This window comes from Bacillus sp. FSL K6-0993 (assembly GCF_037977205.1).
Lineage (GTDB): Bacteria > Bacillota > Bacilli > Bacillales > Bacillaceae > Bacillus > Bacillus subtilis.
Genome location: NZ_CP150275.1, coordinates 292843 through 350513 on the forward strand (window position 1 = coordinate 292843; position 57671 = coordinate 350513).

The 57671-nt window shown below is 45.8% G+C and carries 52 protein-coding genes and 1 pseudogene (2 of these 53 only partly in view); 36 read left to right on the top strand and 17 right to left on the bottom strand.

Annotated features, from left to right (window positions below; all coding sequences use genetic code 11):
• Positions 1-99: the 3' end of a YcdB/YcdC domain-containing protein gene (locus MHH79_RS01620; protein ID WP_063336042.1), read on the top strand. 1263 nt of this gene lie to the left of the window's left edge; only the last 99 of its 1362 coding nucleotides appear in the window; its start codon lies beyond the left edge, outside the window; its stop codon occupies positions 97-99.
• Positions 100-106: 7 nt separating this feature from the next.
• Here MHH79_RS01620 and cwlK read toward each other — a convergent pair whose 3' ends face one another.
• Positions 107-610: a peptidoglycan L-alanyl-D-glutamate endopeptidase CwlK gene (cwlK, locus tag MHH79_RS01625; RefSeq protein WP_340034929.1), complete on the bottom strand. Its 504-nt coding sequence runs from the start codon at positions 608-610 to the stop codon at positions 107-109.
• Positions 611-732: 122 nt separating this feature from the next.
• On the opposite strand from cwlK, the gene rapJ reads away from it, so the two are divergent.
• The 6 genes from rapJ to znuB all read left to right on the top strand — a co-directional run bounded on the left by rapJ (position 733) and on the right by znuB (position 7145).
• A complete protein-coding gene (gene rapJ / locus MHH79_RS01630) occupies positions 733-1854 on the top strand; it encodes a response regulator aspartate phosphatase RapJ (RefSeq protein WP_015715201.1) in 1122 nt (373 codons plus the stop codon).
• Positions 1855-1961: 107 nt separating this feature from the next.
• Positions 1962-2738 (top strand): SDR family oxidoreductase, encoded by a 777-nt coding sequence (locus tag MHH79_RS01635; protein ID WP_063336011.1) that lies wholly within the window; start codon positions 1962-1964, stop codon positions 2736-2738.
• Positions 2739-2762: 24 nt separating this feature from the next.
• Positions 2763-4448, top strand: coding sequence for an alpha-glucosidase (locus tag MHH79_RS01640; protein WP_063336012.1), 1686 nt, complete (start codon positions 2763-2765; stop codon positions 4446-4448).
• Between the two features lie 187 nt (positions 4449-4635).
• Positions 4636-5595, top strand: coding sequence for a metal ABC transporter substrate-binding protein (locus MHH79_RS01645; RefSeq protein WP_003234733.1), 960 nt, complete (start codon positions 4636-4638; stop codon positions 5593-5595).
• Positions 5596-5649: 54 nt separating this feature from the next.
• Positions 5650-6345 (top strand): zinc ABC transporter ATP-binding protein ZnuC, encoded by a 696-nt coding sequence (gene znuC, locus MHH79_RS01650; protein ID WP_014475714.1) that lies wholly within the window; start codon positions 5650-5652, stop codon positions 6343-6345.
• On the top strand, positions 6303-7145 hold the full coding sequence (gene znuB / locus MHH79_RS01655; RefSeq protein ID WP_041053073.1) for a zinc ABC transporter permease ZnuB: 843 nt from the start codon (positions 6303-6305) through the stop codon (positions 7143-7145). The genes znuC and znuB overlap by 43 nt, the downstream gene beginning before the upstream one ends.
• Positions 7146-7182: 37 nt before the next feature.
• On the opposite strand, the gene MHH79_RS01660 is transcribed toward znuB, so the two are convergent.
• A complete protein-coding gene (locus MHH79_RS01660) occupies positions 7183-8178 on the bottom strand; it encodes an LLM class flavin-dependent oxidoreductase (RefSeq protein ID WP_063336013.1) in 996 nt (331 codons plus the stop codon).
• Between the two features lie 283 nt (positions 8179-8461).
• On the opposite strand from MHH79_RS01660, the gene MHH79_RS01665 reads away from it, so the two are divergent.
• The 7 genes from MHH79_RS01665 to niaP all read left to right on the top strand — a co-directional run bounded on the left by MHH79_RS01665 (position 8462) and on the right by niaP (position 15230).
• On the top strand, positions 8462-9061 hold the full coding sequence (locus MHH79_RS01665) for a TerD family protein (RefSeq protein ID WP_015482760.1): 600 nt from the start codon (positions 8462-8464) through the stop codon (positions 9059-9061).
• Between the two features lie 21 nt (positions 9062-9082).
• The gene (locus MHH79_RS01670) at positions 9083-9664 is read left to right on the top strand and encodes a TerD family protein (RefSeq protein WP_003234723.1); all 582 of its coding nucleotides are present in this window, start codon (positions 9083-9085) and stop codon (positions 9662-9664) included.
• A gap of 34 nt (positions 9665-9698) precedes the next feature.
• Positions 9699-10277, top strand: a complete 579-nt coding sequence (locus MHH79_RS01675) for a TerD family protein (RefSeq protein ID WP_003241242.1) — start codon at positions 9699-9701, stop codon at positions 10275-10277.
• Between the two features lie 51 nt (positions 10278-10328).
• Positions 10329-11102: a TerC family protein gene (locus MHH79_RS01680; protein ID WP_003246458.1), complete on the top strand. Its 774-nt coding sequence runs from the start codon at positions 10329-10331 to the stop codon at positions 11100-11102.
• An 83-nt stretch (positions 11103-11185) separates the two neighbouring features.
• Positions 11186-12799 (top strand): YceG family protein, encoded by a 1614-nt coding sequence (locus MHH79_RS01685; protein ID WP_309530327.1) that lies wholly within the window; start codon positions 11186-11188, stop codon positions 12797-12799.
• Positions 12800-12814: 15 nt separating this feature from the next.
• Complete coding sequence (locus MHH79_RS01690; RefSeq protein ID WP_015382693.1) at positions 12815-13906, top strand: toxic anion resistance protein; 1092 nt, start codon at positions 12815-12817, stop codon at positions 13904-13906.
• A gap of 121 nt (positions 13907-14027) precedes the next feature.
• A complete protein-coding gene (gene niaP, locus MHH79_RS01695) occupies positions 14028-15230 on the top strand; it encodes a niacin permease NiaP (protein WP_015252880.1) in 1203 nt (400 codons plus the stop codon).
• Between the two features lie 286 nt (positions 15231-15516).
• Here niaP and MHH79_RS01700 read toward each other — a convergent pair whose 3' ends face one another.
• A complete protein-coding gene (locus MHH79_RS01700) occupies positions 15517-16689 on the bottom strand; it encodes an MFS transporter (RefSeq protein WP_340034937.1) in 1173 nt (390 codons plus the stop codon).
• A gap of 68 nt (positions 16690-16757) precedes the next feature.
• Positions 16758-17060 (bottom strand): metalloregulator ArsR/SmtB family transcription factor, encoded by a 303-nt coding sequence (locus MHH79_RS01705; protein ID WP_010886398.1) that lies wholly within the window; start codon positions 17058-17060, stop codon positions 16758-16760.
• Positions 17061-17349: 289 nt separating this feature from the next.
• Here MHH79_RS01705 and opuAA point away from each other — a divergent pair, with 289 nt between their 5' ends.
• The 3 genes from opuAA to opuAC are packed head-to-tail and all read left to right on the top strand — an operon-like array spanning position 17350 to position 20337.
• The gene (opuAA, locus tag MHH79_RS01710; protein WP_015382695.1) at positions 17350-18606 is read left to right on the top strand and encodes a glycine/proline betaine ABC transporter ATP-binding protein OpuAA; all 1257 of its coding nucleotides are present in this window, start codon (positions 17350-17352) and stop codon (positions 18604-18606) included.
• Position 18607: 1 nt separating this feature from the next.
• The gene (gene opuAB, locus MHH79_RS01715; RefSeq protein ID WP_003234703.1) at positions 18608-19456 is read left to right on the top strand and encodes a glycine/proline betaine ABC transporter permease subunit OpuAB; all 849 of its coding nucleotides are present in this window, start codon (positions 18608-18610) and stop codon (positions 19454-19456) included.
• A complete protein-coding gene (opuAC, locus tag MHH79_RS01720) occupies positions 19456-20337 on the top strand; it encodes a glycine/proline betaine ABC transporter substrate-binding protein OpuAC (protein WP_015382696.1) in 882 nt (293 codons plus the stop codon). The genes opuAB and opuAC overlap by 1 nt, the downstream gene beginning before the upstream one ends.
• 38 nt (positions 20338-20375) lie before the next feature.
• On the opposite strand, the gene MHH79_RS01725 is transcribed toward opuAC, so the two are convergent.
• A complete protein-coding gene (locus MHH79_RS01725; protein ID WP_100506660.1) occupies positions 20376-21527 on the bottom strand; it encodes a M20 peptidase aminoacylase family protein in 1152 nt (383 codons plus the stop codon).
• 149 nt (positions 21528-21676) lie between these two features.
• Between MHH79_RS01725 and MHH79_RS01730 the strand changes: the two genes are divergently transcribed.
• From MHH79_RS01730 to MHH79_RS01750, 5 genes and pseudogenes are all read left to right on the top strand, one after another.
• Positions 21677-23110 (top strand): YfcC family protein, encoded by a 1434-nt coding sequence (locus MHH79_RS01730; protein WP_003246402.1) that lies wholly within the window; start codon positions 21677-21679, stop codon positions 23108-23110.
• A gap of 115 nt (positions 23111-23225) precedes the next feature.
• A pseudogene (locus tag MHH79_RS01735) lies at positions 23226-23827 on the top strand (DUF6773 family protein).
• A gap of 147 nt (positions 23828-23974) precedes the next feature.
• Positions 23975-25954 (top strand): alpha-amylase, encoded by a 1980-nt coding sequence (amyE, locus tag MHH79_RS01740; protein ID WP_251218038.1) that lies wholly within the window; start codon positions 23975-23977, stop codon positions 25952-25954.
• 176 nt (positions 25955-26130) lie between these two features.
• Entirely contained in the window at positions 26131-27096 is a 966-nt protein-coding gene (locus tag MHH79_RS01745) for an L-lactate dehydrogenase (protein WP_047182046.1), read from the top strand.
• 31 nt (positions 27097-27127) lie between these two features.
• Positions 27128-28753, top strand: coding sequence for an L-lactate permease (locus tag MHH79_RS01750; RefSeq protein WP_038427334.1), 1626 nt, complete (start codon positions 27128-27130; stop codon positions 28751-28753).
• A gap of 44 nt (positions 28754-28797) precedes the next feature.
• On the opposite strand, the gene bmr3 is transcribed toward MHH79_RS01750, so the two are convergent.
• A complete protein-coding gene (gene bmr3 / locus MHH79_RS01755) occupies positions 28798-30336 on the bottom strand; it encodes a multidrug efflux MFS transporter Bmr3 (RefSeq protein WP_003234681.1) in 1539 nt (512 codons plus the stop codon).
• 112 nt (positions 30337-30448) lie between these two features.
• Between bmr3 and MHH79_RS01760 the strand changes: the two genes are divergently transcribed.
• From MHH79_RS01760 to MHH79_RS01770, 3 genes are all read left to right on the top strand, one after another.
• A complete protein-coding gene (locus tag MHH79_RS01760; RefSeq protein WP_003246360.1) occupies positions 30449-30913 on the top strand; it encodes a MarR family transcriptional regulator in 465 nt (154 codons plus the stop codon).
• 73 nt (positions 30914-30986) lie between these two features.
• Positions 30987-31616, top strand: a complete 630-nt coding sequence (locus MHH79_RS01765) for a LysE family translocator (RefSeq protein WP_003246469.1) — start codon at positions 30987-30989, stop codon at positions 31614-31616.
• Between the two features lie 69 nt (positions 31617-31685).
• Positions 31686-32447: a YqcI/YcgG family protein gene (locus MHH79_RS01770; RefSeq protein WP_340034942.1), complete on the top strand. Its 762-nt coding sequence runs from the start codon at positions 31686-31688 to the stop codon at positions 32445-32447.
• 1 nt (position 32448) lies between these two features.
• Here the strand turns inward: MHH79_RS01770 and MHH79_RS01775 are convergent, their stop codons facing one another.
• Positions 32449-33789: an amino acid permease gene (locus MHH79_RS01775; RefSeq protein WP_340034943.1), complete on the bottom strand. Its 1341-nt coding sequence runs from the start codon at positions 33787-33789 to the stop codon at positions 32449-32451.
• A 129-nt stretch (positions 33790-33918) separates the two neighbouring features.
• Between MHH79_RS01775 and MHH79_RS01780 the strand changes: the two genes are divergently transcribed.
• Together MHH79_RS01780 and nadE are read left to right on the top strand one after the other, a co-directional pair.
• Positions 33919-34515 carry a DUF1989 domain-containing protein gene (locus MHH79_RS01780; RefSeq protein WP_003246345.1) on the top strand — a complete coding sequence of 199 codons (597 nt, stop codon included), beginning with the start codon at positions 33919-33921 and terminating at the stop codon, positions 34513-34515.
• A 129-nt stretch (positions 34516-34644) separates the two neighbouring features.
• Positions 34645-35463: an ammonia-dependent NAD(+) synthetase gene (nadE, locus tag MHH79_RS01785; protein ID WP_003246440.1), complete on the top strand. Its 819-nt coding sequence runs from the start codon at positions 34645-34647 to the stop codon at positions 35461-35463.
• 49 nt (positions 35464-35512) lie between these two features.
• Here nadE and tmrB read toward each other — a convergent pair whose 3' ends face one another.
• Positions 35513-36106, bottom strand: a complete 594-nt coding sequence (gene tmrB, locus MHH79_RS01790; RefSeq protein WP_129092852.1) for a tunicamycin resistance ATP-binding TmrB — start codon at positions 36104-36106, stop codon at positions 35513-35515.
• Between the two features lie 277 nt (positions 36107-36383).
• On the opposite strand from tmrB, the gene MHH79_RS01795 reads away from it, so the two are divergent.
• Positions 36384-36944, top strand: a complete 561-nt coding sequence (locus MHH79_RS01795; protein WP_340034944.1) for a shikimate kinase — start codon at positions 36384-36386, stop codon at positions 36942-36944.
• 27 nt (positions 36945-36971) lie between these two features.
• On the opposite strand, the gene MHH79_RS01800 is transcribed toward MHH79_RS01795, so the two are convergent.
• Positions 36972-37775, bottom strand: coding sequence for a class I SAM-dependent methyltransferase (locus MHH79_RS01800; RefSeq protein WP_340035145.1), 804 nt, complete (start codon positions 37773-37775; stop codon positions 36972-36974).
• 75 nt (positions 37776-37850) lie between these two features.
• On the opposite strand from MHH79_RS01800, the gene MHH79_RS01805 reads away from it, so the two are divergent.
• The 7 genes from MHH79_RS01805 (at position 37851) to putR (ending at position 46317) form a co-directional block, all read left to right on the top strand.
• Positions 37851-38825, top strand: a complete 975-nt coding sequence (locus MHH79_RS01805) for a LysR family transcriptional regulator (protein WP_232567244.1) — start codon at positions 37851-37853, stop codon at positions 38823-38825.
• Between the two features lie 71 nt (positions 38826-38896).
• Positions 38897-39853 carry a cephalosporin C deacetylase gene (gene cah / locus MHH79_RS01810; protein ID WP_015382711.1) on the top strand — a complete coding sequence of 319 codons (957 nt, stop codon included), beginning with the start codon at positions 38897-38899 and terminating at the stop codon, positions 39851-39853.
• Between the two features lie 83 nt (positions 39854-39936).
• Positions 39937-40719 (top strand): nucleotidyltransferase domain-containing protein, encoded by a 783-nt coding sequence (locus MHH79_RS01815; protein ID WP_047183530.1) that lies wholly within the window; start codon positions 39937-39939, stop codon positions 40717-40719.
• A 189-nt stretch (positions 40720-40908) separates the two neighbouring features.
• Positions 40909-41820, top strand: coding sequence for a proline dehydrogenase PutB (putB, locus tag MHH79_RS01820; protein WP_309530326.1), 912 nt, complete (start codon positions 40909-40911; stop codon positions 41818-41820).
• A gap of 16 nt (positions 41821-41836) precedes the next feature.
• A complete protein-coding gene (pruA, locus tag MHH79_RS01825) occupies positions 41837-43384 on the top strand; it encodes an L-glutamate gamma-semialdehyde dehydrogenase (RefSeq protein ID WP_340034949.1) in 1548 nt (515 codons plus the stop codon).
• 123 nt (positions 43385-43507) lie between these two features.
• Positions 43508-44929 (top strand): sodium/proline symporter PutP, encoded by a 1422-nt coding sequence (gene putP, locus MHH79_RS01830; protein WP_234398237.1) that lies wholly within the window; start codon positions 43508-43510, stop codon positions 44927-44929.
• 152 nt (positions 44930-45081) lie between these two features.
• Complete coding sequence (putR, locus tag MHH79_RS01835) at positions 45082-46317, top strand: proline utilization transcriptional regulator PutR (RefSeq protein ID WP_015382716.1); 1236 nt, start codon at positions 45082-45084, stop codon at positions 46315-46317.
• 36 nt (positions 46318-46353) lie between these two features.
• On the opposite strand, the gene MHH79_RS01840 is transcribed toward putR, so the two are convergent.
• The 3 genes from MHH79_RS01840 to MHH79_RS01850 form a co-directional block, all read right to left on the bottom strand.
• A complete protein-coding gene (locus tag MHH79_RS01840) occupies positions 46354-47211 on the bottom strand; it encodes a TIGR03943 family protein (protein WP_340034951.1) in 858 nt (285 codons plus the stop codon).
• A 4-nt stretch (positions 47212-47215) separates the two neighbouring features.
• Complete coding sequence (locus tag MHH79_RS01845) at positions 47216-48100, bottom strand: permease (RefSeq protein WP_080467379.1); 885 nt, start codon at positions 48098-48100, stop codon at positions 47216-47218.
• Positions 48101-48200: 100 nt separating this feature from the next.
• Complete coding sequence (locus tag MHH79_RS01850) at positions 48201-49055, bottom strand: alpha/beta hydrolase (protein WP_309529883.1); 855 nt, start codon at positions 49053-49055, stop codon at positions 48201-48203.
• A gap of 165 nt (positions 49056-49220) precedes the next feature.
• Between MHH79_RS01850 and ffoR the strand changes: the two genes are divergently transcribed.
• Complete coding sequence (gene ffoR, locus MHH79_RS01855) at positions 49221-50231, top strand: ferredoxin--NADP(+) reductase (protein WP_015482773.1); 1011 nt, start codon at positions 49221-49223, stop codon at positions 50229-50231.
• A gap of 31 nt (positions 50232-50262) precedes the next feature.
• On the opposite strand, the gene cobA is transcribed toward ffoR, so the two are convergent.
• From cobA to nasB, 5 genes are all read right to left on the bottom strand, one after another.
• Positions 50263-51714, bottom strand: a complete 1452-nt coding sequence (gene cobA / locus MHH79_RS01860; protein WP_340034954.1) for a uroporphyrinogen-III C-methyltransferase — start codon at positions 51712-51714, stop codon at positions 50263-50265.
• A 60-nt stretch (positions 51715-51774) separates the two neighbouring features.
• Positions 51775-52095 carry a nitrite reductase small subunit NirD gene (gene nirD, locus MHH79_RS01865; protein WP_003246252.1) on the bottom strand — a complete coding sequence of 107 codons (321 nt, stop codon included), beginning with the start codon at positions 52093-52095 and terminating at the stop codon, positions 51775-51777.
• Positions 52096-52126: 31 nt separating this feature from the next.
• The gene (gene nasD, locus MHH79_RS01870; protein WP_063336032.1) at positions 52127-54544 is read right to left on the bottom strand and encodes an NADPH-nitrite reductase; all 2418 of its coding nucleotides are present in this window, start codon (positions 54542-54544) and stop codon (positions 52127-52129) included.
• Positions 54545-54664: 120 nt separating this feature from the next.
• Positions 54665-56797: an assimilatory nitrate reductase catalytic subunit gene (gene nasC / locus MHH79_RS01875; protein ID WP_340034955.1), complete on the bottom strand. Its 2133-nt coding sequence runs from the start codon at positions 56795-56797 to the stop codon at positions 54665-54667.
• Positions 56798-56803: 6 nt separating this feature from the next.
• On the bottom strand, positions 56804-57671 hold the 3' portion of the coding sequence (nasB, locus tag MHH79_RS01880; protein WP_340034956.1) for an assimilatory nitrate reductase electron transfer subunit NasB. It continues 1448 nt past the right edge of the window; the window shows 868 of its 2316 coding nt (coding positions 1449-2316); its start codon lies off the right edge, out of view; the stop codon is at positions 56804-56806.

A 57671-nucleotide genomic window follows, 5' to 3' on the forward strand; every position in this document is an offset into this window, starting at 1 on the left:
GATTTTACTGCAGGCAGTGACCAGCACTACAAACTTGTCTATAAGCCGGTTTACCCTTCCTATATTGATGCGCACATTAGGAAAAAGAAAAGGCTGTGAGGGGTGTCTAGTTAGGAATCATCTCCAAGTGGGGGTAGTCCTTGAATCGTTTCCAATCCCCGCCCCATTCAAAACCGAGTGTCTTAGCGATCTCGACAACCTCCAGCCAATCTGATTTTCCATTTTGATTGCCGTCATATTCCATATCCCATATGATGCTTCCATCCTTTTTTTGAAGGGCGAAATCAATCGCTAAACCATAGTTATGATACGATTCCCCTCCTCTTGCATAGGTGACAATATTCCCTTTTTTTGTACGTCCCTGTTTATATAATTCATCTTGTTCCTTGAAGGACCTGAATTCTTCAGTAATGACGACGGTAATGCCTTTATTCGCTGCAGCGGCTTTGAGTGCATCGGCATTCTGCTTCACAATCGGATGAAGATCCGAGGGGACAGGCATGTCCTGCAAGGCGTTTTGAGAATGCCATTCATGCCGAATATAACTAAAACAAAGATCTAGAAGAAATAGAATACATAAGATGACAAATGTTTTTGCGGGTAACTTCATATCGGTCTCACTTTCTCAAGATGTGCTGAATGTTAACGCTTTTAAGTGATTGACTCTCTCTAAAAGCGAACAGCTATGATAAAATATAACATAAATAGTAGCAGGAGGAAGGAGGCAGACCGATGAGAGCAAAGATTCCATCAGAAGAAGTAGCAGTAAAGCTGAATGAATGGTACAAGCTCATTCGCGCATTTGAAGCAGATCAAGCAGAAGCGTTAAAGCAGGAGATTGAATACGATTTAGAAGATATGGAAGAGAACCAGGACTTGCTTTTATATTTTTCCTTGATGGAATTCCGCCATCGAATCATGCTTGATAAGCTGATGCCGGTGAAAGACAGCGACACCAAGCCTCCGTTCTCTGATATGCTGAACGAAATTGAAAGCAATCAGCAAAAACTCACGGGCTTATTGGAATACTACTTTTATTATTTCAGAGGAATGTACGAATTCAAGCAGAAAAATTTCATATTAGCGATCGACCATTATAAACATGCCGAGGAAAAGCTCGAGTATGTCGAGGATGAGATCGAAAAAGCTGAGTTTCTTTTTAAAGTCGCAGAAGTGTATTATCACATCAAACAAACGTATTTTTCCATGAATTATGCGAGCCAGGCGCTTGATATCTATACGAAATATGAACTGTACGGTCGCCGCCGGGTTCAGTGTGAATTTATCATCGCCGGAAATTTGACCGATGTGTATCATCATGAAAAAGCACTGACCCACTTGTGCAGCGCTTTAGATCATGCCAGGCAGCTTGAAGAAGCGTACATGATCGCCGCTGCCTATTATAATGTCGGACACTGTAAGTACAGTCTGGGTGATTACAAAGAAGCGGAGGGCTATTTCAAAACAGCCGCCGCCATTTTTGAGGAGCACAACTTTCAGCAAGCTGTTCAAGCTGTATTTTCACTGACCCATATCTACTGTAAAGAGGGAAAATACGACAAGGCAGTAGAGGCGTATGACCGCGGGATAAAGAGCGCGGCTGAATGGGAGGATGACATGTACTTGACGAAATTCCGCCTCATTCATGAGCTGTATCTTGGAAGCGGCGACCTGAACGTGCTTACAGAATGCTTTGACTTGCTGGAATCCAGGCAGCTTCTTGCCGACGCCGAAGATCTGCTGCATGATACAGCGGAACGTTTCAATCAGCTGGAACATTACGAGTCCGCTGCTTTCTTTTACCGCAGGCTGATGAATATTAAAAAGAAGCTTGCCGAGCAGCGTTTTCAATAGGAAATGGCAGAGAACTACAGGTTCTCTGCTTTTTTTGTGCTGTTTTCAACTCGGAAAAACAGGGTATTTTCCACTGCATAGTGAGAAATCAGAGGAGGATATCAAGTATGTACAAAGATTTAACCGGAAAAACAGCGATTGTGACAGGGTCTTCAAAAGGAATCGGGAAAGCCATTGCGGAACGGTTCGGACAGGAGAAAATGAATGTTGTTGTAAACTACCACAGCGACCCGTCTGGAGCCGATGAAACTCTGGAAATCATTAAGCAGAACGGAGGGAAAGCCGTCGCAGTTGAGGCGGACGTGTCAAAAGAAGAGGGGATTCAGGCGCTCTTGGACACAGCTTTAGAGCATTTCGGCACGCTCAATGTGATGGTAAACAACTCCGGTTTTAACGGCGTTGAGGCGATGCCGCATGAGATGAGTCTTGAAGATTGGCAGAGAGTGATTGATGTCAATGTTACCGGAACCTTTCTGGGAGCGAAAGCAGCACTTAACCACATGATGAAAAACAATATCAAGGGCAATGTGCTGAATATCTCAAGTGTTCATCAGCAGATTCCGCGCCCAGTCAACGTTCAGTATTCCACATCCAAAGGCGGCATCAAGATGATGACGGAAACGCTGGCGCTCAATTATGCGGATAAGGGAATCCGCGTCAATGCGATAGCGCCCGGCACCATTGCCACAGAATCAAATGTTGATACGAAAAAGGAAGAGAGCAGGCAAAAACAATTGAAAAAAATTCCGATGAAAGCCTTCGGAAAGCCTGAAGAAGTGGCGGCAGCAGCAGCTTGGCTCGTATCTGAGGAAGCAAGCTATGTGACCGGCACAACACTTTTCGTCGACGGCGGAATGACACTTTATCCATCTCAGCTTGAATAGAAGACAAAACAGGGGGATTGCGGGATGAAAACAGACTGGTGGAAGGATGCAGTGGTGTACCAAATTTACCCGAGAAGCTTTCAGGACAGCAATGGAGACGGAATTGGGGACTTGCGGGGGATTATTTCCCGTCTTGACTACATAAAGGAGCTCGGGGCAGATGTGATTTGGATTTGCCCGATCTATCCTTCTCCGAATGTTGATTACGGCTATGATGTGACAAACCATAAGGCGATTATGGATTCTTACGGAACAATGGACGATTTTCACGAGCTGCTGGACCAGGTGCATCAGCGGGGATTAAAGCTGGTGATGGACTTTGTGTTAAATCACACCTCGGTCGAGCATCCGTGGTTTAAAGAAGCGGAGCTGGACAAAAACAGCAAATACCGCAGCTATTATTATTGGCGTCCCGGCACAAAAAACGGCCCGCCGACGGACTGGCTCTCAGACTATGGATGCCCGGTCTGGCAATACGAAGAGCACACCGGAGAGTACTATCTCCATATGAATGCCGTCAAACAAGCTGATTTAAACTGGGAAAATCCCGAAGTTCGCCAGGCGGTGTATGACATGATGAAATTTTGGCTCGATAAAGGGGTCGACGGTTTGCGAATTGATCAGCTCCATCTCATTTCTAAGAAAGAATATCTTCCTTCGTATGAGGACTATATCAATCAGCAGGCAGAGCCGAGGCCCTTTCAGCCAAATGGCGAAAGAATCCATGACTATTTAAAAGAAATGACAGATGAAGTGTTTTCTCAATATGATGTCATGTCTGTCGGAGAGGTCGGCAGTGTCACACCGGAAGAAGGCCTGAAATATACGGGAACAGATAAGCATGAGCTGAATATGATTTTTCACTTTCAGCATATGGAGCTTGATCAGCAGCCCGGAAAAGAACATTGGGATTTGAAGCCCCTTGAGCTTTCTGATTTAAAATCGGTTTTGACAAAATGGCAAAAGAAGCTTGAACATCAAGGCTGGAATACATTGTTTTGGTGCAACCACGACCAGCCCCGGATTGTGTCCAGATTCGGAGACGATGGGGAATACCGTAAAACATCAGCGAAAATGCTGGCAACCGTACTTTATTTTATGAAGGGCACGCCGTATATTTATCAGGGAGAAGAAATCGGGATGACAAATGCGCCGTTTACCCGGATTGAAGACTACAAAGATATCCAAACGATCAATATGTATCATAAACGGGTGTTTGAAAAAGGCTATGATCCAAATGATGTGATGAGATCGATCTTAGCCAAAAGCCGGGATCACGCCCGGACCCCGATGCAGTGGAACAGCGGCAAAAATGCCGGATTTACTGACGGCACGCCTTGGCTGAAGGTCAATCCGAACTTCACCGCAATCAATGTGGAGGAAGCGCAGGGAGATCCTGATTCTGTCTTAATCTATTACAAAAAGCTGATCAGCCTGAGAAAGCAGTACGCTGACCTCATGAAAGGGAGCTTTGATCTTTTGCTTCCGGACGATCCGCAGTTGTTTGTATACATGAGAGAAAACAGTAAACAGCAGCTTTTGTCGGTCAATAATTTTTCAAAAGAGCAGGCTGTTTTTCAGTGGCCTAAGAACTGCGGCAAAGCTCAGGCCTCTCTGCTTCTCAGCAATTATAACAACGATGATCTTGCTGACGAAATGGTGTTCCGGCCTTATGAGAGCAGGGTCTATCTTCTGGACAAAACAAACTAATGATTTAAGTAGCCCGGCATTCTTAGCCGGGTTTTTTTAGTACATATATCCGCTCTGCAGGCGGGAAGAATAAATGAAAATGAAATTTATTCTTGCAAAACGTAATGACTTCGGTTTATTATGATATAGGATTACAAAATCGTTATCATTTTGATTTAAAGTTACTGAAAAAGAGGGGATATACGATATGTTTAAAAAATGGAGCGGTTTGTTTGTGATTGCAGCGTGCTTTTTATTAGTTGCAGCATGCGGCAACTCATCAACAAAAGGGTCGGCGGATTCAAAGGGTGATAAACTGCACGTTGTCACAACGTTCTACCCGATGTATGAATTCACAAAACAAATTGTAAAAGACAAAGGCGATGTGGATCTGTTAATCCCATCTTCCGTTGAACCGCATGATTGGGAACCGACGCCGAAAGACATTGCCAACATTCAGGATGCTGATTTGTTCGTTTATAATAGTGAATACATGGAGACATGGGTTCCGTCAGCTGAAAAAAGCATGGGCCAAGGCCATGCCGTTTTCGTTAATGCAAGCAAAGGCATTGATTTAATGGAAGGCTCTGAAGAAGAACACGAAGAGCATGATCATGGAGAGCATGAGCACAGTCATGCAATGGACCCTCACGTATGGCTCAGCCCTGTTCTGGCACAGAAGGAAGTTAAAAATATTACGGCGCAAATCGTGAAGCAGGACCCGGATAACAAAGAATACTATGAGAAAAATAGTAAAGAATATATTGCAAAACTGCAGGATCTTGATAAACTATATCGTACAACCGCAAAAAAAGCGGAGAAAAAAGAATTTATCACGCAGCATACAGCTTTTGGCTATCTGGCAAAAGAATACGGCTTGAAGCAGGTTCCGATTGCAGGGCTTTCACCTGACCAAGAACCGAGCGCAGCCAGCTTGGCAAAGCTGAAAACATATGCCAAAGAACATAATGTAAAAGTCATTTACTTTGAAGAAATTGCATCCTCAAAGGTCGCAGATACGCTCGCCAGTGAAATCGGCGCGAAGACAGAAGTGCTGAATACACTGGAAGGCTTGAGCAAAGAAGAACAGGATAAAGGTTTAGGGTATATCGACATTATGAAACAAAACCTCGATGCCCTGAAAGATTCACTATTGGTTAAATCATAAGATAGTGTGCGCCGGAGGGTGCACACTATTTCTTTGTGAGAAAGGAAGATTAACATGAATCTCGTCTCATTGAAAGATATCGTTTTCGGCTATTCCCATACGCCTGTTTTAGATAAAGTATCACTTGATATTGAAAGCGGTGAGTTCGTCGGCATCACTGGACCAAACGGCGCCTCTAAATCGACGCTCATAAAGGTAATGCTCGGCATGCTGAAACCGTGGGAAGGCACAGTGACGATCAGTAAAAGGAATACAGAAGGGAAACGCCTGACCATAGGGTACGTCCCGCAGCAAATTTCTTCATTTAATGCCGGCTTTCCGAGCACGGTGCTGGAGCTTGTTCAGTCAGGCCGCTACACAAAAGGGAAATGGTTTAAACGTTTAAATGAAGAAGATCATCTTGAAGTAGAAAAAGCACTGAAAATGGTGGAAATGTGGGAGCTCCGCCATCGTAAAATCGGTGATTTATCAGGCGGACAGAAACAGAAAATCTGTATCGCCAGAATGCTTGCCAGCAACCCGGATCTGCTGATGCTGGACGAACCGACGACAGCTGTTGATTACGACAGCAGAAAAGGATTTTACGAATTTATGCATCACCTTGTGAAAAATCACAACCGCACAGTTGTGATGGTTACTCACGAACAAAACGAAGTACAGCAATTTTTAGATAAAGTGATTCGATTAGAGAGAGGAGAAAAAGGCGGATGGAAATGTTTGACTTGGAATTCATGCGACGAGCTTTTCTAGCAGGCGGCATGATCGCCGTCATGGCTCCGATACTAGGAGTGTATCTCGTTCTCAGAAGACAGGCCTTAATGGCTGACACACTTTCACATATCTCATTGTCAGGTGTTGCCATCGGCTTTTTTCTCAGCACCAATATAACCGCAGCAAGCATAGTCGTCGTGACCATCGGCGCAATCGGAATTGAATACATGCGGCGGGCGTATCGGACTTATTCAGAAGTGTCCATTGCGATCTTGATGGCAGCTGGTTTGTCCTTCGCGATGTTTTTAATCAGCCTTTCCAAAGGCACAGCCAATATGAGCATCGATCAATACCTATTTGGATCGCTTGTGACAGTCAACCAGCAGCAGGTCTATATTATCAGTATTATCACACTGCTGATCCTGCTTTATTTTATCGTACTGAGAAGGCCGCTCTACCTGCTGACGTTTGATGAAGCAACAGCCAAAACATCGGGAATCAATACAAACGTTCTTTCATTGTCATTCAGTATTGTCACAGGCCTTGCGATTTCAGTCATTATTCCGATCATCGGGGTCCTTCTTGTCTCGGCCCTGCTCGTATTGCCGGCAGCATTCGCCATCAGAATTGCAAAAGGCTTTAACATGGTTTTCATTACAGCCATACTCATTTCGTTATTCAGTGTATTTACGGGACTGACATCATCCTATCAGCTCGGGACGCCGCCAGGTCCGTCTATTACCCTGCTATTGATCGTTTTGCTATTAATCGGATTTGCAGTTCAGGGAGTTTGGACGTTTATCAAAAAAGAAGCTCAGCGCAAAAAAAGGCGCCGATAACATGAAAAGCAGTTTTCCCCAGGGAAAACTGCTTTTTTTATAGAAACAATCCGGCAAGGCGCTCATACGATTCTTTTTTCGCCTCAAAATCAAATACATTGCACAGAACCATGATTTCATTTGTTTCATAGCGGTCTGTGAGGTCTAACAGCTGTTGTTTGACAGTGGTTGGAGAACCGATCACCATCCGCTTTCTGTTTTCTTCTATGAGTTTTTTATCGGACGCTGTATAGGGATGGGCTTTCGCCTCCTCGATGCTTGGCACGCGGCTGTCCAAGCCTTTCCCGACGCGAAGAAGCCACAAATCCTGGCTTAATGCGAGTTCTTCTGCCTCTTCATCTGTTTTTGCGCAAATGACAAAAATCGTAAACAGTGCGGACGGATTCGAAAAATGGGCTGAGGGCCGAAAGCTTTCCCGGTAGATGCGGAATGCATTTTCTCCTCGCTCGGGATTAATGAAATGCCCAAATACATATCCAATCCCCTGGTGCGCCGCGCGTCTTGCGCTGTTTTCACCAAGACCGAGCACCCATAGCTCGGGTGCCGTACCAATAAGGGGCGCCGCTTTGATTCCGGCATACGGATGGTCGGGAGGAAGGGAATCTGTTAGAAAATAAGAGACATCCTGCAGCTGTCTGTTAAATTCGGTTAAGCTTTTTTTCACCCCGTCCGTTAATGCAAGCCTGGTTTTTGTCGTGCCGCCGGGAGAACGACCGACGCCGAGGTCAATCCGGTTTGGATACAGGGCCTCAAGCTGGCGAAAGGTTTCAGCCACTTTAAATGGGCTGTATTGGGGCAGAAGCACGCCGCCTGATCCGACACGAATTGTGTTTGTCTGTGCTGCGATGCGGGCGATCATGATTTCAGGCGCTGTGCTTGCCAGTCCTTTCGTGCTGTGATGCTCGGCAAACCAATAACGCTTATAGCCCCACTCTTCGCTTAATTGGGCAAGCTCAACCGAATGCTGAAGAGTTGTCACAGGGCTTTCTCCTTTAGAAACAGGTGCCTGATCAAGTATGCTTAAATGAATCAAAAGGCCGCTTCCTTTCTGTCTGTTTTTAGATGGTGACACCAGAATAGGCAAAATGACTTGCCCGCGTCAAATGGTTTGTTTAAGAAGCGCACTTTATAGCATTTGCAAATCATATATCAAATATGGAAGTTTTTTTTCGAGGTTTTTCGTCAATTATTCTTAACTTTTACGAAACTTTGATATAATAACAAACGTATATATTAGTAATTTACGGCTTATTTTCCTTGTGAGCGTAAAAATAAATGTGACTATCTTCACATTTCGATGAGTAGGAGTGAATCGTGTGGCAATTTCTTTAGAAAAAGGTCAACGAATTGATTTAACAAAAGGAAAAGCCGGTCTGTCAAAATTGATGGTCGGTCTCGGCTGGGACCCAGTGTCCTCAGGCGGAGGATTCTTCAGCAAACTGCTTGGCGGAGGCGGTCCGAATATCGACTGTGACGCTTCAGTGCTGATGCTGGAAAACGGAAAATTTACCGATAAGAAAAACCTGATTTATTTCGGCAACCTGAAAAGCCGCTGCGGCGGTGTACAGCATACAGGCGACAACCTGACGGGTGACGGTGCGGGCGATGACGAGCAAATTATGATAGATTTAGATAAAGTGCCTGCAAACATCGATAAGCTTGTATTTGTAGTAAACATTTACGATTGTGTCAGAAGAAAACAAGATTTCGGCATGATTCAAAATGCGTTTATCCGCGTAGTTGATCAATCTCATCATGAAGAAATGCTCAAGTACAATTTGAGAGACAATTATGCCGGCAGAACAAGCCTGATTACAGCAGAAATCTACCGCAGCGGCAGTGAGTGGAAGTTTGCGGCGATCGGTGAGGGCACAAACGATACGAGATTAGAAGATATTATCAGCAGATACGTATAAAAGAAAAGGAGTGGATGAAACATGACAATTTCATTGGCAAAAGGACAAAAAGTAGATTTAACAAAAACAAATCCGGGTCTTTCAAAGGTTGTTGTCGGTTTAGGCTGGGATACGAACAAGTATGACGGCGGGCACGACTTTGATCTTGACTCAAGTGTGTTTCTGTTAGACGCTGCAGGCAAATGCGCATCTCCAAACGACTTTATTTTCTACAACCAGCTTGAAGGCGGCAACGGTTCAGTCGTTCATTCAGGCGACAACCTGACTGGTGCTGGCGAAGGCGACGATGAGAATGTAAAAGTAAATCTCAGCGCTGTACCGGCAAACATTGATAAAATCTCATTTGTTATTACCATTCACGATGCAGAAGCGCGCAGCCAAAACTTTGGACAAGTATCAAACGCGTTTGTCCGCATCGTAAATGAAGAAACAAATGAAGAGCTCATCCGTTACGATCTTGCAGAAGATTTCTCTATTGAAACGGCAATCATTGCAGGGGAGCTTTACAGACATAACGGCGAGTGGAAATTCTCCGCAATCGGCTCAGGCTACCAAGGCGGCCTTGCCCGCATTGCAACAGACTACGGTTTGCAAGTCGGTTAAGACAAATACGAAGAGCAGAAAGGAGAGAGGCAGTATGGCCATTCAATTATCAAAAGGACAGCGCATTGATTTAACAAAAACAAATCCGGGACTGACAAAAGCGGTGATCGGCTTAGGCTGGGATACAAACAAGTACTCCGGCGGACACGATTTTGACCTGGATGCTTCGGCCTTTTTAGTTGATGCGCATGATAACTGCGTAAATGATCTCGATTTCGTCTTCTATAATAACCTTGAACATCCGAGCGGCGGTGTCATCCATACGGGTGACAACCGCACGGGTGAGGGCGACGGAGATGATGAGCAGATTATCGTTGATTTCTCAAAAATCCCGGCTCACATTGAGAAAATCGGCATCACAGTGACCATTCACGACGCTGAAGCACGCAGCCAAAACTTTGGACAAGTTTCCAATGCATTTGTCCGCGTTGTGGATGAAGAAACGCAGAATGAGCTTCTTCGCTTCGATTTGGGAGAAGACTTCTCCATTGAAACAGCTGTTGTCGTTTGTGAGCTTTACAGACACGGCGGCGAGTGGAAATTCAATGCGATCGGCAGCGGATTTTCCGGCGGGCTGGCTGCATTGTGCCGGAATTACGGTTTGCAAGTGTAAGCGAGTGACAAATAGAGAAGTCACCGTTTCAAATTAATAGGAGGAAAAAACTTGGACTTTTTACATCATATTTTGTCTACGTATGCTTCATTTTTCGATTGGAAAATGTGGGGGGAAGTTCTGACTGATCCTGTTTCCTGGGGTTTAATCGGTTCCCTTGTTGTTCTGGAAGGCCTTTTATCGGCCGATAACGCGCTTGTTCTTGCGGTCATGGTTAAACACCTGCCGGAAAAACAGCGGAAAAAAGCGTTAACGTATGGTTTGTTTGGAGCTTATATTTTCAGGTTTATTTTCATCGGGCTCGGTATGCTTCTCATTAAATTCTGGTGGATCAAGGTGCTTGGCGCGCTTTACCTGGCTTGGCTCGTCATTAAGCACTTCTGGATAGGCGAAAAAGAAGAGGAAGCGGACGGCATGAAGAAAAACTCTTGGATGGTCCGCACGTTCGGGATCTTCTGGGCGACTGTCATTTCAGTAGAATTAATGGATCTTGCCTTCTCTGTGGACAGCATCCTGGCCGCGTTTGCAGTATCTGAAAAAGTATGGGTGCTTCTGATCGGCGGTATGCTTGGTATTTTAATGATGCGTACAGTGGCAAAAGTGTTCCTTGTGCTGATTGATAAAATTCCTGAGCTGGAAAACACAGCATTCGTCTTAATCGGCATTATCGCGCTGAAAATGGCGGGGAGCGCTTTCCATTACGAAATGCCGCACTCCGTATTCTTCATCATCATTATCGCTGCATTTGCGGTAACATTGATTATTCACTACATCAATAAACAAAAGCAGGTGCGCGAACAAACAGCCGCTTCAAAAGAAGAATAAAACAAAACAAGGAGGGAGGTTCAATGTCCTTCCTTTTTTGTTACCGAAATATCGTTCAATGACAAACCGGAAAGGAGGATATGATGAGACAAGAAGAACTAACCATTCATAAAGCACTTCCGGCTGATGGCGATTGGAAAAGCCTGCTGTTTCAGCCATTGCCGGAGCGGGATCACTATGAAACTGCACAAGGCCTTTCTTTTTCTCGTCTTGCCGGTCAGATATTGGGCACGCCTATTGATGAGACGGACTACTATAACGAGCTGTATGAGCTGTCTGTAAACGACCGCATAACGATTTTGAGTGAAACGCTTGATAAAACAATCGAACCGGAAACATTTCAAAAGCTTCAGCATATTCATTCCATCAATCAGAAAGAAAAAGGGCTGTCAGTCAGCCGCTTTGTTGCCTTTCTGGACGGGGAAAAGCTGATTGCGAAGCACTCAAATCCCTTGATGCACCGCCATTTAAGAAAAGCGCTGATGACGCTTTTACATACCTTTGCGGACAGTCATGAAAAGGGGCTGAATCATCCTGATTTTCGCAGAGTGCTGCTTGATGTCTCGAAGTTTTCCTTAAACCACCTGAATCCTTGGCTGGAAAAAACCGATATAGAGCGGGAGATGCCGAAGGTTGTTTGGTATGGAGATGCGACGAAAAGCCAGCTCTATTTCTTATATTATCTGATGCTAGTCGGCTGTGATGTACTACTGTTCCATCCGGCGGGAACGGATCAGCTGGCGCTTGTCGACCCGAAGCAGGAGCTCGGTTTTACGGAAAAGCTCCCGGATGTTTCGGAGCTTCAGCCGTTTCCGAAAGAAAAACCTGACCGGAAATCAACAGTGGCTTACCGCTCAACAAAGGAAATTGAACATGTGCTGAATCACGAGGAATCCATGCTGTATAAGCCGTGGCAGTTCAGAGATCACACACCGGTGTCCGTTACGCTGAAAACGACCTATGATGAATTGTTTTTAATCACGAAAGAACGCGCCTTTATTCGGCCGAATTTCAGAGCAGATAAACATTCAATTGAGATTCCGAATGTATTCGCCAAAATTATGGGCGTGTCGAAAGACAATAAGGAATATTGGAACAGGCTTCATACTCTAGCGGATTATCAGGAAACAGAAATGGTAAGAGGCTTTCCATTTACAGAAGAAATAAAGTCGAACTATCAATTTCACTACAGCCACGCACTTGATCAAGAAGGGAACATTGATCCGGACAAGCTGATGGCAAGCAATGTGTGGCAGTACAAACAGCTGCCGGCGGGCGTTCAGACTGCCATTGCCAAAACGATTTCGAGAATGTGCAGGCACCCGCGGCTTAAGGCTTTGCATCAGGAACAAGTCAAGGATGTTCAAATCTATTTGTTTAAACAAACAACAAACCTGCCTGCTAATCTGCTGAAATTGATTCAAATGTTCGACTATGCGCAAACCGTTCCGAAACTCGTTTTATATCATACGGAAATGAGCGGCGGACTCACGCGATCGGATGCTGCCGCCCTGCTGTTCCTGAATGAAATCGGAATCGATATCATCATTTATAATCCGCCCGGACACCAAGATATTGAGCAGTTTATTGAAGAGGACCAGTATGATATCCACTGGCTGGACGACATGGTGTTTCAGCAGGACTACAAAGAGCCTTCGCTTGTAAAAAGGCTCTTCAGAACCATTACCCAAAAATAAGGAGAGAAGAAAAGCATGACAACAGAAAATCAAAATCCGCTTGTTCTCGATAAAAATGAAGAGATTTCCCAGCAAAAAGCTGACGATATCCGTCTTCAGCTCCGTCAGGAACCAGAAGTAAAGCGGCTTGCTCAACAAATTGACGTCAAAAACCAAATGGAGCTGCTTGAGTATGGCAAGGAGCCGGCCGTTGAAATATCCAAGTTCTCTGACCGCATCTTGGGGATGATGAAAACAACAAGCGTGACAGACTCCGGCACAATGCTGACTCAGCTTGGGAAAATCATGGACCGCTTCGACAAAAATGATTTTGATGAGCCAAAGGGATTAATGGCGAAAATTTTCAAACGCGGCGGCAGCATGATTGAAAAAATCTTTAAAAAGTATCAGACACTTGGCGGAGAGATTGAAAAAATCCACGTTGAGATTTCAAAATACAAAGATGAGATGACGAAGACGAACTACACGCTCGATGAAATGTATGAAAACAATATCAAATACTATATGGAGCTTGAAAAATACGTCGTTGCCGGGCAGATGAAACTGGAAGAGATGCAGTCGATCCTTCCTTCATATGAGGAAAAAGCGGCAAGCGGGAACCAGCTGGCGCAAATGCAGCTCGATACGTTGCGCAACGGCATTCAGGCGCTTGAGGAACGGGTGTATGATCTGGACATGGCACGGATGGTGGCGCTTCAAACCGCACCTCAAATCCGTCTCCTGCAGCGAGGAAATGCAAAGCTGATCGGGAAAATCAACTCCGCGTTTATCATTACCATTCCGATTTTCAAAAACGGCATTATTCAGGCTGTTACGGTAAAGCGGCAAAAGCTTGTGGCTGATTCCATGAGCGAGCTTGACCGCCGGACAAACGAGATGCTGAAACGAAATGCTGAAAACATCTCGAGCCAAAGTGTTGAAATTGCCAGAATGGCCGGCAGACCGAGCATCGATATTGAAACGATCGAATCGTCTTGGAACACCATTGTCAGCGGCATGCAGGAAACAAAACAAATCGAGGAAGAAAACAAACGCCTCCGCGAAGACGGCGCGAAACGAATTGCACAGCTTCAGGATAATATTAAAAAAGCAGCATTGCAGCAATAATAAAAACCCCGCTTGTGGAACATAAGCGGGGTTTTTCATTTACATCATTTAGTTAATGACAATGTGTAAAGACAGGTGTAAACTTAAACGGTAATCATTTTGCATATCAGAGGTGTTGGCAATGGGAAAACAACAGCCTATATCCCAGCGTAAACTGCTGGGCGTCGCCGGTTTGGGGTGGCTGTTTGATGCAATGGATGTCGGAATATTATCGTTTATTATCGCCGCGCTCCATGTAGAGTGGAATCTGTCGCCCGAGGAAATGAAATGGATCGGAAGCGTCAATTCCATCGGCATGGCTGCGGGTGCGTTTTTGTTTGGTTTGCTTGCTGATCGAATCGGCCGCAAAAAAGTGTTCATCATCACCCTTTTATGCTTTTCCATCGGAAGCGGCATCTCCGCTTTTGTGACGAGCTTATCGGCATTTCTAATCCTTCGTTTCGTGATCGGAATGGGACTTGGCGGCGAGCTTCCAGTCGCTTCAACACTCGTTTCGGAAGCGGTTGTGCCTGAAAAGCGGGGCAGAGTGATTGTGCTTTTGGAAAGCTTTTGGGCCGTGGGCTGGCTCGCAGCGGCCTTGATTTCTTACTTTGTGATACCAAGCTTCGGCTGGCAGGCTGCCCTTCTGTTAACTGCGCTGACTGCTTTTTATGCGCTGTACCTGCGGACGAGTCTGCCTGATTCGCCGAAATATGAATCGCTTTCTGCCAAAAAGAGGTCGGTGTGGGAGAATGTAAAAAGCGTCTGGGCAAGACAGTATATACGGCCGACCGTAATGCTGTCGATCGTTTGGTTCTGTGTGGTGTTTTCTTATTACGGCATGTTCTTATGGCTGCCGAGTGTCATGCTGCTGAAAGGCTTCAGCATGATTCAAAGCTTTGAATATGTCCTGCTGATGACGCTTGCTCAGCTACCGGGCTATTTCTCTGCCGCCTGGCTGATTGAAAAAGCAGGCCGGAAGTGGATACTCGTCATTTACTTGATTGGTACAGCAGGAAGCGCCTATTTCTTCGGAACGGCGGATTCCTTAAGTCTTCTGCTTACGGCTGGAATGCTGTTATCGTTTTTCAATCTCGGTGCGTGGGGCGTGCTGTATGCTTATACCCCGGAGCAATACCCGACTGCGATTCGAGCAACAGGTTCAGGAACGACAGCAGCGTTTGGAAGAATCGGCGGCATCTTCGGGCCTTTGCTCGTCGGAACCCTGGCAGCCCGTCATATTTCGTTTTCGGTCATCTTTTCAATCTTTTGCATTGCAATCTTACTCGCGGTTGCTTGTATTTTGATTATGGGGAAAGAAACGAAACAAACTGAGCTGGAATAGGAAAAGCACCTCTTGAAAGAGGTGCTTTCAGCGTGTCGACAAACCCTCGCATTCGTTGTCAGGACTGCGCTTCGGCGCTCAATGCGAAGTGGATCAACGGCTAAATTCTCAGGCGTCCTGCCTAAACGCCGTCGTCATCACATCCTGTGAATGTCCGCTCCTATGCTCGTCCTTCCTAGACTTCAAGGGTTTTCAATCACGCTGAAAAGATGACAAAATCCTAAAATGAAAACCATTTTAGGATTTTGTCAACAATCTGAGGCACCTCTTGAATGAGGTGCTTTTTTTACAATTGCGCCCGGGCTGCGGAGCGGCGTTTCCCGGTTTTACTGATTGTCTGGTAGAGCGTCATAGAAAGTATGAACAAAATGGCAGTAAATCCTGTGACAGCTCCGAAATGCTGTGTGCTTTGATATAAAAAACCTGCAATACTTGTACCGACAGTGGTTCCGGCATACATAGCGGCATTGGAAAGGGAAGCGATGGTTCCTCGCGCATTTGGTGCAATGGATTGAAAGACACTCATCATTAACGGAAAGATGATGCCAGCTGTAAAGAACGTGAGAAAAAAGCCGGCTTCTACAAAAAACAAGTTTGGAAAGAACGGAAGAGCGAAATAGAGAGCGCCCATTAGCAGCATCCCGCTGATCAGTGTTTTAAACATGCCCAGCTTTTCTGAAACCCGGCTGCCGATAAGGCTCCCGAGCATATTTCCCAGTCCGAGTACAAGCATAGCTGCGCCAATTTGTGACACGGTTAAATGATAATCTGCGGAAAGCCAAGTACCCAGAAAGCTGAACGAAGCGAAGTTTCCGGTTTGAAACAGAAAATAGGCAAGCAGAATAACCGATGTTTTCGGCAATGAAAAAAGCTCCCGATAGGGGTTTACAATTGATGGGCGTATCAATTGTTCAGAAGGCCGGATATCAGGCATGACCGCCGCCAGGAGCAATAGAAGAATGAGCGAGCACGCTGACAAAACGAAAAATGGCGTATGCCATGTAAAGGAAGCGAGAAACCCTCCAATAGGAAGTCCGAGCATTTGTGAAGCGGCCAAACCTGCTGTCGCAATCCCCATGCCTTTTATGATCTGAGAAGGGTGGACAATGACTGGGATGGACGCCCAAATTTGAGGCGTCACAAACGCAGCGCTAACGCCTGCGGCAAAACGGAACAGGCACATGGCGGCAAAAGAGGGAGCGATGCCGCATAAAAACGTGGATACGATAAAGCCTGCAAGTCCCCACAGCATGACTGTTTTCCTGTTCAGCCGGTCTGAGATTGGGCCTGCAATGAAAGCGAAGAGCGCATAACCGAGTGCATAAGCACTGACCATCCAGCCTGACAAATCAGTAGAAACATGAAACTGATCCTGTAAAAGGGGGAGAAGCGGCGAAAGCAAAAAGGTATCCGTGCCAATGACAAACATGACACTGAAGAAAAGCCAAATGCGATTCAAATTTTATAACTCCTATTGTTTTATAACTTTGAAACTATAAAACAGATATGTATAGAGAAAACCCTTTGTTAGAGGGTTTCCAAAAAGCCAGGCAGGTAAGTTTGAAATGTGTCTTCACGCAGACTGACGTATTTTGTCCGCGAATCTTTCCGAGTTGCCGTCAATCCCGCTTCACGCAGCGTTTTAAAATGATAAGATGCCGTGGTTTTGACAATATTGCACTTTTCACCTACTTCACCGCAGCTTAGTTCTTTTCCGCTGACATAAAGCGTACGAATAATGGCAAGCCTTGATTCATCAGACAGTGCTTTGAAAATTTGCGCTCTGATTTGATCATCTGATTGTTTCATAGTCATGAAACTATAATACATAATGGGTGTTGAAAAAGCAACTTATTTTTCCAGTAAAGGAGCAGGAAGTCATAAGAGGAAGGAGGAATTCAATTCCGATAAAAGCGTTTTCAACTAAAGATAGGCGAAAAATCACCCGTAAAATACAATCATATAGGAGGATTACAGAGCATTTAGAAGCATAAATAAGATTATGTGGTCACATGGATGTTTATAAAGAAATGGTACAGAATAAAAGAGAATATGCTGTTTGTGCGGGGAGTTACATAAATGTTACGGTAATAAAGATTGCTTAATATGGAGGGAAAATATGAGTGTAGATGAGAAACCAATTAAGATAAAAGTCGAGAAAGTCTCTAAGATTTTTGGAAAACAAACAAAGAAGGCAGTTCAAATGCTTGCCAACGGAAAGACAAAAAAAGAGATCCTGAAAGCAACCGGATCAACCGTTGGGGTTAATCAGGCAGATTTTGAAGTATATGATGGTGAGATATTTGTCATCATGGGTCTATCAGGGAGCGGTAAATCAACTTTAGTACGGATGTTAAACCGGCTTATTGAACCGACTGCCGGAAGTATTTACATTGATGGTGACATGATAACAAATATGTCAAAAGACCAGCTCCGGGAAGTCCGCCGGAAAAAAATCAGCATGGTCTTCCAAAAGTTCGCTCTGTTCCCGCACAGAACGATACTTGAAAACACAGAATACGGACTGGAGCTTCAAGGCGTAGACAAACAAGAGCGGGAGCAAAAAGCGCTTGAGTCTCTTAAGCTCGTCGGGCTCGAAGGATTTGAACATCAATATCCAGACCAGCTCTCCGGCGGGATGCAGCAGCGTGTCGGCCTTGCCCGCGCGTTGACGAATGATCCTGACATCCTTCTGATGGACGAAGCGTTCAGTGCGCTTGATCCATTGATTCGTAAAGATATGCAGGATGAGCTCCTTGATCTTCACGATAATGTTGGAAAAACAATTATCTTTATTACGCACGACTTGGATGAAGCGTTGCGGATCGGCGACAGAATTGTCCTAATGAAGGACGGTAACATCGTTCAGATTGGCACGCCTGAAGAAATCTTGATGAATCCATCTAACGAATATGTTGCAAAATTCGTCGAGGATGTTGATTTGTCTAAAGTCCTCACAGCAGGCCACATTATGAAACGCGCTGAAACAGTGCGGATTGATAAAGGGCCTCGCGTAGCATTGACGCTGATGAAAAACCTTGGAATTTCTTCGATTTACGCAGTGGATAAACAAAAGAAATTGTTAGGTGTTATCTATGCGTCTGATGCGAAAAAAGCGGCTGAGTCTGATTTGTCACTTCAAGACATCTTGAATACAGAATTTACGACTGTACCAGAGAATACGTATCTGACAGAGATTTTTGACGTTGTGTCTGACGCGAATATTCCAATTGCGGTTGTAGATGAGAAGCAAAGAATGAAAGGGATTGTCGTAAGAGGCGCGCTGATTGGCGCACTTGCCGGCAATAACGAGTATATCAATGCTGAAGGCACTGACGGACAAACTCAAGATCCTTCTGCACAGGAGGTGAAGTAAGATGGATAGACTGCCTAGAATACCTTTAGCAGATATCATTGACCGTTTTGTTGACTGGATTACGATGACGTTTGGCGGATTCTTCGACGGAATTGCAAACGGATTGGCCGCTTTTGTAAATGGAATTGTCACTGGTCTTGGATTTATTCCATCTATTTTGTTAACGATTATTTTCGCCGCACTTGCGTGGTGGATCAGTACAAGGGGAATTGCGTTATTTACATTGATTGGATTCCTCCTGATCGATTATTTAGGATATTGGGACCCAATGCTGCAAACATTGGCGCTTGTTTTGACATCTGTGATTATTTCGATTGTGGTCGGAGTTCCGATCGGAATTTGGGCGTCCCAGAAAGAAACGGTTCGCCGTATTGTAACGCCAATTCTTGATTTAATGCAGACAATGCCTGCTTTCGTATATCTATTGCCGGCGATTTTCTTCTTTAACATCGGTGTTGTGCCGGGTGTTGTTGCATCTGTTATCTTCGCGATGCCGCCGACAATCCGCATGACTGTTCTCGGTATTAAACAAGTGCCGGCGGATCTGATTGAAGCGACTGAGGCATTCGGTTCCACAACAGCTCAGCGTTTGTTTAAAGTTCAGCTGCCGCTTGCGACAAAAACCATTTTGGCCGGAATTAACCAAAGCATCATGCTTGCGTTATCAATGGTTGTTATCGCCGCAATGGTCGGTGCACCGGGACTTGGTTCTGAAGTATACAGTGCCGTTACACAGCTGAAAACCGGGGTCGGAGTAGAGGCCGGTATCGCCATCGTTATCGTTGCCATTACCCTGGACCGTATTACTCAAAATATTAAAGTGAAGAAGAAAAGCAGGGGGAATGCCTGATGCTTAAAAAAATCATCGGCATCGGCGTTTCCGCCATGCTGGCGCTCTCACTTGCGGCCTGCGGTTCAGAAAACGATGAAAATGCATCCGCAGCAGAACAGGTGAATAAGACCATCATCGGGATTGACCCCGGTTCAGGGATTATGTCCCTGACTGACAAAGCGATGAAGGATTATGACCTGAATGACTGGACATTGATTTCAGCGTCAAGTGCTGCGATGACCGCTACACTTAAAAAGTCATACGACCGTAAGAAACCGATTATCATTACAGGATGGACACCGCACTGGATGTTCTCCAGATATAAGCTGAAATATCTCGATGATCCGAAACAATCTTATGGCAGCGCAGAGGAAATCCATACGATCACACGCAAAGGCTTCAGCAAAGAACAGCCGAATGCCGCAAAGCTTCTGAGCCAGTTTAAATGGACGCAAGACGAAATGGGCGAAATCATGATCAAGGTGGAAGAAGGCGAGAAACCTTCCAAAGTTGCTGCTGAGTACGTCAATAAACACAAGGATCAGATTGCCGAATGGACAAAAGGCGTTCAAAAGGTGAAGGGAGACAAAATCAACCTTGCCTATGTTGCGTGGGACAGTGAGATTGCAAGTACAAACGTCATAGGCAAAGTCTTAGAAGACTTGGGCTATGAGGTAACACTTACTCAGGTAGAGGCTGGGCCGATGTGGACTGCAATTGCGACGGGAAGTGCGGATGCATCCCTTTCCGCATGGCTGCCGAATACCCATAAAGCATACGCCGCTAAATATAAAGGCAAATATGATGATATTGGCACCAGTATGACTGGTGTGAAGATGGGGCTTGTTGTTCCTCAATATATGAAAAATGTCAACTCAATTGAAGATTTGAAGAAGTAATCAAAAAAAGCAGCCTGTGTCAGGCTGCTTTTTTTGCGTTATTTTACGTAAGCGGCAGCGGGTGAATCAGCCTTTTGAAAAGTTTTTAATACGGCATTCGCTAAAATGTGAATGCCGTTGAACATCGCATTTCTGTCAAAGGTCATGTGCGGATGATGGAGCCCCGGCTGGAGCCCGCAGCCTAGTCCGAGCATCGTTGTTTTCAGATTCGGCACCTTCACGGCGTAAAAATGAAAATCCTCGCCGCCGGTGGTGACAAGCGGGTCATCAAGCCGCTCAGCCCCGATGATATCTGTAATGGCTTCTGCCATGATCGCTTCAGCTTCTTTGTTTTGTGTTGCTGCAGGAAGGCTGTGTTCTTTTTGCAGCTCGATTTTTGCGCCGAATGCAGCGGCGGCCGCTTCACAGGCTCTTTCTGTTTCGGCGATTAACGCCTCCATGGCTTCATTGGTCTGTGCGCGCAAATCAAGGCTGAACGATGCTTTTCCTGGAATGATGTTAGAGCTTTCACCGCCGGCTTGAAGTTTTGTCATTTTGACGGTATGCGGGATTTGCGGGTCAATATGAATGAGTCCGAGCTTATGTACAAGAAATGCCGCAATTTCAATGCTGTTTTTCCCGAGGTGCGGACGGGCGCCATGAGCCTCTTCCCCGATGATCGTTCCCTCAATGTGCTGGCTTGATCCGTGCAGAATAGACGGAGCGCAGCGGCCGTTCTGTGTTTCCTGAATCGGACGGACGTGAACGCCGTACAAATAGTCGACATCATCAAGCACGCCTTCTTCTATCATTTTCAAGGCGCCGCCGCCTTTTTCTTCTGCCGGCTGAAAGATAAAACGGATTGTGCCCTTCGGAAGCTCAGGTTGTTTTTTGAGCAGCATTAACGTGCCCAATGCCATTGTCATATGTGAATCGTGTCCGCAGGAATGGTTGGCGCGAAATGTGCCGTTAACCTCCTGCCACAGCGCGTCAATATCAGCGCGTACCGCTACAACAGGTGAGCCTGAGCCGATTTCGCCGACAACCCCGGTGCAGTCTGAAAACGTGCGCGTCCGGCACCCTAAATCCTCAAGCTTTTGTTTCAAAAATGAAGTTGTTTCATATTCCTTCCAGCTGACTTCAGGGTTCGCGTGCAGATGCTCGAAGATATCCATAATGGTTTGTTTCATGTCTTCTGAAAGCTTTTGCATGGTAAGAAATACCTCCTTCTATCAGAATGAATTTTTACCTTCTTTACTTTATTTATATTGAAACAGGAAGATAGGCTGTATATAATATAGCACATATTGCTACTTTTCAGAATAATGAATATTTTCAAACAGAGGGGATGGATCGAAATATGAGTATGCCAGCAGCCGAAACACAGCCTAAGAAAAAACGTATGACATTTAAAATGCCTGACGCCTATGTCCTCTTATTTATGATTGCTTTCATTTGCGCAATCGCTTCATATATTGTGCCGGCAGGTGAATTTGACCGCGTGACAAAGGGGGATGTCACGACCGCTGTTCCAGGAAGCTATCATTCAATTGAACAGTCTCCGGTCAGCTTGATCAGCTTTTTTACTTCTCTACAGGATGGAATGGTTGGATCAGCACCCATCATCTTTCTGATTTTATTCACAGGCGGCACCATTGCTATTCTAGAAAAAACGGGTGCCATCAATGGCCTGATTTACAATGTCATCAGCAAATTCCGCACAAAGCAATTATTATTTATTTGTATTGTCGGCGCGTTGTTCTCCATTCTCGGAACAACCGGGATTGTCGTGAATTCAGTTATCGGTTTTATCCCCATCGGCCTCATTGTGGCACGATCCTTAAAATGGGACGCAGTCGCGGGAGCCGCTGTTATTTACATCGGCTGCTACGCTGGATTTAACTCCACCATATTATCACCGTCACCGCTCGGTTTATCACAATCAATCGCGGAGCTCCCTCTTTTCTCAGGAATCGGCCTGCGTGTTGTGATATACATATGCTTTTTGCTGTCTTCTATTATTTATATCTATTTGTATACGAGAAAATTAAAAAAATCAAAAGATGCCAGTGTGTTAGGAACAGATTGGTTCCCTGCGGCAGGAATGGGCGAAGCCGGTAAAGAAGAAGATCAGTCAGTGCCGTTTACCGTTCGCCATAAGCTGATTTTGGCTGTGGCGGGACTCTCACTTGTCGGATTTTTATACGGCGCTTTGAAGCTTGGCTGGTCAGATTCCCAAATGGCTGCGACATTTATTTTTATTTCTGTCCTTGCCGGTTTAATAGGCGGGCTTGCGGCGAACGATATTGCCAAAACCTTCATTACGGGCTGCCAAAGCCTTGTATACGGGGCGCTGATTGTCGGGATGGCACGAAGCATTTCCGTTATCCTTGAAAATGGAAAGCTCCTCGATACTGTCGTCAATGCTTTGGCTTCACTTTTGGACGGATTCAGCCCGATTGCCGGGGCAATCGGCATGTATATCGCCAGTGCGCTGCTTCATTTTCTCATCTCTTCAGGGTCTGGCGAAGCCGTTGTATTTATTCCAATCCTGGCGCCGCTCGCTGATTTGATGGGAATCACGAGACAGGTTGCAGTGGAGGCAGTTATGCTTGGAGAAGGGGTCGTCAACTGTGTGAACCCGACATCCGGCGTTCTCATGGCAGTGCTTGCCGCCAGCGGTATTCCGTATGTCAAGTGGCTGCGGTTTATGGTGCCGCTTGCTCTGATTTGGTTCTTGATCGGGCTTGTCTTTATCGTGATCGGCGTCATGATCAATTGGGGGCCGTTTTAACGATTGCTGCCCGCCGGCTTGTACGGCGGGCTTTTGAGTTATTCATTGCAGAAGCGCAGGCTGTTATTGTAACATGTAAGCCATAAGCCATTCGTAAAAGTGCGGGAGGAAGGTCATGAATAATCTGCGTAATAGACTTTCAGGCGTGAATGGGAAAAATAAGAGAGTAAAAGAAAAAGAACAAAAAATCTGGTCGGAGATTGGGATGATAGCGGGAGCATTTGCGCTGCTTGATGTGATCATCCGCGGCATTATGTTTGAATTTCCGTTTAAAGAATGGGCTGCAAGCCTTGTGTTTTTGTTCATCATTATCTTATATTACTGCATCAGGGCTGCGGCATCCGGAATGCTCATGCCGAGAATAGACACCAAAGAAGAACTGCAAAAACGGGTGAAGCAGCAGCGAATAGAATCAATTGCGGTCGCCTTTGCGGTAGTGGTGCTTACGATGTACGACAGGGGGATTCCCCATACATTCTTCGCTTGGCTGAAAATGATTCTTCTTTTTATCGTCTGCGGAGGCGTTCTGTTTCTGCTTCGGTATGTGATTGTGAAGCTGGCTTACAGAAGAGCGGTAAAAGAAGAAATAAAAAAGAAATCATCTTGAAAAATAGATGGTTTCTTTTTTTGTTTGGAAAGCGAGGGAAGCGTTCACAGTTTCGGGCAGCTTTTTTTATAGGAACATTGATTTGTATTCACTCTGCCAAGTTGTTTTGATAGATTGATTGTGATAATTTAAAATGTAAGCGTTAACAAAATTCTCCAGTCTTCACATCAGTTTGAAAGGAGGAAGCGGAAGAATGAAGTAAGAGGGATTTTTGACTCCGAAGTAAGTCTTCAAAAATCAAATAAGGAGTGTCAAGAATGTTTGCAAAACGATTCAAAACCTCTTTACTGCCGTTATTCGCTGGATTTTTATTGCTGTTTCATTTGGTTCTGGCAGGACCAACGGCTTCGAATGCTGAAACGGCTAACAAATCAAATGAGCTTACAGCGCCATCGATCAAAAGCGGAACCATTCTTCATGCTTGGAATTGGTCGTTTAATACGTTAAAACACAATATGAAGGATATTCATGATGCAGGATATACAGCCATTCAGACGTCTCCGATTAACCAAGTAAAGGAAGGGAACCAAGGAAATAAAAGCATGTCGAACTGGTACTGGCTCTATCAGCCGACATCGTACCAAATTGGCAACCGTTACTTAGGAACTGAACAAGAATTTAAAGAAATGTGTGCAGCCGCTGAAGAATATGGCATAAAGGTCATTGTTGACGCGGTCATCAATCATACCACCAGTGACTATGCCGCGATTTCCAATGAGATTAAGAGTATTCCAAACTGGACACATGGAAACACACAAATTAAAAACTGGTCTGATCGATGGGATGTCACGCAGAATTCATTGCTCGGGCTGTATGACTGGAATACACAAAATACACAAGTACAGTCCTATCTGAAAAGGTTCTTAGAAAGAGCATTGAATGACGGGGCAGACGGTTTTCGATTTGATGCCGCCAAACATATAGAGCTTCCGGATGATGGGAGTTACGGCAGTCAATTTTGGCCGAATATCATAAATACATCTGCAGAGTTCCAATACGGAGAAATCCTGCAGGATAGTGCCTCAAGAGATGCTGCATATGCGAATTATATGAATGTGACAGCGTCTAACTATGGGCATTCCATAAGGTCCGCTTTAAAGAATCGTAATCTGGGCGTGTCGAATATCTCCCACTATGCATCAGATGTGTCTGCGGACAAGCTAGTGACATGGGTAGAATCGCATGATACGTATGCCAATGATGATGAAGAGTCGACATGGATGAGCGATGATGATATCCGTTTAGGCTGGGCGGTGATAGCTTCTCGTTCAGGCAGTACGCCTCTTTTCTTTTCCAGACCTGAGGGAGGCGGAAATGGTGTGAGATTCCCGGGGAAAAGCCAAATAGGCGATCGCGGGAGTGCTTTATTTGAAGATCAGGCTATCACTGCGGTCAATAGATTTCACAATGTGATGGCTGGACAGCCTGAGGAACTCTCGAACCCGAATGGAAACAACCAGATATTTATGAATCAGCGCGGCTCACATGGCGTTGTGCTGGCAAATGCAGGTTCTTCCTCTGTTTCTATCAATACGCCAACAAAATTGCCTAATGGCAGATATGATAATAAAGCTGGGGCGGGTTCATTTCAAGTGAACGATGGTAAACTGACAGGCACGATCAATGCCAGATCTGTGGCTGTGCTTTATCCTGATGATATTGCAAAAGCGCCTCATGTTTTCCTTGAGAATTACAAAACAGGTGTAACACATTCTTTCAATGATCAACTGACGATTACCTTGCGTGCAGATGCAAATACAACAAAAGCCGTTTATCAAATCAATAATGGACCAGAGACAGCGTTTAAGGATGGAGATCAATTCACAATCGGAAAAGGAGATCCATTTGGCAAAACATACACCATCATGTTAAAAGGAACGAACAGTGATGGGGTAACGAAGACCGAGGAATACAGCTTTGTTAAAAGAGATCCAGCTTCGGCCAAAACCATCGGCTATCAAAATCCGAATCATTGGAGCCAAGTAAATGCTTATATCTATAAACATGATGGGGGCCGGGCAATTGAATTGACCGGATCTTGGCCTGGAAAACCAATGACTAAAAATGCAGATGGAATTTACACGCTGACGCTGCCCGCGGACACGGATACAACCAACGCCAAAGTGATTTTTAATAATGGCAGCGCCCAAGTGCCCGGCCAGAATCAGCCTGGCTTTGATTACGTGCAAAATGGTTTATATAATGACTCGGGCTTAAGCGGTTCTCTTCCTCATTGAGGGCAATGCTAGACGGGACTTACCGAAAGAAACCATCAATGATGGTTTCTTTTTTGTTCATAAATCAGACAAAACTTTTCCCTTGCAAAAGTTTGTGAAGTGTTGCACAATATAAATGTGAAATACTTCACAAACAAAAAGACATCAAAGAGAAACATACCCTGGAAGGATGATTAATGATGAACAAACATGTAAATAAAGTAGCTTTAATCGGAGCGGGTTTTGTTGGAAGCAGTTATGCATTTGCGTTAATTAACCAAGGGATCACAGATGAGCTTGTGGTCATTGATGTAAATAAAGAAAAAGCAATGGGCGATGTGATGGATTTAAACCACGGAAAGGCGTTTGCGCCACAACCGGTCAAAACATCTTACGGAACATATGAAGACTGCAAGGATGCTGATATTGTCTGCATTTGCGCCGGAGCAAACCAAAAACCTGGTGAGACACGCCTTGAATTAGTAGAAAAGAACTTGAAGATTTTCAAAGGCATCGTCAGTGAAGTCATGGCGAGCGGATTTGACGGCATTTTCTTAATCGCGACAAATCCGGTTGATATCCTGACTTACGCTACATGGAAATTCAGCGGCCTGCCAAAAGAGCGGGTGATCGGAAGTGGCACAACACTTGATTCTGCGAGATTCCGTTTCATGCTGAGCGAATACTTTGGCGCAGCGCCTCAAAACGTGCACGCGCATATTATCGGAGAGCACGGCGACACAGAGCTTCCTGTTTGGAGCCGCGCGAATGTCGGCGGTGTCCCGGTCAGTGAACTCGTTGAGAAAAACGATGCGTACAAACAAGAGGAGCTGGACCAAATTGTAGATGATGTGAAAAACGCAGCTTACCATATCATTGAGAAAAAAGGCGCGACTTATTATGGAGTTGCGATGAGTCTTGCTCGCATTACAAAAGCCATTCTTCATAATGAAAACAGCATATTAACTGTCAGCACATATTTGGACGGGCAATACGGTGCAGATGACGTGTACATCGGTGTGCCGGCTGTCGTGAACCGCGGAGGGATCGCAGGTATCACTGAGCTGAACTTAAATGAGAAAGAAAAAGAACAGTTCCTTCACAGCGCCGGTGTCCTTAAAAACATTTTAAAACCTCATTTTGCAGAACAAAAAGTCAACTAACCGCAACTTTAGAGTAAAGGGCTGATTGTCAATGTGGGAGCAGTTGTATGATCCGTTTGGAAACGAGTATGTGAGCGCACTTGTGGCGCTCACTCCGATTCTCTTTTTTCTTTTGGCTTTAACTGTTTTGAAAATGAAAGGAATTCTTGCGGCATTTCTTACCCTAGCCGTCAGTTTCTTCGTCTCCGTTTTGGCATTTCATATGCCGGTTGAAAAAGCGATTTCTTCTGTTTTGTTAGGAATTGGGAGCGGGCTGTGGCCCATTGGCTACATCGTCCTGATGGCGGTGTGGCTTTATAAAATCGCAGTGAAAACCGGGAAATTTACCATTATTCGGTCCAGCATTGCCGGCATTTCGCCTGATCAACGATTACAGCTATTATTAATTGGTTTTTGTTTTAACGCGTTTTTAGAAGGCGCGGCCGGTTTTGGTGTTCCGATTGCGATTAGTGCGGCGCTGCTCGTCGAACTTGGTTTTAAACCGTTAAAAGCGGCGGCGCTCTGCTTGATTGCAAACGCCGCCTCCGGAGCCTTTGGGGCGATCGGGATTCCTGTCATCACAGGGGCGCAGATTGGTGATTTGTCTGCTCTTGAGCTGTCACGGACATTGATGTGGACACTGCCGATGATCTCATTTTTAATACCATTCCTGCTTGTATTCTTATTAGACCGAATGAAAGGAATCAAACAGACATGGCCCGCTCTTCTGGTTGTGAGCGGTGGGTATACAGCGGTTCAGACACTGACAATGGCGGTGCTCGGGCCGGAATTAGCAAACATTTTGGCGGCCCTATTCAGCATGGGCGGGCTTGCCCTCTTCCTCCGCAAATGGCAGCCGAAAGAGATTTACCGCGAGGAAGGGGCCGGCGATGCTGGTGAGAAAAAGGCATACCGTGCCGCTGATATTGCGAAAGCATGGTCTCCTTTCTACATTTTAACTGCGGCGATCACCATCTGGAGCCTTCCTGCCTTCAAAGCGCTTTTTCAAGAAGGCGGACTGTTATATCAATCAACGCTCCTGTTCAAAATGCCTTTTCTGCATCAGCAAATTATGAAAATGCCGCCGATCGCGCCATCTGCCATGCCGTTAGATGCAGTCTTTAAAGTTGATCTGCTGTCAGCGACTGGTACAGCGATTTTAGCGGCGGTCATCGTGACAGGGCTGTTCAGCAAAAAGTTCTCCTCCCGGGATGCCTTTGCTTCCCTGAAGGAGACAGGAAAAGAGCTGTGGGTGCCGATTATGACGATCTGCTTCGTGATGGGCTTTGCCAATCTGGCCAACTTCGCAGGGCTCAGCTCTTCAATTGGGTTAGCATTGGCGAAAACAGGAGACCTGTTCCCGTTTGTCAGTCCTGTTCTCGGCTGGATTGGCGTGTTTATCACAGGTTCTGTTGTTAGCAATAACGCTTTGTTTGGCCATTTGCAGGTTGTCACCGGAGCGCAGATCGGTGCGGGTTCAGACTTGCTGTTAGCCGCAAATACGGCGGGCGGTGTCATGGCGAAACTTGTTTCTCCTCAATCTATCGCCATCGCTGCCGCAGCGGTTGGCCAAACAGGCAAGGAATCTAAACTGTTTAAAAGGACAGTGGCGTACAGCCTGATTCTGTTATTGATCATTTGTATATGGACGTTTATTCTTGCAAGATTAGGAGTGTAATAGAAAAAAGCAGTACATGCCCAGCATGTACTGCTTTTTTTATGTTAATTTGCTTTCTTTGTCATTTCGGCTGTTGTTTTCACTCTGGCTTTTCCCATAAACAAAATGGTAACCGCCGCGAGGACAATTGGAATCAAAGCGAGCAAAAAGACATACGTAATACTTGATGACATCGCGTCAATAATGCGATTCAGGATCGCATCAGGAATCTGGGAACGTGTTCCCGCTTGGAATATCTCCTGCGGGTCGCCAATATTTTGCGCAGCGCCTGATCCCGCTGAGCCTTTCATACCGCTGAAGGCGTCACTCAGCTTGTTCGTGAATACGTTTGTTTGCACCGTTCCGAAAATGGTGACGCCTAAGGTCATGCCAAATGATCGCAAAAATGAATTTGTAGAGTTTGCCGTTCCCCGAAAGCGAGGTTCAAGATCATTCATCGATGCCGCCGGCAGCAGGGAGAAGTTAAAGCCTACACCAAAGCCTGAAATCATCATAAAGACTGTCAGCCATACCCGTGCTGTGTCAGGCGTCATATTGGAAAGAAGCAGCATGCCGATAAAGAAAGCTATAACAGATATCAGCATCAAATTGCGGAAGCTTGCCTTCGTTTGGAAGATTCCGCCGATCATGCTTCCGATGACTGATCCAATCATCATCGGCGTCAGAATGAAGCCCGCGCTTGTCGCCGAGCTGCCGTAGACCGCCTGAACGAAAATCGGAATAAATACCGCTAAAATAATAAATGTTCCGCCATACAGAAAAGCGAGAATCTGCGCTGTGGCAAACAAGCGGTTCTTAAACATCCAGAAAGAAATAATCGGCTCTTCTGCTTTTCTCTCGACAATAAAAAAGGCAATGAAGAAAACGGCGAATACAATAAACAGCCCAATGATCTGAATGGAGTTCCAATCGTATGTTTTGCCGCCAAGCTCAAGGGCGAACATCAGGCATACAATGGATACGACTAAGGTAATTGCGCCGCCCCAGTCTATTTTCTGCTTTCTGTGCTCCAGAGATTCTTTGTAGTAGCGAATAATGAAAAACAATGACAATGCGCCGATCGGCACATTGATGTAAAACACCCAGTGCCAGCTGATCGAATCTGTTATGATCGCGCCTAAGAGCGGACCAAGAACACTGGATAATCCAAATACAGCACCGAACATGCCGGACATTTTTCCGCGTTTTTCCGGCGGAAACAAATCAAAGATAATGGTAAAGGCAATCGGCAGGAGCGCGCCGCCTCCTATCCCTTGAATGGCCCGGAAGATGATCAGCTGATTCATCGTCTGGGCAATCCCGCATAAGGCCGAGCCGATTAAGAAAAAAATAAGTCCAAACAGGAAAAACCGTTTTCGGCCGTACATATCGGAAAGCTTGCCGTAAATCGGCATGCCAGCCATAACCGCCACCATATAGGATGCCGTCACCCAGGCAAATTTATCGAAGCTTCCAAGATCGGCTACGATATTGCCCATCGCGGTGGCAACAATCGTATTGTCCATTGCAGACATCAAGATGCCCAGCAGGAGACCGAGGACCACAAATTTGGTGGAAGCCTGTTTTGCTGTTGTTGTGTCCATTTGTTCTACCTCCTCTTACTTTTCTATGTAAGTTCTGATATCATGATAATAGTTTGATTGTTGAATATCTCGATTATCAAGATAAATTCGATTTTATAGGGAGGACTGTCAGTTGTCAACAAGAAATTCCAGAAGTGAGTTGGAAAAGACTGCTGTTCAGCTTTTTCGAAAACTGGGCACAAGAACGGTTCTGTTTCATCAGGCAGCCGCTCAAGCTCTCGGTCTGTTTCCCACCGATTTGAAATCAGCTGACATTTTAAATGAAGCAGGGCCGATGACGGCCGGAGAGCTGGGAAAAAAAACCGGCCTCAGCACGGGTTCCGTCACGGCGCTTGTTGACCGGCTGGAAAAAGCGGGGTATGTGGCTCGTGAAAAGGACCCGAACGATCGCAGGAGAGTCGTAATCGTCCCTTTGACTGCTTCGAAAAAACATATAAAGGATTTGTTCCGTCCTCTGTCTGAGTCGACGATGGATTTGTGCCGCGAATATACGGAAGAGGAGCTGGAACTCATTTTCAGTTTTGTAGGCAAAGCCGCCGATATTATGGAGGAAGAGCTTGAACGTCTGAAACAGTAAGTGAATTTGTGCATAGCTTGGCCCGTTCCCGAATAAATTGTACAAGTTACATAAGAGAAGGGAGTACGGGCCGGTGAACATTTTTTTGAGCTATATTGTGCTGGGACTGTCCTTGTCTGCGCCTGTGGGGCCAGTGAATGCGGCGCAAATAGACAAAGGAATTAAAAACGGTTTTTGGCATGCATGGATTTTCGGTTTAGGCGCCATGACAGCGGATGGGCTGTACATGCTTTTTATCTATTTCGGGCTGTCACAGTTCTTGACTGCTCCATTTGTGAAAACGTTTTTGTGGCTCTTCGGTTTTTTTGTCCTGACCTATACCGGAATTGAAACGCTGAAAAACGTCAGAGAACCGATGGATGTGCGAAGCTCGCGGGGGAAACCGTCATACAGGAAAACATTCGCATCGGGTTTTCTCATTTCATTGTCAAACCCATTGAGCATCCTTTTTTGGCTTGGAATTTACGGAAGCATTCTTGCGAAAACAGCTGAGGCCTACAATATGAATCAGCTTCTAATCTATAGCTCCGGCATCATGATCGGCATTTTAATCTGGGATTTCTGCATGGCTATCACAGCCAGTACGTTCAGAAACCTGCTTCATGAAAAGCTATTGAGAGGATTGACCGGAATCGCCGGTGTATCCCTCCTTGTGTTTGGCTTTTACTTTGGTTATCAGGGCATCAAACAGTTATTGGGCTGATTCATGAAGGACAGTCACCTGCCGCTTCCAGTTTTAATATAGTATCCAGATGATACTGGAGGTGGATCAATGGTGAATGGGATTTACACCAAAAGTTTTCTGGAACGTATTCAGGAAGAGCTTCCTGAATGGCAAAGAATCGCTTTTGAGCTGCTGGCAGAAACTCTGGGGGACGACGCGGATACGTTTCCGTGCATTCCCGGACGCCAGGCGTTTCTGACTGATCAGCTTCGGATTGCTTTTGCCGGAGATCCGCGGGAAAACCGTACAGCGGAGGAACTGGCTCCGTTGCTTGCGGAGTACGGCAAGATATCGCGGGACACGGGAAAATACGCATCCCTCGTTGTGTTGTTTGATACACCGGAAGATTTGGCGGAGCATTATTCGATTGAAGCGTATGAAGAGCTGTTTTGGCGCTTTTTAAATAGACTGAGTCATCAAGACGAAAAAGAATGGCCGGAAGACATTCCGGCCGATCCTGAGCATTATAAATGGGAGTTTTGTTTTGACGGCGAGCCGTATTTCATTCTGTGCGCTACACCGGGGCACGAGGCAAGAAGAAGCCGGAGCTTTCCTTTTTTTATGATCACGTTTCAGCCAAGGTGGGTGTTTGAGGACCTAAATGGATCAACTGCATTTGGCCGTAACATGAGCAGGCTGATCCGATCTCGTTTAGAGGCCTATGATCAGGCTCCGATTCACCCGCAATTAGGCTGGTACGGAGGAAAGGATAATCGTGAATGGAAGCAGTATTTCCTCCGTGATGACGAAAAACAGGTATCGAAGTGCCCGTTTTCTTATTTAAAGAACATGTTCAACAAAATGAAATAAATCAAGGACTGGCAGGGCGATCTTTATGACCCTGCTTTTTTTGATAGATCAAGGTAACGATGGCGATGATCACGAGAAAACCTATGCTGACAAAAAAACCGGGCCGGCTTGATTTTTCAAACAATGTACCGGACACAGCCGCAGCAATCAGAACCATCGCTAAATAAATTTGCGTTTTTCCCATGCCCTCGGGATCAGTCAGCTTTTTGCTGGAGAACAGGATAAACAGCCAAGTGTATAAAAGCATAAGCCCCGCAGCTGTTGTCATATGCTCATAAATGTTTTTAGGCAGCACTAATGACAGAATAATGGAGAGGACAAGCCCCGCAAACGTCAGCCCAAGTGCCGGCCAGCATATTTTTTTGCCTTCCTTTAGAGTAAAGCATTTCGGCGCGTCGCCGTCATCAGCCATTGTACAAAGCAATGTCGTAACGGCAAAAAGCGAAGCGACAAGGGTCGAGAACCCGGCGATGATGAAAATCCCGTTAAATATATCAAGGATGATCTCAAGGTTATATCCTTTTAATGACGTAATGAACGGACTGTCCTGTTCAGTAAACGCGTGTAACGGAACCAAAAGCAGAGCAAGCCCGATTGAAAAGATATAAATAATCGCCAGCGTTGCCAGCATCAGTTTCCCTGATTTAGACGCTTCCTCAGGTTTTTTTAAGTGAACCGCCATCAGCCCCATGACCTCAATTCCGCCAAAAGCGTAAAACGCGTAGATTAAACCTGTCCACAGCCCCATGGCGCCGTATGGGAAAAACTCACTCGTCTTATTTGGAACATGTATGCCATGATTTCCGCCGGACAGGATACCGCATAAAGCCAGGATGGCAATGACAATAAACATAAAAATAGCAGCTGTTTTAATGACTGCCAGCACGTTTTCTGTTTTTTCAAAGACGGACAGGCCGGTGAAAATAATAAGGAGCCCCAGTACTGCGTAGATTGAGGCAAACACCCATAGCGGCACTTGAGGAAACCAATGCTTCGTAAAGAGCGAAATGGCTGTCAGCTGGCTTCCGGTAATCAGCATTTCTGATGACCAGTACACCCAGCCGTTGCTGAAGCCTGCCCATTTGCCGAATGCTTTTCGGGCATACGCACAAAACGAGCCCTTTTCCGGTTGCTTCGCCGACAGCTTGGCGAGCTGTTCAAAAACAAAATACGTACCGATCCCTGCGATCAGAAATGAAAGGAGAACGGAAAAACCGCTTTTTACAATTGCGATGCTGGAACCGAGAAAAAAGCCTGTTCCAATCGTGCAGCCGACTCCGATCAGTGACAGCTGCCACCAAGCCAGATTCCCTTTTGGCTGGTCTTTTTTTGTTTGGCTCATTATTTATTCAACCCCTTTTATCTAAGGTTAGATTGTGATCTGTCCGAAGCTTATATACATCGGATTTTTGCCTCTTTTTACATGGAGAAGGAAGCGGACGCTCATACTAATGAAAAAAGGAGCAAACCAATGACACAGCAATATATTGTGGAGCCGAAAAAAGGGCTGGGGCTGAAGCTGAAAAAGGGGCAGATTTTAAAGGTGGTTGATGTAGAAGGGCAGCAGGTGGCTGATTTTGTCGCATACCATGCCAAGGATTTTTATGAACACCTTGATCAGGGAGCGACGATAGACGCCAATCACTCCATTCATGTGAAGGTCAACGACCATCTCTACTCCAACCTGTATAAGCCGATGTTAACCCTGATTGAAGATACGGTCGGCAAGCATGATCTGCTGCTGCCCGCCTGCCGTCCTGATATGAACAGGCTCTTATATGGGAAGCAAAAGGATGAGTTTCAGGATACGTGCTATGACAATATGAACCGTGCGCTTGAGCAGTTTGGCGTACCGAAGCCTCACATGCATTACCCATTTGCGATTTTTATGAATACTGTCCTTGATGAGAAAGGGAATCTGTCTGTGGAAACGCCGCTTTCGAATGCCGGAGATTATGTAAGGCTCAGGGCGGAGATGGATTTAATTGTCGCGTTTTCTTCCTGCCCGATTGAAAAAGGGAAATGCAATGGCGACAGTGTGACATCCATACGGGTTGAAGTCAGCTGATCTCTCTTGTTCACTGTGAATGAAGACCTGTGCTATATTTAATAGGGATACATAACAGTCATGATTCATTTTCATTGATTTGGGGAAATGATTAGTAACAAGGGAAAATGTACAGGAGGAATGATTGGGATGAGCATGCAGGAAAAGATTATGCGTGAGTTACATGTGAAGCCCTCAATTGATCCAAAGCAAGAAATTGAGGACCGAGTCAATTTTTTAAAACAATATGTAAAGAAAACCGGTGCTAAAGGCTTTGTATTGGGAATCAGCGGCGGCCAGGATTCAACACTTGCGGGAAGACTCGCTCAGCTTGCGGTGGAGAGCATTCGCGAGGAGGGCGGAGACGCTCAATTTATCGCTGTCCGTCTTCCGCATGGCACACAGCAGGATGAAGACGATGCCCAGCTTGCTTTGAAGTTTATTAAGCCGGATAAATCATGGAAGTTTGATATTAAATCGACAGTCAGCGCTTTTTCTGATCAGTATCAGCAGGAAACAGGCGATCAGCTGACAGACTTTAATAAAGGAAACGTAAAAGCAAGAACAAGAATGATCGCGCAATACGCGATCGGCGGCCAGGAAGGCCTTCTTGTGTTAGGAACAGACCATGCTGCTGAAGCAGTGACTGGTTTCTTTACGAAGTACGGTGACGGCGGAGCAGACCTCCTGCCGCTGACAGGCTTGACGAAGCGCCAGGGAAGAACCCTGCTGAAAGAGCTGGGTGCACCGGAACGCTTATACTTAAAAGAACCGACTGCCGATCTGCTCGACGAAAAACCGCAGCAGTCGGATGAAACAGAGCTTGGCATTTCCTACGACGAGATTGACGATTATCTCGAAGGAAAAGAAGTATCTGCGAAAGTATCAGAAGCGCTGGAAAAACGCTACAGCATGACTGAACATAAACGCCAGGTTCCGGCGTCTATGTTTGATGACTGGTGGAAATAAGTTGAAGAAAGCCCGCTCTCGGAGCGGGCTTTTGTCGTGTACAGAAGCTTTATTTGATGCGGATATGATTCAGCTTTACCATTAATCTGTCGGTGAACCTTCGGAGGCTGCCTCTCGTATCAGGATCTAATGGGAGTTCGGCTCTCGCGGCAATGTACTCTGCCACATCCTGAATCGACAGGTTGTCTGTTTGAATGTGGTCCTCAAAAATGGGTGATGATAAACCTTCAACGCAGCGGTCAATTTGTTTGGCGGCCCATGAGTTTTTTCCTTCTGCTCTGGTGCGCAGCCTTTTTAACAAGGTTTCCTTTGAAGCCATTAGAGTAAAGTGGTGAACGATTCTGCCTTCATGTCTGAGCCTGCCGATGATCTCATTGAAGTATTCAGGATGTACAATCGTCATAGGCACAATAATGATGCCGCGGTATGTATCTGTCAGAGAAGCTAGCAAACTGTAATTGAACGCCCGCCATAAAGGATAGCTTTGAAAATCGTCCTTTGCGATCTCCTGCGGCACCATGGAGCGCAGCGCAAAACCCATTTTCTCGGGATCATACACGTAAGATGGGTTCAGCCTTCTGTGCAGTTCGAAGGCTGTTTGTGTTTTTCCGGAACCGAATGCCCCGTTTATCCAAATGATCATCGCCATTTCTCCCTTCCTATTTATCATACAGAAAAAGACCCTTCCATCGAAGAGTCAGCTGGAAAAACAATAAAGGCGGAAGGTTTTAACGCTTTTTTGCGTCGAAGTATTAAAATACCGGCAGAAATGTTGTACAATGAATGTCATTCAGGCAAAAATGGATAAACAACAAAGCGCACTATAAGCTTGACCGGTAAAGCCTGTATCTATATAAATATTCGCTAAATAAGCATATAATGAATATAAAATTTCATTCCTTAGGAGGATTTCGCCGAAGATGAACGCTAAACGAGCCATCCCAGTAAGAGAAAGAAATATCGTCCTGATCGGATTCATGGGTGTAGGAAAAACAACAATCGGCCAATTGGTCGCTAAAAAATTATATAGAGATTTTATTGATATTGACCAACAGATCGAAAAGGATTTCAATATGTCAATTCCTGAGATATTTGAGAAAAAGGGAGAAGCCTTTTTCCGGAAAACGGAGAAGGAATATATTTTAGACATCTGCCATCATAAACGATTCAAAATCGTATCTCTGGGCGGGGGATCTTTTAAACAAGAAGAAATCAGAAATTGCTGTCTGGAAAACTGTCTCGTGCTTCATCTGGACCTGTCATGGGAGAACTGGAAGCAGCGCGCGGATTTATTGATCGAAAGCCGCCCTGTACTGCATAACCGTTCAATGGATGAAATGGAACAGCTGTTTAACGAAAGAAAAGTCATTTATGACAAGCACAATTCAAAAGTGGCAACAGACAACCTTTCCCCGGAAGAGGTTGCCGATTACATTGTTGAGACATTAAAAATTGGCTGGGATCTTTATCAGCCGATGTAAAAAGCCGTGCGCAGCGCACGGCTTTTTTTATCGTTTTATCCCTTGTATCAAAATCGCTTTTAAACAAAAGGAGATGGGCTGTCCGTTTTGGTTCAATGTAATACAGAACGTGTCGCGTGCTTCGTCTGATGCGTGGTTCAAGTGGGCAATGATTTGTTTTTCTCGGTCAGCGGGGGTTCCGCCTCGTTTGATCCAGCTATCGTATTGAATCGGCAAGTTCCACTTTTGGATATCTTGATAGGCCAGTTGATTGGCGCTGAACATCGACTGCCATTCTGATAATGAGCTTTCTCGAACATGGGAAGGGTCTCGAAGCCGGTTCAAATGATTGACAAACTCATCAAGAATGGGATCATCAGGCGCGTAATGATCAACTAAGAGAAAACGTCCGTCCTGTTTTAGTACGCGTGCAACCTCTCTGACAGCTTTGCGGACATCTGAAAAATGGTGGGCTGCGTATCGGCAGGTGATGATGTCAAATGAATCGTCGGGGAAGGGGAGTGACTCTGCCGTTCCTTGCTGAAAGCGTACGTTTTCAACTCCTTTTTCTTGCGCGAAGGAGGACGCAACCTCAACCATCTCTTTCGTCGCATCAACACCGATGCACTCCTGTACATAAGGAGAAAATGCTAGGGCCGTATGGCCGGCGCCCGCTCCGATATCCAGCACCCGATGATCCGCACGGCATTCCGCTGTTTTGATCATCAACCCCAAATCTTCCCCCTCGGCAAATACCTTTTCATCCCGATACATCTCGGCGTTTTTAGAAAACGGTGTTTCATTTGTCATTTGAACCAGCTCCTTCTTTTCGTAAATGATGATATGGATTATGTTAGCAATTTCTGTTATGATTCGTCCAAGATATAAAAATGATGAAAACGATAGGTTCAACCTATGGGGGCTGAAATGGATATTAAAGTGATGGAATATGCAGCGGAAATTGCCCGGCGCCAAAGCTTTACAAAGGCGGCGGAACATCTTCATATCGCACAGCCGTCTCTCAGCCAGCAAATCAAAAAGCTTGAGGCTGAGCTGGGGCTTACCCTTTTTCACAGATCTCATGGCTCTGTTACACTGACACCTCACGGCAGGCGTTTCATTGAAAAAGCCGAGGACATCATTCGTTCCAGAGATGATTTGCTTCGGGAAATGCAGGAGCGATCACAGGGAATCGGTCATAAATTATCCATCGGGATTCCTGCTGTAACAGGGAGATATCTCTTTCCTCCGCTGCTGAAGCAGTTTTTGGCGCGCTATCCTCATGTGGAGGTTCAGCTTGTTGAAAAAGATCCGGTTTCATTAGAGGAGATGACGGCAAAGGGAGAAGTTGACCTTTCTGTTTTATCCTTGCCGATCGAGGATGAACGGCTCTCCATTATACCCTTGCTCACGGAACCGATTGTTCTCGCAGTACCGAAGGAAAAACAAAGGTGGATGCCGCCGGAAATGGTCGCGCTGATTGAGAAAGCGCTGGAAGAAGATGAGGGCCGCCAGCCGTGTGTGCCGCTTGACATGGTAAGGAACGTGCCATTTATTCTGTTAAAAGAAGGCTTCGGCTTTCGCAGGACAGTTCTCGATCTCTGTGCGGAAAGCGGCTTTAAGCCGAATGCCGCCTTTAAGACAAGCCATATTGAAACCGCCCAATCTCTTGTGGCTAACGGATTAGGTGTGACAATGGCACCGAATATGGTCAGAAGGGATAAAGATCCGGGTGTGATCTATTTATCGATTCAATCCGCGCCATCACGAACCCTCGTCTTCGTCTTTTTAAAGAACCGCTATGTCAGTCTGACCGCCCGGGCCTTTATGGAACTAAGCCGGGAAAGTCTTAAACAAACGTTTGATGAAGGCTGTCTGGGAAACAAAGATGAAAATATTTAGAAAACAAAGCCGAAACGTGGTAGTATAGGAATACAAACTAAATCTTATAAAACAAAGGGGAATAATCGGAAATGCAACTATTCGATCTGCCGCTCGACCAATTGCAAACATATAAGCCTGAAAAAACAGCACCGAAAGATTTTTCTGAGTTTTGGAAATTGTCTTTGGAGGAACTTGCAAAAGTCCAAGCAGAACCTGATTTACAGCCGGTTGACTATCCTGCTGACGGAGTAAAAGTGTACCGTCTCACATATAAAAGCTTCGAAAACGCCCGCATTACCGGATGGTACGCGGTGCCTGACAAGGAAGGCCCGCATCCGGCGATCGTGAAATATCATGGCTACAATGCAAGCTATGATGGTGAGATTCATGAAATGGTAAACTGGGCACTCCATGGCTACGCCGCATTCGGCATGCTTGTCCGCGGCCAGCAGAGCAGCGAGGATACGAGTATTTCACCGCACGGTCACGCTTTGGGCTGGATGACGAAAGGAATTCTGGATAAAGATACATACTATTACCGCGGTGTTTATTTGGACGCCGTCCGCGCGCTTGAGGTCATCAGCAGCTTCGACGAGGTTGATGAAACAAGGATTGGTGTGACAGGAGGAAGCCAAGGCGGAGGTTTAACCATTGCCGCAGCAGCGCTGTCAGACATTCCAAAAGCCGCGGTTGCCGATTATCCTTATTTAAGCAACTTCGAACGGGCCATTGATGTGGCGCTTGAACAGCCGTACCTTGAAATCAATTCCTTCTTCAGAAGAAATGGCAGCCCGGAAACAGAAGTGCAGGCGATGAAGACACTTTCATATTTCGATATTATGAATCTCGCTGACCGAGTGAAGGTGCCTGTCCTGATGTCAATCGGCCTGATTGACAAGGTCACGCCGCCGTCCACCGTGTTTGCCGCCTACAATCATTTGGAAACAGAGAAAGAGCTGAAGGTGTACCGCTACTTCGGACATGAGTATATCCCTGCTTTTCAAACGGAAAAACTTGCTTTTTTTAAGCAGCATCTTAAAGGCTGATAAATGTGAAAAGCCGCCGCATATCATCAGGCGGTTTTTTTCTGCAAACTGCCGGAATGAGAACAGACTGGAGACGAATAGATATGAAACAAAGAATCATTGATGAATTAAAACGGATCGAGCAGTCATACGGAGTCAAAATCGTGTATGCCGTCGAGTCAGGAAGCCGCGCATGGGGATTTCCCTCGCAGGATAGTGATTACGACGTCCGCTTTATTTATGTGCCGAAAAAGGAGTGGTATTTTTCAATTGAGCAGGAGCGGGATGTGATTGAGGAACCGATTCACGATTTACTGGATATCAGCGGCTGGGAGCTGAGAAAGACGCTGCGGCTCTTCAAAAAATCAAACCCGCCGCTCCTTGAATGGCTGTCCTCAGACATTGTGTATTACGAAGCATTTACGACCGCAGAGCAGTTAAGAAAACTGCGCACGGAGGCATTTAAGCCTGAAGCAAGCGTGTATCACTATATCAATATGGCGAGAAGGAACGTCAAGGATTATCTACAAGGACAAGAGGTCAAAATTAAAAAGTACTTCTACGTTCTTCGGCCTATTTTGGCCTGCCAATGGATTGAAAAGCACGGAACCATTCCGCCAATGGACTTTACTGTTTTGATGAATGAACTTATTGCTGAACCCGAGCTGAAGGCTGAAATGGAAACTTTGCTTGAACGGAAAAGAAGAGGAGAAGAGCTTGACCTCGAAGCAAGAATCGATGTTATTCACCAATTCATTGAAACGGAAATCGAAAGAATCATGGAAGCGGCAAAAGAACTGAAGGCAGAGAAAAAAGATATGACACCTGAGTTGAACCGTTTACTTTTGAATACGGTTGAAGAAGTGTGGAAGGATGGAGGAAGCTGATGTTTTTTGTCGCTTCCTTTTCTCCTTTATTCGACAGAATCCCCCCCGACTTTCTAACTATCTGATTGTGGCAAATCCACAAAAATAATCAGAATCTTTGTATTTTGAGAATATTGTGAACGCCGGTTTTGTCCATTTACAATAAACTCATACAAATACTTCTTAGATTGCGGGGTGTTGAGGTTGGAAGTGATCACAAGAGATTTTTTCTTATTTTTATCCAAAAGCGGCTTTCTCAATAAAATGGCGAGGAACTGGGGAAGCCGGGTAGCAGCGGGTAAAATTATCGGCGGGAATGACTTTAACAGTTCAATCCCGACCATTCGACAGCTTAACAGCCAAGGCCTGTCAGTTACTGTCGATCATTTAGGCGAGTTCGTGAACAGCGCCGAGGTCGCACGGGAGCGTACGGAAGAGTGCATTCAAACCATTGCGACCATCGCGGATCAGGAGCTGAACTCACACGTTTCTTTAAAAATGACGTCTTTAGGTTTGGATATAGATATGGATTTGGTGTATGAAAATATGACAAAAATCCTTCAGACGGCCGAGAAACATAAAATCATGGTCACCATTGACATGGAGGACGAAGTCAGGTGCCAGAAAACGCTTGATATTTTCAAAGATTTCAGAAAGAAATACGAGCATGTGAGCACAGTGCTGCAAGCCTATCTGTACCGGACGGAAAAAGACATTGACGATTTGGATTCTTTAAACCCGTTCCTTCGCCTTGTAAAAGGAGCTTATAAAGAATCAGAAAAAGTAGCTTTCCCGGAGAAAAGCGATGTCGATGAAAATTACAAAAAAATCATCCGAAAGCAGCTCTTAAACGGTCGCTATACAGCGATTGCCACACATGACGACAAAATGATCGACTTTACAAAGCAGCTTGCCAAGGAACATGGCATTGCCCATGACAAGTTTGAATTTCAGATGCTGTACGGCATGCGGTCGCAAACCCAGCTCAGCCTCGTAAAAGAAGGTTATAACATGAGAGTCTACCTGCCATACGGCGAGGATTGGTACGGCTACTTTATGAGACGCCTTGCAGAACGTCCGTCAAACATTGCATTTGCTTTCAAAGGAATGACAAAGAAGTAAAAAAGGAGAGATTATCATGACAACACCTTACAAACACGAGCCATTCACAAATTTCCAAGATCAAAACAACGTGGAAGCGTTTAAAAAAGCGCTTGCGACAGTAAGCGAATATTTAGGAAAAGACTATCCGCTTGTCATTAACGGCGAGAGAGTGGAAACGGAAGCGAAAATCGTTTCAATCAACCCGGCTGATAAAGAAGAAGTCGTCGGCCGAGTGTCAAAAGCGTCTCAAGAGCACGCTGAGCAAGCGATTCAAGCGGCTGCAAAAGCATTTGAAGAGTGGAGATACACGTCTCCTGAAGAGAGAGCGGCTGTCCTGTTCCGCGCTGCTGCCAAAATCCGCAGAAGAAAACATGAATTCTCAGCTTTGCTTGTGAAAGAAGCAGGAAAGCCATGGAACGAGGCGGATGCCGATACGGCTGAAGCGATCGACTTCATGGAGTATTATGCACGCCAAATGATCGAACTGGCAAAAGGCAAACCGGTCAACAGCCGTGAAGGCGAGAAAAACCAATATGTATACACGCCGACTGGAGTGACAGTCGTGATCCCGCCTTGGAACTTCTTGTTTGCGATCATGGCAGGCACAACAGTGGCGCCGATCGTTACTGGAAACACAGTGGTTCTGAAACCTGCGAGTGCTACACCTGTTATTGCAGCAAAATTTGTTGAGGTGCTTGAAGAGTCCGGATTGCCAAAAGGCGTAGTCAACTTTGTTCCGGGAAGCGGAGCGGAAGTAGGCGACTATCTTGTTGACCATCCGAAAACAAGCCTTATCACATTTACGGGATCAAGAGAAGTTGGTACGAGAATTTTCGAACGCGCGGCGAAGGTTCAGCCGGGCCAGCAGCATTTAAAGCGTGTCATCGCTGAAATGGGCGGTAAAGATACGGTTGTTGTTGATGAGGATGCGGACATTGAATTAGCGGCTCAATCGATCTTTACTTCAGCATTCGGCTTTGCGGGACAAAAATGCTCTGCAGGTTCACGTGCAGTTGTTCATGAAAAAGTGTATGATCAAGTATTAGAGCGTGTCATTGAAATTACGGAATCAAAAGTAACAGCTAAACCTGACAGTGCAGATGTTTATATGGGACCTGTCATTGACCAAGGTTCTTATGATAAAATTATGAGCTATATTGAGATCGGAAAACAGGAAGGGCGTTTAGTAAGCGGCGGTACTGGTGATGATTCGAAAGGATACTTCATCAAACCGACGATCTTCGCTGACCTTGATCCGAAAGCAAGACTCATGCAGGAAGAAATTTTCGGACCTGTCGTTGCATTTTGTAAAGTGTCAGACTTTGATGAAGCTTTAGAAGTGGCAAACAATACTGAATATGGTTTGACAGGCGCGGTTATCACAAACAACCGCAAGCACATCGAGCGTGCGAAACAGGAATTCCATGTCGGAAACCTATACTTCAACCGCAACTGTACAGGTGCTATCGTCGGCTACCATCCGTTTGGCGGCTTCAAAATGTCGGGAACGGATTCAAAAGCAGGCGGGCCGGATTACTTGGCTCTGCATATGCAAGCAAAAACAATCAGTGAAATGTTCTAAGCGGGACTAAATGGGCATCCTCCCTGCGGGGGTGTCCATTTCATCCATATACTATAAAAAAGAGGAGGAAGTGCCATAGAAAACACACAGCTGATTATTTCGATTTGTATTTATATGGCGGGAATGCTGCTGATCGGCTACTTTGCTTATAAGCGTACGTCGAATCTGACGGATTACATGCTGGGAGGTCGCTCTTTGGGTCCGGCAGTAACCGCTCTCAGTGCCGGCGCTGCCGATATGAGCGGCTGGCTGCTAATGGGGCTCCCGGGCGCCATGTTTTCAACAGGTCTGAGCGGAGTTTGGATTGTGTTCGGACTTTGCCTTGGAGCATGGGCGAACTGGCTCTACGTTGCGCCGCGGCTGAGAACCTATACTGAAAAAGCGGGGAATTCAATTACAATTCCCGGATTCCTGGAGAATCGCTTCGGAGATCAAACAAAGCTTCTCAGACTGTTTTCGGGAATTGTCATTTTAGTCTTTTTCACGTTTTATGTATCGTCCGGAATGGTGTCCGGCGGCGTCTTATTCAACAGCATCTTGGGGATGGATTATCACACCGGCCTGTGGATTGTGACGGGTGTTGTTGTGGCATATACCCTGTTTGGCGGCTTTTTGGCAGTCAGCTGGACAGATTTTGTTCAGGGGATCATTATGTTTGCCGCACTCATTCTTGTGCCGATCGTTACGTTTTTCCACACAGGAGGAGCAGGTGATACAGTTGCTGAAATCCGCTCTGTAGACCCTGATATGTTTAATATTTTCAAAGGAACGAGCGTCCTTGGCATTATTTCTTTGTTTGCCTGGGGGCTGGGATACTTTGGCCAGCCGCATATTATTGTGCGTTTTATGGCGATCACGTCTGTCAAAGAGATCAAAAGAGCGCGCAGAATCGGGATGGGCTGGATGATTTTGTCTGCAGTAGGCGCAGTGCTGACCGGTTTGGGCGGAATCGCTTATTACCATCAGCGGGGCATGACACTGAAGGACCCTGAGACGATTTTTATTCAGTTAGGGAATATCTTGTTCCATCCGATTATCACGGGTTTTCTGATTTCAGCGATTTTGGCTGCGATTATGAGTACCATTTCTTCTCAGCTGCTTGTGACATCAAGCTCTCTGGTAGAAGATTTGTATAAGTCGATGTTCAGACGCTCAGCTTCAGATAAAGAACTGGTGTTTTTAGGCCGACTGGCTGTTCTGGCTGTTTCAATTGTCGCGTTGGTTCTGGCTTGGGAGAAAAATAACACCATCCTTGGATTGGTCAGCTACGCGTGGGCGGGCTTCGGTGCATCATTCGGGCCGGTTGTACTGCTCAGTCTGTTTTGGAAACGAATGACCAAATGGGGGGCACTCGCCGGCATGATTGTGGGAGCAGCGACTGTAATCATTTGGGCGAATGCCGGTCTTTCGGACTTTCTGTATGAAATGATACCTGGTTTTGCTGCGAGTCTATTATCTGTCTTTTTTGTCAGCATATTGACGCAGGCTCCGTCACAAGCTGTCACAGACCAGTTCAACGACTACCAAGATACAATGTCACAATAGAGATCGAAAGGAGGAGGAAGGGGCTGTCCCTTTTTCCTCTTTTCTCCTTTTAAGCGGCCATTTTTTTCTTTTGGAAACAAACGTATTTTTTTCTATACAAAAAGACCCCGTATGGATATGATTAAAGTAAAAAAAGTATAGGAGAAAAAGGTATGGAAGAGCTTTTAGAGAGAGTTTTTTCATTTTCAGATGTTGATAAGCTGATTGATTTTATTAGCTATGAACTGCAAAAGCCAGTGATACTGGAAAGCGCGGATTTCTTTTTGTTAGCCTATAATTCTTACTATATTAACCATTTTGATTCTGCCAACCAGCAGACTATTTTTTCGAAAAAGTGTCCGGTCCAGATTTTTGAGAGGTTTCTGAAGGACGGAATTATTGAAAAATTGAAAACAGAGCCTGAGCCTTTTCGCGTCAATAAAATTGAAAGCATCGGGTTAAACCAGAGGGTGGTCGTGAGTGCAAAGCACAAAGGGGAAGTCATGGGCTACATCTGGATACAGGAGCTGGACCAAAATCTGACGGATGAAGAGCTCGACTTTTTGTACGAGACCTCCTTCCATGTCGGGAAAATCATTTATAAAACGAATAAATTGAAACAGGAAAAGGAAGAAAAAGCAGAGAATCTCATCAAACGGGCGATCTATCAGCAATTTACCTCTGAGAAGGAACTCAGACGGGAAGCTGAAAGGATCAACACCGTGCTGCCTTCCATGTTTTCAGTTGTTATCCTGCACGCCGCAAATGGGGATGGGGAAGCGGTTGAGGATCTAAAGGAAAATATCAGGTCGTACCTGAATTTACGGGATAAGGTCAGTCATGTCTTAACGATCGAATCAAATATTGTCATCGTCGTAGCGAGTTTTTCCCAAAAAAGCTCCGTCTCCTCAGCAGCTTCTGAGTTTATTAACAAGCTGTTAACACATTTTCACTTTCAAAAAATACCTACCCCTATTTATATCGGTATCGGAAACGAATATAATCACCTATTAAAACTTGGCAAGAGTTACACAGAAGCACTTGAAGTCATCAAAGCCGCAGAAATCACCGGCAATCAGGAAAACATTCCATATGAATATGCCAAACTCGGCATTTACCGCTATTTAGAAAGCATCGAACAGAAAAATGAATTTTTAGAATACGAGAATAAAGATTTAGCTTTATTAAAAGCGAAAGACGAAGAAAGCAGCACTGAGCTGCTCAAAACCTTGGAAATCTATCTCCTCAACAACTGCAAAACAAAACCAGCGGCAGAACAGCTGTTTATTCACCAAAATACATTGAATTACCGCATCAAACAGATTACTGAGATGACGTCGATCGATTTAAGCGATTTCAGAACGCGGTGCCAGCTCTATCTCGATTTGATGCTGATGAAAAAGAAATAAAAAAGAAACCAGTACTTGTACTGGTTTCGTCTTCACTTAAAATCCTCTGTAAACATACGGATCATCAGGTTTTTTTATGGTATTCCAGTCAGTTACTTTGACGACAGGGAGAGTTGACTTAAATGGCTGGTAATATTCTGAGGCCAGAGTGCCCTTAATGTGAATCCATTCATCATCCTTGATGTCCATGTCCTTCGGAAATTCCACAAGCATCCCGTACACGCCGGAATCAGCGATACAGTGAATGATGCCAAACCTTAATACGAACAGCTGATTTTTGTTAATTGCGTTTCCTTTGTAAGCAAATCCATGGAATTCTATCGTCCGTCCGAGAAATTCACCCGGATAGTTATAGATGGTTTCCATTCCTTTTAGGAAATCGTCATCGGTCAGAGAAATCTCTTTTTTGCTGGAATACTTATTAAACAGCTGTTTCATTTGTTTGTCATAGCTGTCTTGCGCGTAATACAGGCTGGCATCAGGACGCAAATACTGTGTTTGGGAGTAGTGATCTCCGCTCTCCATCGCCTTAAACGAGAACCCTTTTGTTTTAACAATGGATGAGTCAAGCGTCGCAATCGGGAAGAAGATGCCTGACACTAAAGGGAAAATAAAAACAACATAAATCAAATAACGCTGATAAAATGGCTTGTTTTGTTCATGGTCATGCTCGTGATCATGGCAGCACCCGCAATCATGGTCATGGTGATGCCCGCCTTTTTCAGGCGACTTGATAAATAGATATGCTTGAACGACTGTCAGAATGGCCAGCAGGAAGATCGCAATAAAGGAAAGATAGGCATATTTCATATTGATATATTTTGTTAGATTTCCTGAGGCATGCAGATGATAAAAGAAAAACGTAAATCCCATCAGCACCAATAGACGAAACATCCAATCACCCCTTTACCAGTAGTGATCCCGCTAAGACAATCACGACAATGTACGTAATCAGCAGGAAAACAAATCGTTTTTTGAAGGCCGCAAGCATCATCAATAGATTCTTAATATCCACCATCGCACCAAAGACGAGAAAGGCGATTAACGAGCCTAATGAAAATGTGCTGCTGAAGGAAGACGCGATGAACGCATCGACCTCTGAACAAAGCGACAAGACAAACGCCAGTCCCATCATCACGAGGGAAGAGGATACATCATTCTGCCCGATCGCAAGCAAAGTGGATGTTTTGACATACGTCTGCATAGCGGCTGCGATAAAGGCGCCGATGATTAAATATTTTCCCACGGAGAAAAATTCATCAATGGCATGCCGCAAGGTCCCGCCCAGTTTTTGGAGCAAGGTGCCGTGATGATGATGATGGTGCCCGGGTTCATCAGGCTTTAAAAGCTGGTTATCCTTAAATTGATAGGATAAGATGATCCCGATGATCAGCGAGACGGCGAGAGCCAGTCCGCCTCTGTAAAAGACAACGCTCCATCTATTCCCGAACGCAATATAAGTAGAAAATAAAACGATAGGATTAATGATAGGCGCGGTCAGCATGAAAGCAACGCCCGCATGCAGAGGAACTCCCTTTAACAGAAGCCGCCTCGTAATCGGGATGATGCCGCATTCGCAGGCGGGAAATAAAACGCCGGCCAGCGCACCGAATAAAACGGCGAGAAAACGGTTTTTCGGCATGATTCTTGCAATCATTTCTTCAGAAACAAACATTTGAATGATTCCGGAAAGTATGACGCCAATCAGAATAAACGGAATGGCTTCTATTAAAATGCTGATAAAAATAGAATTCAGCTGAAGAAAAGATGATTGTGCTGTCACAATAAAACCTCCGCTCATGTTAAGCTGCCTTTCTTATGATACCAGAAAAAAAAGGCACTGCTTGTTTGACGGAGGAGGGGAAAGGATCGTTTCACTTTGGTTAGGTTTCCAAAAAGCCGAGGAGGATACTGTCTGTTTCTGCAGCTTCTTTTCCGAGCCAAATCAGATGCCCCCATGAGTGAAGCAAACAGAGAGAAGCGCCACGAATGTGCTCTTTTGCATGATGTGCATGTGACAAGTCAACCAATCCATCATAAACACTTTGCATAATCAGCACGGGACATATGATGGCTTGCAGCTCTTTTGAAGAGACAGCGGCGGTTTGTGACAAGTCAAGCAGAAATCCTTCACCCGAGCGCTGCCGGCTGTTCATTTTCCGAAATGCTTCTATGTCTTTTTCATCCATCAAGGACTTGATTCGCTGAAACGGAATGGTGCTGAATTGGGGGCTCATAGCTTGAAACATCAAACGCGGGAAAGCGTTATTCAAAGAAGAAATCAGCTTCCATATCCACTTTTCCACCGGCGGGCGGAAGAGAATTCTCCCCAATTTATATTCAGTGTTTTTTGGAGTGAGCCACTCTTTGGTGACCGCGGATTGCAGGGTCAATGTATTTACTCTTTCCGGATAATGTGAGGCAAAGCATATGCCGCTCGGCCCTCCTGCTGAGATGGCGATCACATGGACACTATCGATTTGTAGATGATCTAATAATTTCACATAGAAACGGCAGGCGTTGGCAAGACTTTTTCCAATTTCTTTTGACGTTCGTCCATAGCCGGGCCTTGAAGGCGTAATGATGGAATACCCTTGCAAAATCAACGCTGTGTATCCGAATTCCTCGTAACAATTTGAATGCCCGCCATGCATGACAAGGATTGGGGTTCCCTTGCCTGTCACAGAATATTCTAGTGTACGGCCATAGAAGGTGATCGTTTCGACTCGTCTTTTCATCTGTTTCACCCATTTGTTTTTTGCCTATTATAGAGTTTTCAGCAATTGACCACAAGGTAGAAGAAATGAATAAACAAAGGCCCTTGAAATATGATATACTTTGTACTGATATTCATTCTCAATTAAAATTTTGATATAGATGTGAACGAACGGGAGGCAGGACGCATGGCTGAGAATCAAGAGGTATATGACGTTACGATTATAGGCGGGGGGCCGATTGGGCTGTTTACTGCTTTTTACTGCGGGATGAGGGAGCTGAAAACAAAGGTAATCGAATTTTTGCCGAAGCTCGGAGGGAAGGTGTCTTTATTCTTTCCTGAGAAAATCATTCGCGATATCGGCGGCATACCGGGGATTGCGGGAAAGCAGCTGATCGAGCAGCTGAAGGAGCAGGCGGCAACGTTTGATCCTGATATCGTATTGAATCAGCGTGTGACCGGGTTTGAACGCCTGGATGACGGCACCATTGTACTGACGGGTTCTGAAGGGGAAAAGCACTATACAAGAACTGTGATTTTGGCTTGCGGCATGGGTACGCTTGAGGTCAATGAGTTTGACAGCGAGGATGCGGCCCGATATGCGGGCAAAAATCTTCATTATGGAGTGGAGAAGCTCGATGCGTTTAAAGATAAGCGCGTGGTGATATCAGGCGGCGGAGATACTGCGGTTGATTGGGCTAATGAGCTTGAACCGCTTGCGGCGTCTGTGACTGTCGTTCATCGCCGCGAGGAATTCGGAGGAATGGAAAGCAGCGTGACGAAAATGAAACAATCATCGGTGCGGGTGCTTACTCCTTATTGTCTGGAGCAGCTGAGCGGCGATGAAGAGCGCATCAAAAGCGTGACGATTTGTCATACTGAATCAGGCCAAAGGGAAGATATAGAGGTTGATGAGCTGATCATTAATCATGGTTTCAAAATTGATCTCGGGCCGATGATGGAGTGGGGGCTGGAGATTGAAGAAGGCAGGGTGAAAGCCGACAGACATATGCGAACGAATCTTCCGGGCGTTTTTGTGGCGGGCGACGCGGCTTTTTATGAAAGCAAGCTGAGATTAATTGCCGGCGGCTTTACTGAAGGCCCGACAGCAGTCAACAGCGCTAAGGCTTATTTGGATCCTAAGGCTGAGAATATGGCGATGTATTCAACCCATCATAAAAAATTGGTACATAAATAAAACAGCCCTTGGGGGAAAGGGCTGTTTGCCATCAGCTGTGAAGGAGTTTTCTTTCCGCTTGTTGGTTTTGGATGAAAGCAAACAATTCATCCTGTTCTTGGATGGCTGTGAATCCATAAGCCCCGGCAGCTGAGTCATCGCCTAAACAGACGATAGGAGGCCGGCTTGCTGACGGTTCCGGCGACATGCCAATTTGTTCGCCAGTATTGATCAATTGCTGAACGGACAGCTTGTTCGGGCAAATGACCATGTGCAGCGGGGATTCACTGATGGTACGCTGAATCATGTGGGTGAACCGGTCATCTATGACGTTTTCATGAGTGATATAAAACGAACAGGATTCATGCTTTTGCATGTTTTCCACTGCATGGCGGCTCCCGACAACAAGACGTTTCTCTGAATCAGGCTCAATGGCGGTGACAAGAAAGCCCCGTTTCTCAAGCTCTGTCTTTGCTTGCTCAGATGCTGCACTCAGTTTGGCTGTCAACTGGCGGATATCGATTTTCTGAGAAGCCAGTGCTCTGAAAAATTCACAAACCGCCCGGCGCGATGTGAAAAAAACGTCTTCAAAGGTGCCAATCTTTCGAAGAATGTCTTCATTGACTGGCATGTTTTCGGTCCGCCATTTCGGCCACTCGATGACATCGGCGCCGGAATCGCGCAGCTTGTCTGCAAGCGGGTCTTCATCTTCGCCATGAGTCACAACCATCAAATGCCGTCCGATGAGCGGTTTGCTTTCAAACCAGCTGTGTGTTTGAAAGTTGACGATGTCTCCGATGACGATAATCGCGGGGTTTGTAATCTGGTGTTCCTGCACTTTTTGCTGGATGTTCTCAAGTGTTCCTTTCACACTCCGCTGGCGGCCCCACGTTCCCCATTGGATGACAATGACAGGGACAGAAGGTGATTTCCCGTATGAAATAAGCTGCTGGCAAATATAAGACAAGTTCTTGACACCCATGTAAAAAACAAGGGTTTGTACGCTTCGTGCAAGCCCTTCCCAGTCAAGGTTCGGCGTGCCTTTTAATGATTTATCATGCGCTGTAATCATGGCAAAAGACGATGCAAAATCCCGATGCGTGACGGGGATGCCCGCATATAGCGGCGCTGCAATTCCAGAGGTGATTCCCGGCACCATTTCATAGCGAATGCCGTGCTCATGAAGAGCATCTGCTTCCTCGCCGACTCTGCCGAATACGCTCGGATCTCCGCCCTTCAAGCGAACGACGGTTAACCCATTTAATGCTTTTTCAACCAGCAGGGCGTTAATTTCTTTTTGTTTCATAAAATGGCGGTCTGGCAGTTTTCCGCAATAAATAAACTGACAATCCGGTGATGCAAATTCGAGCAGCTTCGGGTTGGCGAGCCGGTCATATAAAATCACATCTGCTTCCTCGAGCGCCTGTTTTCCTTTGATGGTGAGCAGGCCTGGGTCGCCGGGTCCGGCTCCCACGAAATATACGATTCCGTTCTTCATGATCATGTCATCCTTCCGTCACTGTAAAAAATGAAGGACCACTAGAAAAGTGATCCGGTCTTTTGATCAATATACGAGATAAACATGTTCTCCTTCGATCAGCGTTTCATATGTTTTGACACATCCGTGGTCAGGTTCTTGGACGATTCCGTCTTCTAAGGAAATTTTCCAGTCGTGCATCGGGCAGAAAACATATTGACCGCTGACGATGCCTTCTGCCAGGACGCCGCCTTTATGCGGACAGCGGTTTTCGATGGCGCGGATGCTTCCGTCTGAAAGCTTGAAAACCGCGAGCTCCTTATCTTCAATATACACTGTTTTGCCTAATTGTTCAGGCAATTCTTCAATTTTTCCGATACATACTTTTGTTACGTCTTTGTTTACCATGTCCATTCCTCCTCAATGATTGTTTTTGTCATTATGATGTGGTCACGACATTTTCAAATAATTCTTTAGAGGTTTGTTTATCCTCTAAAAAGTCTTTCCACGGATCCTTGTGGACAGAGAGTGTTTCATTCATTCGGTCGTTAAGCTCCTGCCGCTTTTCCGGATCGTTTAACACGGATTGGACATGGGATAAACCGACGCGCTCAAGCCATGCGGACGTACGCTCCAGATAGTTTGCGGTTTCCCTGTAATATTGCAGGTAAGCGCCTGCGTATTCTAAGACTTCTTCATTTGTTTTCACCTTCATCAGCAAATCGCCGGCACGCAAATGGGTTCCGCCGTTTCCGCCGACATAAAGCTCCCAGCCTCCGTCGATGCCGACAACGCCAAGGTCCTTAATGCCGGATTCCGCACAGTTTCGCGGGCATGCAGACACGGCCATTTTGACTTTGTGCGGCGTGTTCAGCCCTTCGAATTTTTTCTCAAGCGCAATGCCCAGTGCCATGGAGTCTTGTGTGCCGAAGCGGCAGAATTGCTCGCCTACACATGTTTTCACTGTGCGGAGCGTTTTTCCGTACGCGTAGCCCGACGGCATATCAAGATCTTCCCATACCTTCGGAAGGTCTTCTTTTTTCACGCCGATAAGATCAATTCGCTGGCCGCCTGTCATTTTCACGAGCGGGATCTCATATTTGTCAACGACATCGGCAATCTTGCGCAAATCTGTGGAGTTGGTCACGCCGCCGTACATCCGAGGAACGACTGAGTATGTTCCGTCTTTTTGAATATTGGCGTGCATTCGTTCATTAACAAAGCGGGATGTCCGGTCATCCTCGTATTTGGTTGGATTGATCATGCCTAAGTAGTAGTTCAGAGCGGGCCGGCATTTGGAACAGCCTTCTGGTGTTTTCCAGCCGAGCACATTCATGATTTCTCTTGTATGTGACAGCCCTTTGGCTTTTATTTCTTCTACGACTTCATCTCTCGACAATGTGGTGCAGCCGCAAATGGCTTCTTTTTGCGCTGACGCATCAAAGTCTGATCCGAGCGTATGCTGGAGGATTTCTTCTACGAGCGGCTTACAGCCTCCGCATGAGCGGGATGCACCAGTGCATGCTTTGATTTCGTCCGTTGACGAGCAGCCCTTTTCCTGTATGGCTTGAATAATCGCACCTTTTGACACGCCGTTGCAGCCGCAGATGATTTCATCGTCGCTCATCGCTGCGGTAATGCTTGTGCCTGCTTCTTGGCTGAGAGGCTGTAAGATTGATATTTTAGAGGTTTCAGAGATATCGGCTTCTTTTTGAATCATAGAAAACAGGCGATTGCCTTCACTGCTGTCGCCGAATAAAACAGCACCGACAATTTGATTGCCTCTCAGGACGATTTTTTTATAGATGCCGTCCTGCTCATCGAAGACTTTAATCGCTTTTTTCTCCTCTGATTCGTTAAAGTCACCGGCAGAGAAGACCTCGACGCCTGATACCTTTAACTGTGTGGAGAGAACGGAGCCCTCATACGGTTTTGTTTCGATGCCGCAAATATGCTTTGCCAGCACTTTTGCCTGTTCATAGAGCGGCGCCACAAGCCCGTAGGCGATTCCGCGGTGCTCGGCACATTCGCCGACCGCGTAAATGTGCGGGATTTCAGTCTGCATATAATCGTTGACGATGATGCCGCGGTTAACCGGAATGCCGCTCTCGGCCCCGAGTGTTGTATTCGGACGAATGCCGACAGCCATGACGACTAAATCAGCTTCAATGCTTGTGCCATCTTTGAAGCGGAGGCCTTCGACACGGTCATCACCGACAATTTCTTCGGTTTGCTTTTCAAGTAAAAAGGTCATACCTTGTTTTTCTAACTCGTTTTGCAGCAGGCGTCCTGCCGTTGCATCAAGCTGGCGCTCCATCAGGAATGGGGCGAGGTGGATGACGGACACGTCCATGCCGAGATTCAGCAGTCCGCGAGCTGCTTCCAAACCAAGAAGTCCTCCGCCGATGACGGCTGCTTTTTTATATTGTTTTGACGCGGCGAGCATTGTGTCTGTATCTTTTATATCCCGGAAAGCTGTGACGCCTTTTTTGTCTGCGCCCGGAATCGGAAGGATAAAAGGGAGCGAGCCTGTTGCCAGGATCAATTCGTCGTAAGGCTGGATTCTGTCTGCATCTGTGATGACTGTTTTGTTTTCCGTGTCCACTTTGATGACTGTTTCATTTGTATACAATTGAATGTTGTTTTCTTTGTACCAGTCCCAATCGTTTAACGTAATATCTTTAATATCTGTATCGCCTTGAAGCACTTTTGACAAAAGGATTCGGTTATAATTGGGATGCGGTTCGGCACCGAAAATTGTGATCTGAAACTCGTCTTTAGCAACACTCAGTATCTCTTCAATGGCCCTTACCCCGGCCATTCCATTACCAACAAGAACTAGCTGTTTTTTTCCCATCAGATGATCCGCTCCTTATCAATGTTTTTTCCAGCGTAGCACAGCAAAAAGGAATATTTAAGATACATGTTATAAAATGTAACAAAATATACGAAAAGTTCTAAAAATTTTATGAAAAATTTAAATAGGTCTGATTCGGACGGCACATACCTTAAAACCGGGCATTTTACAGGCTGGATCTAAGGCTTCCCCGATTAAATCATTCACATTTTGAGCGTCTGCCCAATGGATGGGAACAAAAACGGTATCTTTTCTGATTTGTTCTGATAATTTGCTGCGGACGGTGATGCTTCCCCGCGGCGATTCTATTTTTACCAGTACACGGTCCTCGATATTGTAGGTCGCTGCTGTTTGCGGATGGATTTCCATAAACGATTCAAAATGTCTCGCGGCAAGGGCGGCGCTTTTTCTTGTTTGGACGCCTGTTAAGTAGTGAGACATGACTCTGCCTGTCGTTAAATAAAGCGGATAATCGGCTGTCGGATTCTCTTTTGGAACAGGCGGTTCGTTTGGAATCACACTTAATGCCGCTTTTTGATCCGGATGAGCAAATGATTCTGTAAACAAGCGCCGAGTTCCGGGATGATCAGGTTCCGGACACGGCCAATGAATGCCGCCTTCACGTCTGAGCCTGCCGTATGAGATGCCTGAATAATCGGCAATCCCGCCTCGGCTCGCTTCTCTCAATTCATTAAAAATATCCTCCGCTGACGTATAAGAAAAGTAGCGGCCCTTGCCGAGAGCGGATGCGAGATCACAAATGATCTGCCAATCATGCTTTGCTTCGCCGGGACATGGCCGGCTTGCTTCTCTTAATGTCACGCGTCCTTCTACATTTGTCATGGTGCCTTCATCTTCTAAGTAAGAGGAGGCGGGTAAAATCACATCTGCGTATTTCGCAGTCTCAGAAATAAACAAATCGATTGCAACAAAGAATGTCAGTTTCCTTAAAGCCTTTTTCACGAGATTCGCATTTGGGCTGGAGACAGCAGGATTGGAGCACATGAGGAACAATCCTTTGATGTCGCCGTCGTTGATTTTTTCCATCATTTCATAGGCTGAGACACCTTTTCGCGGCAGATCATCCTGATGGATTCCCCACACTTTCGCAACATGTGCCCGGTGTTGTTCGTTTTCAATAGATCGATAGCCCGGAAGCTGATCGGCTTTTTGGCCATGCTCTCTTGCACCTTGCCCGTTGCCTTGTCCGGTGATCGCCCCGTAACCTGAGTAAGGCTTGCCGATTTTTCCTGTGATCAGCACCATGTTTAAGAAGCCTTTCACAGCCGCTGTTCCATCGGTTTGCTGTTCAATCCCGCGGGCTGTAAACAGCATGCCGGATGTTTCCTTGGCAAACTTTACAGCAGCTTTTCTTATATCCACCAGCGGGACACTCGTCTGTTCGGCGATGTCATTCAGGTCCAACGAGTCAGTATGCTGCTTCAGCTCTTCGAATCCATTTGTTCGTGATTGAATGAAATCCTCGTTTATAAGCTGTTCGTCAATGATGATTTTGACGAGGCCGTTGGCAAGAGCGGCGTCTGTGCCGGGTTTGATTTTCAGATGAAGATCGGCGATTTTTGTTGTCGCTGTTTCACGCGGATCAATGGCAATGATGTAAGCTCCGTTTTCTTTCGCTTTTTCAAAATATGGCATAATCGTAGGCTGGCACTCCGCGATATTGGTGCCGGCCAGAATGATCACACGGGTGTGGGGAATGTCTGATAAGGGATTCGTTAAGCCTCTGTCCGCGCCGAATGTTTGGTTGGCTGCGGTTGCTGCGGCGGACATACAAAGCCTCCCGTTGTAGTCGATGTATTTTGTCTGTAAGCCCACCCGTGCGAATTTCCCTAACAAATACGCCTCTTCATTTGTAATCGAGGCGCTTCCGTATACCGCCATGGCGTCATGGCCGTGTTCTGCCTGGATCATCGTCACTTGGTCTTTCATGTAATTCAATGCTTCTTCCCAGGAAACAGGGATAAACTCGCCGTTTTTCTTCAGCAGAGGGCGGGTGATGCGAGAGGAGTTCAAGGCATGCTGGTGAGCATTCATGCCCTTCATGCATAGCCGACCCTGTGTTGTAGGATTATCAATCCCGATCGCAGTGTATTTTTTGCGCGTGACGATGGTTTGTTCCACGAGCTGCATTTTGCACTGCATGCTGCAAAACGGGCATTGAGTGTCATATGTTTTTTCTGATTGGACGTCTTGCTGTTTATCACGGAAATATCTAAGCAGTCGTTCAGTCAAAATGCCTCATCCTTTCTTATATGCGCCCGTCTCTACAGTCGGGTTTTGAATCAGTGACAGATCTGTTTGGAGGCTTTCCAGCAGCTGTGCCCTTAGGTCTTCTTCGAATAGCACTTCTCTGATATGAACGATCCCGAGACGGTCTATCCACTGATGAACAGCTTCTAAGTAATGAGCCGTTTCCCGATAATACTGGATCAGTCCTTTGATCATGCCGGCAGTGCTGTCTTCATTCTCAGTCACGCAAAACAGAGCTCCTGAACGGGCATGAGTTCTCCGGACGCCGCCGATGTAAATGTCCCATCCAGCTTGTGTCCGAATTGCGCCGACATCTTGCAGGGCGGCATCGGTGCAGTCTGTTTCACATGATAAGCTGATAGAAATGGGAGCGGGTAAGGGAAGCATCTCAAGTTGTCTTTCGATTTGGGCTGCCAGCTGCTGAATCGATCGATTTTGCCCGCATGTACATGCTTTGATGCTTTGCAGCGCGTGTCGGTGTTCATTGGTGTAAACGGGCATTTTCAGGTCTTTTTTTATATTCGGGAGATCCGCAGGCTTGATCCCGGAAAGCTTCAGCCTTTGGCCGTGAGTGATGGATACGTCGGGAATGCTGTATGCCTCAATGATGTTGGCGATGGTTCTTAGCTGCTCCGCGTTTGTCCGTCCGCCGTACATTTGCGGAATCAGGATGCATGCCTCTTCAGTGGCTGGCTCCGGCTGGACAAACCCGGGGTACAGCATTTCCAGATAGTATTGAATCGCAGGAACACAAGTACTGCATCCTTTTTTTGTTTTCCAGTCAAGCTGGTTCATCACTTCTGCCGGATTAGTGAATGGCCTGCGCTGAAGCTCAGCGATGATGTCGTCTTCTGTA

What these genes read in the sequence shown, in the direction of transcription:
- MHH79_RS01685 (WP_309530327.1), top strand. Translation starts at nt 11,186, where the DNA reads ATGAGACAAGAAGAACTAACCATTCATAAAGCACTTCCGGCTGATGGC.
- pruA (WP_340034949.1), top strand. Translation starts at nt 41,837, where the DNA reads ATGACAACACCTTACAAACACGAGCCATTCACAAATTTCCAAGATCAA.
- MHH79_RS01780 (WP_003246345.1), top strand. Translation starts at nt 33,919, where the DNA reads ATGACACAGCAATATATTGTGGAGCCGAAAAAAGGGCTGGGGCTGAAG.
- MHH79_RS01815 (WP_047183530.1), top strand. Translation starts at nt 39,937, where the DNA reads ATGAAACAAAGAATCATTGATGAATTAAAACGGATCGAGCAGTCATAC.
- cwlK (WP_340034929.1), bottom strand. Translation starts at nt 610, where the DNA reads ATGAAGTTACCCGCAAAAACATTTGTCATCTTATGTATTCTATTTCTT.
- MHH79_RS01675 (WP_003241242.1), top strand. Translation starts at nt 9,699, where the DNA reads ATGGCCATTCAATTATCAAAAGGACAGCGCATTGATTTAACAAAAACA.
- bmr3 (WP_003234681.1), bottom strand. Translation starts at nt 30,336, where the DNA reads ATGGACACAACAACAGCAAAACAGGCTTCCACCAAATTTGTGGTCCTC.
- opuAA (WP_015382695.1), top strand. Translation starts at nt 17,350, where the DNA reads ATGAGTGTAGATGAGAAACCAATTAAGATAAAAGTCGAGAAAGTCTCT.
- MHH79_RS01750 (WP_038427334.1), top strand. Translation starts at nt 27,128, where the DNA reads ATGTGGGAGCAGTTGTATGATCCGTTTGGAAACGAGTATGTGAGCGCA.
- nadE (WP_003246440.1), top strand. Translation starts at nt 34,645, where the DNA reads ATGAGCATGCAGGAAAAGATTATGCGTGAGTTACATGTGAAGCCCTCA.
- opuAC (WP_015382696.1), top strand. Translation starts at nt 19,456, where the DNA reads ATGCTTAAAAAAATCATCGGCATCGGCGTTTCCGCCATGCTGGCGCTC.
- MHH79_RS01795 (WP_340034944.1), top strand. Translation starts at nt 36,384, where the DNA reads ATGAACGCTAAACGAGCCATCCCAGTAAGAGAAAGAAATATCGTCCTG.
- MHH79_RS01805 (WP_232567244.1), top strand. Translation starts at nt 37,851, where the DNA reads ATGGATATTAAAGTGATGGAATATGCAGCGGAAATTGCCCGGCGCCAA.
- MHH79_RS01850 (WP_309529883.1), bottom strand. Translation starts at nt 49,055, where the DNA reads ATGAAAAGACGAGTCGAAACGATCACCTTCTATGGCCGTACACTAGAA.
- rapJ (WP_015715201.1), top strand. Translation starts at nt 733, where the DNA reads ATGAGAGCAAAGATTCCATCAGAAGAAGTAGCAGTAAAGCTGAATGAA.
- MHH79_RS01775 (WP_340034943.1), bottom strand. Translation starts at nt 33,789, where the DNA reads ATGAGCCAAACAAAAAAAGACCAGCCAAAAGGGAATCTGGCTTGGTGG.
- MHH79_RS01705 (WP_010886398.1), bottom strand. Translation starts at nt 17,060, where the DNA reads ATGTATTATAGTTTCATGACTATGAAACAATCAGATGATCAAATCAGA.
- MHH79_RS01635 (WP_063336011.1), top strand. Translation starts at nt 1,962, where the DNA reads ATGTACAAAGATTTAACCGGAAAAACAGCGATTGTGACAGGGTCTTCA.
- putR (WP_015382716.1), top strand. Translation starts at nt 45,082, where the DNA reads ATGGAAGAGCTTTTAGAGAGAGTTTTTTCATTTTCAGATGTTGATAAG.
- MHH79_RS01745 (WP_047182046.1), top strand. Translation starts at nt 26,131, where the DNA reads ATGATGAACAAACATGTAAATAAAGTAGCTTTAATCGGAGCGGGTTTT.
- ffoR (WP_015482773.1), top strand. Translation starts at nt 49,221, where the DNA reads ATGGCTGAGAATCAAGAGGTATATGACGTTACGATTATAGGCGGGGGG.
- znuC (WP_014475714.1), top strand. Translation starts at nt 5,650, where the DNA reads ATGAATCTCGTCTCATTGAAAGATATCGTTTTCGGCTATTCCCATACG.
- nasD (WP_063336032.1), bottom strand. Translation starts at nt 54,544, where the DNA reads ATGGGAAAAAAACAGCTAGTTCTTGTTGGTAATGGAATGGCCGGGGTA.
- MHH79_RS01645 (WP_003234733.1), top strand. Translation starts at nt 4,636, where the DNA reads ATGTTTAAAAAATGGAGCGGTTTGTTTGTGATTGCAGCGTGCTTTTTA.
- cah (WP_015382711.1), top strand. Translation starts at nt 38,897, where the DNA reads ATGCAACTATTCGATCTGCCGCTCGACCAATTGCAAACATATAAGCCT.
- MHH79_RS01670 (WP_003234723.1), top strand. Translation starts at nt 9,083, where the DNA reads ATGACAATTTCATTGGCAAAAGGACAAAAAGTAGATTTAACAAAAACA.
- MHH79_RS01690 (WP_015382693.1), top strand. Translation starts at nt 12,815, where the DNA reads ATGACAACAGAAAATCAAAATCCGCTTGTTCTCGATAAAAATGAAGAG.
- MHH79_RS01730 (WP_003246402.1), top strand. Translation starts at nt 21,677, where the DNA reads ATGAGTATGCCAGCAGCCGAAACACAGCCTAAGAAAAAACGTATGACA.
- amyE (WP_251218038.1), top strand. Translation starts at nt 23,975, where the DNA reads ATGTTTGCAAAACGATTCAAAACCTCTTTACTGCCGTTATTCGCTGGA.
- cobA (WP_340034954.1), bottom strand. Translation starts at nt 51,714, where the DNA reads ATGATCATGAAGAACGGAATCGTATATTTCGTGGGAGCCGGACCCGGC.
- MHH79_RS01640 (WP_063336012.1), top strand. Translation starts at nt 2,763, where the DNA reads ATGAAAACAGACTGGTGGAAGGATGCAGTGGTGTACCAAATTTACCCG.
- tmrB (WP_129092852.1), bottom strand. Translation starts at nt 36,106, where the DNA reads ATGATCATTTGGATAAACGGGGCATTCGGTTCCGGAAAAACACAAACA.
- niaP (WP_015252880.1), top strand. Translation starts at nt 14,028, where the DNA reads ATGGGAAAACAACAGCCTATATCCCAGCGTAAACTGCTGGGCGTCGCC.
- MHH79_RS01725 (WP_100506660.1), bottom strand. Translation starts at nt 21,527, where the DNA reads ATGCAAAAGCTTTCAGAAGACATGAAACAAACCATTATGGATATCTTC.
- znuB (WP_041053073.1), top strand. Translation starts at nt 6,303, where the DNA reads ATGGAAATGTTTGACTTGGAATTCATGCGACGAGCTTTTCTAGCAGGC.
- opuAB (WP_003234703.1), top strand. Translation starts at nt 18,608, where the DNA reads ATGGATAGACTGCCTAGAATACCTTTAGCAGATATCATTGACCGTTTT.
- MHH79_RS01840 (WP_340034951.1), bottom strand. Translation starts at nt 47,211, where the DNA reads ATGTTTCGTCTATTGGTGCTGATGGGATTTACGTTTTTCTTTTATCAT.
- nirD (WP_003246252.1), bottom strand. Translation starts at nt 52,095, where the DNA reads ATGGTAAACAAAGACGTAACAAAAGTATGTATCGGAAAAATTGAAGAA.
- putP (WP_234398237.1), top strand. Translation starts at nt 43,508, where the DNA reads ATGCTGCTGATCGGCTACTTTGCTTATAAGCGTACGTCGAATCTGACG.
- MHH79_RS01770 (WP_340034942.1), top strand. Translation starts at nt 31,686, where the DNA reads ATGGTGAATGGGATTTACACCAAAAGTTTTCTGGAACGTATTCAGGAA.